Source organism: Mobilicoccus sp., assembly GCF_032060985.1.
GTDB lineage: Bacteria > Actinomycetota > Actinomycetes > Actinomycetales > Dermatophilaceae > Mobilicoccus.
Genome location: NZ_DAMBGD010000005.1, coordinates 1 through 57671, shown reverse-complemented (window position 1 = coordinate 57671; position 57671 = coordinate 1). Strand labels below are relative to the sequence as shown.

Genomic DNA, 57671 nt, shown 5'->3' with positions numbered 1-57671 from the left:
CCGGGTCGAGGACGACCTCGCGGTCCGATCCCCCGCGGGTCACCGAGAGGGTGACCTCGCCGGTCGTCTTCTGGATGAGCTGGGTGATCTCGGGGGCGTGGGTGATCTTCGTGCCGTCGACGGCGGTGACGACGTCGCCCTTCTCCATGCGCCCGGTCGCCGGGCTGTCGGGCAGCACCTGCGCGACGACGGCCTTCTCCGACACGGGGCGCCCCAGCGCGCGCAGGGCCACCGCGACGGCCTCCTGCTGGGAATCGGTCATCGCCGCAGTGCTCTCGTCGCGCACCTGCTGTTCCGAGACCTGCGGCGGGTAGACGACGGATTCGCGCACGAGCTCCGCGTGCGGGTCCATCATCGCGAGACCCACGTCCCAGGCACTCGGACGACGTCCCGGACCGCCGTACTGCGCGACCGTCGTGAAATACAGGGACCCGGTCGTCGGGTACGTCTTCGAGCCCTCGACGGTGACGACGGGCGCCCCGTCCTCCGGCTTGCCGATGATGTCGACGGCCGGGCCGGGTCGCAGGATGACGAACGGCAGCGTGACGAACTGCGCGACGAGGGCGAGCACCACGAGGAACAGCAGCAAGGCCGACAGCGAGCGCCCGAACACCGGGCGTCGCCGCACGGTCCTCGGACCGCCCACCGAGGAGCCGGGCGTGAGGTCCACGGGCACGCCCGCGCGCGGATCGCTGCGCCGCCGACCCCACCTCACGGGGTGCCCACCCATTCGTCGCTGCCGTCGTCGAAGCGTTGGTGTTTCCAGATCGGGACCTGGGCCTTGAGATCGTCGATGAGCGCACGGCACGCCTCGAACGCCTCACCGCGGTGCTCCGCGCCGACGGCGAGGACGACCGCGCGGTCCCCGACCTCGAGGTGCCCGGTGCGGTGCAGCGCCGCCGCGGTGACGACGCCCTCCCGCGCGAGGGTGGCCTCGACGAGGGTCTCGAGCTGCGCGACCGCACTCGGGTGCGCCGAGTAGTCGAGGCCGTCGACGCCCTTCCCCCCGTCGTGGTCGCGCACGACTCCGATGAAGGTGACGACGCCACCGACCCGCGGATGGGCGACCGCGGCGAGGACCTCGTCGACCGAGAGGGGGGTGTCCCGCACGTCGACGAGCGCGCCGCCGCGGCGGGCCGGCGGGGCGGGGGCGCGGGAGGTCGACGCCGAGGACACCGCCGCCGAGGGGGTCGACGTGTCGCCGGGGTCGGTGCTCGGTTCGGCCATGACGCTCCCTGTGTCTCTCCGATGTCCCACGCCGTCGGGCCGTCCCGTCCGGCGCACTCGTGCCGTCGCGGCGGGGCCGGCCCACCGCCGGCCCACCATTGTGCGCCGTCGGGGCCCCTCACGTGCGCCGACACCGGGCTGGTCGAGGCCGGACCCGAGCGCCGAGAGGGACCGCCGGCCTCGGGCGCCGCCGGTCCGCGGGAACCTCCTGGCCCCGCCCGTGGTTGAGTGGTGGAGAACAGTGTCTCAGGCGACAAGGAGTCCTGATGTCGAACCCGTCCCAGCCCAACGAGCCCGAGCAGCCCGACTTCGCCAAGCTGTTCGAGCAACTCCTCGGTGGCGGGGACCCGGCGATGGCCGATGCGCTGAAGTCCATGGGCCTCGACCGCGTCGACCCCTCGATGATGGCGATGCTCGCCGGCCAGCTCCAGGCGATGTTCTCCGCGCCCGCCGACGGTGGTGTCGACCTCGCCCTGTGCGCCGACCTCGCCCGCAAGACCGTCGCGGCCGAGGGCGGCGATGCCGTGATCTCCGAGCCGCAGCGCCGCGCCGCGCAGGAGACCGGCCACGTCGCGCAGCTGTGGCTCGACGAGGTCACGTCCTTCACCGCGCCCGGTGGCGCCGTCAAGGCGTGGAGCCGCGCCGAGTGGGTCGCCGAGACGATGCCGATGTGGGGACGACTCGTCTCCCCCGTCGCCGAGGGCGTCACCTCCGCGATGACTTCCGCGCTCAAGGGCCAGCTCGACCAGTTGAGCGAGGGTGGGCTGCCCGAGGGCATGGCGCTGCCCGGGATGCCGCCGGGCGCAGGCCTGCCCCCCGGACTCGACCTCGGCTCGATGCTCGGTCAGATGGAACCGATGCTCTCCCGCATGAGCAGCTCGATGTTCGGCGCCCAGATCGGCCGTGCGGTGGGCCTGCTCGCCGGCGAGGTCCTCACCGGCACCGAGGTCGGACTCCCCCTCGTCGAGGACGGCGTCGTCGTCCTCCCGACGAACGTCGCCTCGTTCGCCGAAGGCCTCGAGGTCGACGAGCCCCAGGTGCAGCTCTACATGGCCGTGCGGGAGGCGGCCCGCATGCGGTTGTTCCACGGCGCCCCCTGGCTCGGCCCGCAGCTCGTCACCGCGGTCCAGCAGTACGCCCGCGACATCCGCATCGACACCGAGGGGATCGAGTCCAAGATCTCCTCGATCGACCCGACCGACCCCGCCGCGATGCAGGCCGCACTCGGGGACTCGTTGTTCGCCTCCGAGCCGAGCCCCGCGCAGAAGGCCGCGCTCACCCGCCTCGAGACCCTCCTCGCGCTCGTCGAGGGCTGGGTCGACGTCGTCACCGAGAAGGCGACGGCCACCCACCTGCCGCAGTCCGCCGCCCTCGGTGAGGCGGTGCGTCGTCGCCGCGCCTCCGGCGGCCCCTCGGAGCAGATCTTCGGCCAGCTCGTCGGCCTCGAGCTGCGCCCGCGCCGCCTGCGTGACGCGGCCAACCTGTGGGCCGCGCTCGAGAGCGCCTCCGACGCCGCCGGCCGCGACGCCGCGTGGGCCCACCCCGACGTCGCCCCGGGCGCCGAGGACCTCGACGACCCGATCGGATACGTCCAGCGCACCGTCGGTCCCGAGCGCACGGAGCTCTCCGACGACCTCGACGCCGCTCTGGAGGCGATCCTCTCCGGTGAGGACTCCCGCCGCCGGGCCGAGGACGCCGCCGCCGAAGGCCCCGCCGACGCCGGCCCGTGGCCGCAGGACGCCGGGGCCCCGGGCGAGGGCGAGACGCCTGGCGACGACGGCGAGAGCGCGACCCGCGAGGACGGCGACCCCGACTCGCGCGCCTGAGGCACGACGTGGCCGACACGACCGACGCCCCCCGCCCCGGCCTCCACGCCGACCGGCCGACCGCCCGCTCCCCCCGGCGCACGGGAAGACGGGCGTCGAGCCGTGCGGCGTGGGTCCCCAAGCAGCACGGCGCGTGGGCGATGCTCGCGGTGCCGTTCCTCGTCGGCGTGGCGCGCGGTGGACCGGACTGGCCCCAGCTCCCGCTCGGGGTGGCCTGGCTCGTCGGATACCTGGGGTTCGCCGCGGCCGGGTTGTGGCTGCGCTCCCGGCGCCGGCAGGCGTATCTCACGCCGGTGCTCGTCTACGGCGCGGTGAGCCTCGCAGCCGGGTTGCTCGCGCTGGCCCTGCGGCCGGGTCTGCTGTGGTGGGCACCGGTGTACGCGCCGTTCGCCGCCGTGAGCCTGTGGTTCTCGGCCCGGCGGGCCGATCGCGCCCTCGCCAACGACGTCGTGACGATCGTCGCCGCGAGCCTCATGACCCTCGTCGCCGCGAGCGCGGGACGACTGGGGACGGTGGGCGCGGCGCTCACCGACGTCCCGCTCGTCGGCACCACGGTCGCGCTCGCGGTCTACTTCGTCGGGACGAGCCTCTACGTCAAGACCCTCATCCGCGAACGCACCTCGCAGGGCTATCGGATCGCCTCGATCGCCTATCACGCCGCTGCGACGGTGCTCGCCGGTGCGCTCCCCCTGCTCCTCCCACTCGGCGATCGCCCGCCGGTGGGCACCCACGTCGGGCTCGTCGTGTTCTTCGCGGTGGCGACGGCGCGGGCGGCGGTGCTCGCCGGCCGGCGGATCCGGCCCATGAAGGTCGGCCTCGGCGAGATCGCGATGTCGACCGTGCTCGCGATCCTCGTGCTCACGTGGTGAGGGCGCGCTCCTGCGCGTGCGCGACGCCGTCGAGGAACCCCCGCGCCCGCTCCAGCGGCGGATAGACCGCCAACTCGGCCCAGAACTCCGGGCCGTGGCCGGGGACGAGCAGGTGGACGAGCTCGTGGAGCAGGACGTAGTCGAGCACGTCGCCGGGCAGGTGGCGCGCCGCCTCGGAGATGCGGATCTCCCCCGTGGACGGCGTGCAGGACCCCCAGCGCCGCTGCTGGCGGCTGCTCCAGCGCACGGAGGTCGGGTGGGCCCGCCCGTCGAGGTAGTTGTCGGCGAGGGCCCGCGCACGCGCCTCGAGCTCGGCGTCCCCGGTCGGACCGCGCCGGTCGCGGCTGCGGATGCGGCGGGTCAGCTGCTCGACGAGGCGACGCTCCTCGGCTCCGCTGAGGGAATCCGGCACCATGACGACCACCCGTCCGGCCTCGAGCCGGCCGCTCACGGTGCGGCGTCGGCGGGGGCTGCGCCGGATCGTCACCGACTCCCCGTCGACGACATGGGTGTCCGGGCGAGAGGCCCTCGAGGGAGGCGCGGCGGGTCGCGGCGGACGGGACGACGTGAGGGACATGCCCGAACGGTATCGTCCGCGCCGCCTCCTCGCGCAGCCCGATCCTCCGGGCTGGGGACGAGTGGCCACCGGTGGCGCACCCGCACCTCGGCTCGTGCACCCGTACCCCGCCACCGCCACCACCAGCGACGACGGCACGCCGACGCCCCTCGATACGGCGACGACAGCGGTGCTGCTCTAGGGTGGGCTACTGGTTTGGGCTGCAGAGGCAGCCCGCAGGACAAGGAGAACCACTGAGATGACCGACACCGGCGAGACCTACAAGGGCGAGTTCTACTGCGTCAAGTGCAAGGAGAAGCGCGAGGCGGAGGGCAACGTCGTCGAGTCCAACGGTCGCCGTATGGCCAAGGGCACGTGCCCGGAGTGCAACACCAAGCTCAACCGGATCCTCGGCAAGGCCTGAGGCCGGTACCACGGATCCGGGCCGGAGTCGTCCGGCACCGGTGACGACACGGGGTGGGACGCGCGGGGGGCGCGACCACCCCGTCGTCGTGTCCGGGGCCGGGCCTGTGGACGGGGGGCCCCACGGGCGGGTCGGGCGCCGTGAGACTGGTGCACCCGTCCTCACCCGACCGATCCCGGTCGGCCCGCCCCCGAGGAGACCGGTGTTCCCCTCCCTGCGCACCGATGTCCCGCTCGTCCGTCGCGGCCCCACCGAGGTGCAACTCGGCCTCGACGCCGACGGTGTCGTCCTCACCGGGCTCTCCCCGGCCGAGGCGAGGACGCTCGCCGCGCTCGACGGCTCGACGCCTCTGGACCTCCTGCGACGCGACTCCTCCCGCCTGGCCGCGGCCCTCGACGAACTCACCGAGCGCGGGCTGATCGTCGACGCGCATCGATCCGCCCCCGCCGCGGGGCGCCGGGTCGCGATCGACGGACAGGGCGCGACGACCCGGCTGCTCGCCGACCTGCTCGCCGAGGCGGGGGTCCACGTCGTCCACGGCCCGCTCGTCCTCGACGAGATCGACCTCGCCGCCCGCAGCGGGCGCGAACCCCTCCTCGGCGAGCGCGTCGACGTCCTCGTGCGGGTCGGGGCGGGGGCGCTCTCCCCCGTCGGCACCGCTCGGGTGGGGACCGACTGTCTCCCCGTGCTGGTCCGGCACCGGTCGGTGACCGTCGGCCCGTTCCTGCTCTCGGACGGGCCGTGCGCGTGGTGCCTCGATCTCGCGAGGGCCGACGACGACCCCCTGTGGGGACAGGTCCTCGCCCAGGTGCACCGACTGCCCGAGCCGGTCGCGGGCTCCCCGGCCACGGCCCTCGCCGCCTCCCTCGCCTGCGCCCGGCTGGTCGACCACGTGGCGCCGCGCCCCTCGACGGTGCCGGCGTCGGAGTCCCTCGAGATGAGCCTGCCCGCAGGCCGCCTCACACGTCGACGATGGGAGCGCCACCCCGACTGTCCGCGACACGACGCGTCGGACCCCCTCTCGCGCCCGTCCGATGTCCGACAGGTGTCCTCGCCCAGGACGGATCCAGGCCGGCCCCCCACAATGACAACGTGAGCGAACCACCCCGTCGTGCCTTCACGCGCACCGCCCGACTGGCCGCGCTGCCCCTCGGCATCGCCGGGCGTGCCGCCGTGGGCGCCGGGCGTCGGCTCTCCGGCACTCCGGCCGAGGACGTCGCCCTCGCGCTGCAGAACCAGGCCGCCGAGCAGCTGTTCACCGTGCTCGGGGAGCTCAAGGGCGGGGCCATGAAGGTCGGGCAGGCCATGTCGATCTTCGAGGCCGCGATGCCCGAGGACCTCGCCGCGCCCTACCGGGCCGCCCTCACCCGGCTGCAGGACGCCGCGCCCCCGATGCCGGCCGAGACCGTCCACCGCGTCCTCGGTGAGAATCTCGGTCCGCGCTGGCGCACGAAGTTCCACGAGTTCGACGACACCCCGGTCGCGTCGGCGTCCATCGGCCAGGTCCACCGTGCCGTCTGGAAGGACGACCGCGTCGTCGCCGTCAAGGTGCAGTACCCCGGCGCCGGGCCGGCTCTCGTCGGCGACTTCCGCCGACTCGCGCGGGTGACTCGCCTGTCGGCCTCGTGGATCCCCGGCCCCGACCTCGGCCCGCTGTTGGACGAGCTCGTCTCCCGGGTCGAGGAGGAGCTCGACTACGAGCGCGAGGCCGCGAGCCAGAAGACCTTCGCGGAGGCGTTCTCCGGCGATCCCGACGTCGCGATTCCCGCCGTCGTGCACCATGGGCCCACGGTCCTCGTCACCGAGTGGCTCGACGGCGTACCGCTGTCGCGGATCATCACCGACGGCACCCCCGAACAGCGCGATCTCGCCGCGACGAGGTACCTCGAGTTCCACGTCGCGGGCCCGGCGCGCGCCCGACTCCTCCACGCCGACCCGCACCCCGGCAACTTCCGGCTCCTGCCCGACGGGCGGCTCGGGGTCATGGACTTCGGCGCCGTCGACCGGCTGCCCGACGGCCTTCCACGCGCCATCGGGCGGTTGCTCACGCGGGCGCTGCTCGACGACGCGCAGACGGTGCTCGACGGACTCCGCGAGGAGGGGTTCATCCGTCCCCACGTCGACGTCGACGCCGACGACCTGCTCGATCTCATCGACCCGTTCATCGACCCCCTGCGCGTGCCGGAGTACCGCTTCTCCCGCGACTGGTTGCGCACCCACGCCGAGCGGTACCGAGACCCGCGGTCGGTCGACTTCCGGACCGGGCTGAGGCTCAACCTGCCGCCGGAGTACATGATGATCCAACGCGTGTGGGCGGGCGGCATCGGTGTGTTGTGCCAGATCGACGGGGTCGTGCCGGCCCGGGCCGTGCTCGCCGAGGGACTCCCCGGTGCCGAGTTCGGCCCCCTGCCCTGACCGCTCCCCTCCTCCTCCCCGGCGGCTCGGTCCTCCTCCCGGCGGACCGGTTCGCAGACCCCGGACCGGGCATGGCGATGCCCCCGTCCCGGTGGGGACGGGGGCACGGCGGTCACGTCATCGGATCGCGTGGACGTGCGGTCCGAGGCCGTGTGGGCCGGGGCCCCACAGCGAGAGGAGCAGGGGATCCCGTTCGATCCGTGGACCCGGATGCACCGCGTGGGGCCGCGGACGGACGGAGTGCTTCAGCCACGACTGCATGACGTCACCTCCTTCGAGGGCTCGGTGGGGCGTGGGCACGGTCGGTGGGCGCGAGTCGAGTCGTCAGGCCGCGACGTCGGTCTTGCGTGGGCGACCACGAGGCCGTTTGCGGGCGACGATCTGGCCTGCGACGAGGAGTTGACCACCCCAGACGCCACACGGCTCCCCTCGGTCGAGGGCCGCCTTCAGGCAGTGCTCGACGAGTGGGCACGACAGGCACAGGGCCTTGGCGCGCTCGACGTCACCGGGGGTGTCGGCGAACCAGAGATCGGCGTCGTGGACACGACAGGGCAACGACGAGGGGGCGACACGGTGGACGCGATGGTGAAGCATCGGATGTGAACCTCGATGGTCGTCGGGATCGCGAGATCCCGGCAGAGCTCACCCCCGACCGATCAGGTGTGGGTGGGGAACTCCGGAGAAACGGGGACGGAAGGAGTGGCGCCGGTATCAGCGCGTGACGCCGAGAAACAGGGGCCGGCCGATGAGGCGGCCGCGGGGGTCGACGAGACGCAGATCGTCGTTCGCCTTGGTGCGCGTCGGGACGACGGCGCCGGTGGTGAACTCGACTGCCGTGTACTCGGTGCCGGTGAGGCTCCAGGTCGTGCCGTAGCTGTCGGTCATCATCGCCAACCCCTCCTCTCTGTTCTCGGGTCGGTCACTTCCGCCCCGGATCGAGGCGTGTCGCGTCGAGCGACATGTCGAGAGTAAGTGGACGTCCTCGGGCCGTGCAACGCATTTACGGACATCGGCGTGGCGGAGCCCGGAAAGGGTCGAGCGCGCGTGCGCGTGGGCCCTCGAGGCCGGGCCCCGCTCAGGGGGTCGCGGGCCCCCCGCCTGCGACGACGGCGAGGACGTCGTCGCCGTACAGACCGAGCTTTCGCGCACCGACGCCACGGATCCGCGACAGCATGGCCCGGTCGGTGGGCCGGTGCCGGGCCACGGCTTCGAGGGTGGCGTCGGTGAACACGACGTACGGCGGCACCTTGGCCGCGGTCGCGACCTCGAGACGCCAGGTGCGCAGACGCGCGAAGAGCTCCTCGTCGTAGGTCGGCGGGCAGTCCTCGCAGCGGCCCCGCGTGCGGTCCGACGCGGTGTCCAGCTGGACCCCGCACCCGACGCACACGACCGGTCGTGAGCCCCGTCGCTGCGCGGGGCGACGCCCGCCGGCGGCCGCCGATCCGGGCCGGGGACCGCCACCACGCGAGGCCCGGGCCCCGTCGCCGAGGACCGAGGCCGCCGGGCCGAGGAATCGGGACGGGCGCCGCGTGCCGGCACCTCCCGGTGCCCTCGCGAGGGCCCAGGACACGCACAGCTCGCGGCGGGCGCGGGTGAGCCCGACGTAGAGCAACCGGCGTTCCTCCTCGACCGCCTCGACCCCCTCGGCCATCGAGATCGGGATGAGCCCCTCGCTGGCCCCGACGAGGAAGACGACGTCCCACTCCAGGCCCTTGGCCGCGTGCAGCGAGGCGAGCGTGACGCCCTGAACCGTGGGTGCGTGCTGGGCGGCGGCGCGTTCGTCGAGGTCGGCGACGAGGTCCCGCATGCGGGCTCCGGGCGTCGTCCGGACCAGGTCGACGGCGAGCTGCACGAGCGCGTCGAGGGATTCCCACTGCTCGCGGACCGCGCCTCGCCCGAGCGGCGGCTCGGGCGACCACCCGACCGCCGAGAGCACGTCGCCGACGGCGACGGGCAGTGAGATCGCCGGGTCGTCGGCCCGGACGGCCCCGCGCAGGAGCAGATGGGCGCGTTTGACCTCGGGCCGGGCGAAGAACCGTTCGCCGCCGCGCACGAGGTAGGGGATGCCGGCCTCGGCGAGGGCGTCCTCGAACGCCTCGGACTGGGCGTTGGTGCGGTAGAGGATCGCGATCTCGGCCGCGGGGGTCCCCGCGTCGAGCCGCCGCCGCACCGCCTCGGCGACCGCGGTGGCCTCCGTGGGGTCGTCTGCGTATGCACTCAGCGTGGGGGTCGGCCCGGCCTCTCCCTTCGCGACGAGCTGGCGCCCCTGCCCACCCGACCCGGCGAGCACCCGGTTGGCGAGGTCGACGATCTGGGGGGAGCTGCGGTAGTTGCGGGTGAGGTGGACGACCCGGGCCGTCGGGTGCGCCCGGGTGAACCCCACGAGGTGGCGCGGGGAGGCGCCGGTGAAGCTGTAGATCGTCTGCGCGGGGTCGCCGACGACGCACACGTCCTGCCGCTCCCCCACCCACAGGTCGAGCAGCCGCTGCTGCACGGCGTTGACGTCCTGGTACTCGTCGACGACGAAGTGCCGGTACTGTCCGCGGACCTCCCGGGCGATCTCCTCGGACTCGCCGAGGATGCCCACCATGAGGAGGAGGACGTCCTCGAAGTCGATCACGCCCCTGGCGGTCTTGGCGTCCTCGTACCGGGTGAGCAGCCGCGCCATCGTGTGTGGGTCGAGACCACCGGTCTGCCGGCCCTGTCGTTGCGCGACCTCGGCGTAGGTGTCCTCGGTGAGCATGCTGACCTTCGCCCACTCGATCTCGGCCGAGAGGTCGCGCACGACCGCCTTGTCGGTCGCGATGCGCAACCGGTTCGCGGCCTCGGCGACGATCGGGGCCTTGTGGGGGACGATCTCGGGCGCCGCACCACCGACCGCCCGGGGCCAGAAGTAGTGCAACTGACGCAGCGCGGCGGAGTGGAACGTGCGGGCCTGGACGCCGTGGACCCCGAGGCCCCGCAGACGCGTGCGCATCTCGCCCGCCGCCCGCGCCGTGAACGTCACCGCGAGCACCTGCGAGGGACGGTAGGCCGCGGAGGACACCCCGTAGGCGATGCGGTGCGTGATCGCCCGCGTCTTGCCCGACCCCGCGCCCGCGAGCACGCACATCGCCCCCAGCGGCGCGCTCGCCACCTCGCGCTGGTCGGCGTCGAGGGCGGCGAGGATGTCGTCGGGACTCGCCGGGGCGGCGGAGCGGGGCGGGAGGGCGTCGTTCATCATCACCGATCCTGGCAGACGCCTCCGACAGCCCGTCGGGGTCCAGGGGGTCGACCCCGGGGAAGACCCGTGGGCGCGGTGCCGAGGTGATTCGCGGCGGGGACTACAGTGGCGGCGCCCCGCCCAGGGGCACACCCAGACGAGGAGTCCCCATGCCCACGCATCCCGTCGTGCCCGCACCCGGTTCGGTCACCGTCTACGCCACGTCGTGGTGCCCGTTCTGCTCGATGCTCCTCGCCGATCTCGACCGGGAGTCGCTGGCGCACACCGTGATCGACGTCGACACCGCCCCTGACGCGGCGGCGGCGTCCGCGTTCGTCGAGGGTGTCAACGGGGGCAACCGCGTCGTCCCCACCGTCGTGTTCCCCGACGGCACCACCGCGACCAACCCCTCCCTCGACGACGTCCTCCTGCGCCTCGCCCGCTGATCGCCCACGGCGGGATTCCGCGTCCGTGAACCGGTCGCTCAGGTGGGCCGGTGCCAGGCCGGGCCGCCCAGCTCGTCGACGCCCGGGACGAAGAGCGCCTCGCCGTACCAGGCCTCGATGAGGCGCCGGGCGATCGACATCCGCCCGGGCAACATGAGCGACCCCGCCGCCACGCCCGCCCCGACCTCCGCCCGGGTGTACCACTGGGCCTCGGCGATCTCCCCGGGGTCGATCTCGAGACCCGGGTCGTCCACCCATCCGGCGAACCCGAGCATGAGCGAGGCGGGGAACGGCCAGGGCTGGCTGCCGTGGTACTCCACCCGACCGACGCGCACGCCGACCTCCTCGGCGACCTCACGACGCACCGCGTCCTCGAGCGACTCCCCCGGTTCGACGAACCCCGCGAGCACCGAGCGCCGGCCCTCCGGCCACTGCGGCGAGCGGGCGAGCAGCAGCCGGTCGTCGGCGTCGCGGATGCCCATGATCACGGCCGGATCGGTGCGGGGGTAGTTCTCCCGTCCGTCGTTCGTGCACACCCGCGTCCACCCTGCCGAGGCGACCCGGGTGGCGGCCCCGCAGCGGGGGCAGAACCGATGGGTGCGATGCCAGAGCAGCAGACCCTGTGCCGTCATCCACCACCCGACGTCCCCGCTCGGCATCCACGGGCCGACCTCCCGCAGCGTCCGCCAGACGGGCTCCGCCCGGCCGTCCGGGTCGGCCCCGGGCCGATCGCGTCGCTCGGCTCGATCGGTCCGTCGTGCGTCGTGGTCGCCGGACGAGCGATCCAGGCCCGGCCGCCCGATCGCGACGAGCGCGGGTCCCTCCGTCGCGGCGTCGACGCGGGCGGGGTGGTCGACGCGGTCGGGGTGATCGACGTCGCCGCCGCGTCCCAGGAGGATGACGAACTCGGCGTCGAGGTCGCCCGCGCGGGGGGCGCGCCAGGAGAGAACGGGTGTGCCCGACTCCTCGTCGAGGACCGGAGCGCGGTCGCCCACGACCTCGAGGACCCGGGTGGCCGGGTCGGCCAGCGCGGTGGCCGCGTCCCAGGCGGCGCGTTCCCGCCCCACCCGCTCCTGGAGGGGCCGGTCGGGTTCGCTCGGCGGGCGGTCGGGGGACCCGTGAGTGGTGCGACGGGTCGGAGCCGCGGACGCTCCCTCCGTCGCCTCGCCGTGGGGTCGGCGTGTCTGCCCGCCGTCGGGGACCGTTCTCATGCCTCCACCGTAGGCGGGCAGAAGACGGCGAGCCGCGCGGGTCGGGCACCCCGACGTGGTGGGCGTGAGGGCTACCGTGTGCGGGTGAAGATCACTCCCCACCACCTCGCCGCCCTCGCCGACGCCGCCGTGCCCGGTCTGTTGCCGGTGGGGCTGCACATGGTGGCGGAGAACATCGGCGAACGGTTCCACGTCGGGTTCGTCGTCGACGACGAGGACCGCGCCTGGGTGGTGCGGTTGCCCGCCGACCGCGTGTCGGCCGCGTCGCAGGAGGCGTCGATCCCGTTCCTGCGAGAGATCGCCCGGCATCTTCCCTACGCCGTGCCGGAGCCTGCCGGCACGGCCGCGCTGTCCGACGGTCGCCCGGCGATGGTCTACCCCTACCTTCACGGACGCATCGTCGACTTCGCTCTGCTGCCCTCCGGGCCCGGCATCGCGACCGGGATCGGGGAGGCCCTCGCGGCCCTGCACGACGTCCCCGTCGGCGCACTCGACGAGACCGGCGTCCCCGTCTACGACGCCGAGGCATGCCGCCACCGGCTCGTCAGCGACGTGGACCGGGGCGGGCGCACCGGTCTGGTGCCCCCACAGTTGCTCACCCGCTGGGAACGCACGCTGGAGGACGCGTCGTGGTGGGACTTCGAGACCGTCCCCGTGCACGGCTACCTCTCCAACGCCCACCTGCTCACCGACTTCCCCACCGAGGACACGAGTTCCGGTCGGGTCTCGGCGATGGTGAGCTGGGAGGGCGCCAAGATCGGCGACCCCGCCGAGGACCTCGCGGCGCTCGCCCGCTCGGCCCCCGCGGACGCCGTCGAGACCGTCTTCGGTGCCTACGCCCAGCACCGACGGATGCCGGTGGATCCCCACCTGCGGGAACGGGCTCGACTGCTCGGCGAGTTGCGGCTCCTCAGCCGTCTGCTCGCGGCACACAGCAGTGGTGACGAACCGGCGGTGGCGCACGTCGTGCGCACCATGCGCCGGCTCGTCGATCTCCTCGCCGAGGACTCCTTCTCCCCGCATGCCGCCGGGCACCACTCCCCCGTGCCCGTGAGTTTCGAGGACGACCCCGTCGACGAGGACTGGTACTCCGCCGGGGGTGCGTCGTCGGCACGGGCCGCCGTCCCGGTCACCCCGGCGCAGGACACCCCCGCCGACGCGGCGACGCCCGCCGACGCGGCGACGCCGACCGACGCGGCGGCGCCCACCGACGCGGCGGCGCCCACCGATGGCGGCGAGCACTCGGCGACGGAGGACGGCGCGTTCCCCGAGGAACACGACCACCGCACGCGCTGACCGCCCGGCCGACCCCGCACGCCCGGCACGCGCACCTACCGCCCGTCCTGCCCTCGCAGGCATTGCTCCGCCCTGCGGGTCGTGCCGCTCCCGCGCGCAGTGGTCCTCGTTCCGGGCCGTGACTTCTCGCCGGCACTGCTGACCCTCACGGGCGCTGCTGCCCCGTCACGGGCGCTGCTGCCCCGTCACGGGCGCTGCTGACCCTCACGGGCACGGCTGCCGGTCGCGAGCACGCCTCCTCACGGACCCGCCGATCGCCCTGCCTCGCCGTGATCGTCGTGACGAGCTCCCGGCATCCTGCGCGCCGCAGGTGGGCCTCGCACCGACGCGCGCGGCCCCGGCCGCGCCGACCGTGGGGGCCGCGTGGCCGCCCACGCTGCCTTCCCGGTGTCGGTGGGCTCGACTCGCCCCGGCACGTCGACCGTCGGGCTCACGACATGCCCACTCCGTCACCGAGATCGTCCCCCGCCTCGGGGATCCCGACGCCGCCGGCGCGTCCTCGGACCGGCCCCTCGGTGGCCTCGGGGTCCTCGGTGAGCCCGGCGACGAGAGCGACGAGGTCGTCCTCGTCGGGGAGTTCCGGGTACACGGTCGTGCCGGTCGCGGCGTAGTAGAACGCGGCGTGCACGTCGTCGACGGAGAGTCCGCGCCACCGGGCGTACGCGAGCCGGTACACGGCGAGCTGGAGGCTGCGATCGGCGAGGCGTGCCGGCGAGGGCGGTGCCCCGCTCTTCCAGTCGACGATCGTCACGCCCCCGCCCGGGCGTGGGAACACCGCGTCGATCCGGCCCCGCACCGGCAGTCCGTCGACGACGGTCTCGAGGGCGACCTCGACCTCGAGCGGGGTCGCCGCGGCCCAGGGGCTCTCGAGGAACAGTCGCCGCGCCCGGTCGAGATCCGGCGTCGCCTCGTCGTCGTCGGCGTACCCCTCGAGGTCGAGGTCGTCGACGAGGCTGGCGCTGCGGTAGTGCTGTTCGATCCAGGCGTGGAACGCGGTGCCCAGGCGTGCGGCGGTCGCGGGCGGGGACGGCATCGGCCGGCGCAACCGGTCGGCGAACCCCGCTGGGTCCGAACGGAGTTCGACGAGCGCCGACGTCGACAGGTGACCCGGCAGCCGGGCGCGGCCGGCGCGTCGTCCGCCCTGGGCTCGTTCGACGAGGAGCAGGTCGACGAGCTCCACGAGTCGGCCGAGCTCGAGACGCTCGTCCTCCGCGACGTCGAGGAGGAGGGTCGAGAGGGCGGCGGGCGGCTCCCCGGAGGCGGACGACGACGACACGGCGTGCACCCAGGAGGCGGCGAGCTGGTCCGCCCGGTCCCGCGGGTCGTCGCGGGTGAGGGGCCAGCGCGCGGCCGGGGTGTCGGCGAGGGCTGGATTCTCCGCGTCGGGGGTGGGGTCGGGGGCCCAGGTGAGGGTGTCGACGAGGCCGGTCCGATCGCGCAGCTCACCGAGGAACCTGGAGGTCACCCGAGGCGTGGCCCCGTCGAGCCACAGGCTCGCGGAGAGCAGCAGCCGGTGCCGGGCTCGGGTGAACGCGACGTAGGCGAGTCGTCGCTCCTCCTCGAGGGCGTGGTGTCCGCCCTCGGCGGCGAAGGTCTTGACGGCGGCGGCGAGTTCGGTGAGGTCGGCGACGCGTCGCCACGGGAGGTCCGGCAAGCCGTCCCGGTCGCCCCGCAGGTCGTAGGGGATCGCGCCGAGCCCCGTGATCCATCCTCTCGAGGTGGGCGAGGGCAACCCGCCATTCGGCTGCGGCCGGTAGGTGCGGTGCGACGGGAACGCCGCCTCCACGAGGCCGGGCACGGCGACGACGTCCCATTCGAGCCCCTTGGCGGCGTGCACGGTGAGGACCTGGACGGCTCCCTCGGTGACGTGCGAGGCCGGTGAGTCCAGCCCCCGTTCCTCATCGCGCGCGGCGTCGAGCCAGTCGAGGAAGCCCCCGAGCGTCGGGCGGTCCGCACCGTGCGCGAACGCGGCCGCGGCGTCGGCGAAGGCGTCGAGGTGGCGCCGGGCGGTCTCGGGCAGGGTGTCGAGGGAGGCCGCGACCTCGACGTCGACACCGAGGGTGCGTTCGGCGAGGACGACGAGCTCGGGAAGGGGATGACCGACGGCGGACCGGACGGTCGCGACGGCCCCGGACAGCCGCATCAGCCGCTCGCGCGCCACGTCGGAGATCCGCTCCCCCTGCCCGCCGACCCAGTCGGTCGGGGGCAGGGTGTCGACGGCCTCGACCAGGCTCGGCTGCTCTGCGTCGTCCGAGGCGGGCGGTGTCGCCGTCGCCGCTCGAGAGGTACCCGCCTGCTCACCGCGGCGCCGGTGCAGATGGCGGGACCAGGCGCCGAGCGCGTCGAGGTCGGCCGCCCCGAGGCGCACCGACGGCCCCACGAGGAGCCGCACGAGGGCGTCTCCGCGCGTCGGGTCGTGGACGACGCGGAGGAGCGACACGACGTCACTCACCTCCGGGCGCGTCAGCAGTCCGCCCAGACCGACGACCTCGACGGGGATGCCCCTGGCTCCCAAGGCGTCCGCGATCGCGGCGAACTGGGCACGGCGACGGCACAACACGGCCGCGCTGATGCCGCTGTGGCGACGGGAGGACCCCGGCGCCCACCACTGCTCGGCGATCCAGTCGGCGACGAACTCCGCTTCCTCGGGTGCGGTCTCGAGGCGGGCGGCCTCGACCCGCCCCACACCGGCGGACGGCGCAGGCCTCAGCTCCTCGACGGGCACGGGACTCGCCGCCGACAGCGGCGCGGCCGTCGCGTTGGCGACGTCGAGGACCGCCACGTCGTTGCGCCAACTCGTCGACAACGGCAGGACGGCGGGGACGAGGGCCGTCCCGCCCGAGGGGCCCGGTGCGTCCTCATCGACCGATTCCGACGAGGAGACCGACCCCGTCGGAACGGTGAACCGTGCGGGAAAGGTGGCGAGGGTCGTCGCACTCGCGCCGCGCCAGCCGTAGATCGACTGGTGCGGATCGCCCACCGCCGTGACGGGGCGGGTGACCCCGGCGCGCGGATCCGCGAACAGGGCATGGAGGAGCCTCATCTGGGCCTCGCTCGTGTCCTGGAACTCGTCGAGGAGCACGACCGAATAGCGCGCGCGCTCGGCGCGGGCCACCGCGGGATCGAGCTCGGCGAGGTGGGCCGCGAGGGCCATCTGGTCGGCGAAGTCGAGCGATTCCGCGCGGGTCTTCGTGCGCGCGTACTCCTCCAGCAGGGGCAGGAGCCTGCCCTGAGCACGGACGTGGGCAAGGAGGTCCTTGGCCTCCTTGGGCATCGACGTGGCCCGCCCCGATCCCTGTGGCAGCGCCTGGACGTGGTCGGCGAGGTCGCGCAGGTAGGCGCCGAGATCGGCCGTCGTGCACAGGTGTTCGGCGAGCTGCCCGGCGAGGTCGCGCACGGCGGCGGTGACCGTCGACTCCGCGTTGGCGACCTCGTCCATCGGCCCGTCGTAGCGCGCGACCACCTCGTGGGCGTACTGCCAGGCCGCGGCCTCGGTGAGCAGCCTCGCGTCGGGCTCCACGCCGAGACGCAGCCCGTGCTCGCGCACCAACGATCCGGCGTAGGCGTGATAGGTCGCCACCGTGGGCAGGGCATCGGCGTCGACGAGGGGATCGACGGTGCGCGCGCCGGTCGGATCGGTCCCGTCGGCGCTGCCGAGACCCGTGGCGGCAAGACGCCGCAGACGCCCGCCGATGCGCTCGGCGAGTTCACCGGCGGCCTTCCGGGTGAACGTGAGACCGAGGATGCGCTCGGGGGCGACGAGCTCGTTCGCGACGAGCCATACCACGCGCCCCGACATCGTCTCGGTCTTGCCCGACCCGGCACCCGCGACGACGAGCATCGAGGTGGGGGGTGCCTCGATGACGGCGCGTTGCTCGGCGGTCGGCGTCGGCAGGCCGAGCACATGCGCGATCTCGACCGCGGAGTGCCGAGGCCGGGGGGCTGTCCCGGGCCCGGCGGGCTGGTCGCCCCCGGGACGGTCGGCGCGCGGCGTCGTCATCGCAGCATCTCCCCCTCGGGCTGGATCGGGCAGCTGAACCGGGATTCACACACCCGACACCATGTGCCCGCGTTCGCCCGGAACGTCGATCCGGCCATGCCCTCGGCCGTGCGGGTGAGCAGGTCGTGGGCCCACCGCGGATCCTCGTCGCCGGCGAGCGGCTGCTGCTCCTGCAGCAACCCCCGCCGGCCGCCGCCCTTGCCGATCTGCATGAGGGCCGCACCCGCGGACTCGCGCCCGTGGGCGGCGAACCCCCCCTCCTCGACGGCCACCTGGTACGCCCCGAGCTGGGGATGGGCGGGGAGCTCGGCCCCGGTCGGCTTGCTCGTTCCCGTCTTGAGGTCGATGACGCGCAGTCGTCCGTCCGCGTCGCGTTCCAACCGGTCGACCCGGCCCCGGACGACGGCCCGGCCGAGCTCGACCTCCACGTCGATCTCGGTGCCGACGACCTCCCATCCGGCCGCGAGCGCCGTCGCGTGTTGGCGGTGGAGCCGGTCGATCATCGCGACGGCGTCGTCGTGGGTGCGGCGTGAGATCCACCCCTCAGGCAGATCGAGCTCGGCCCAGCGCCGGTCGAGTTCGGCGAGAAGCGCGGCGTGGTCGCCGTTGTCGACCGTGGCCGCCACCTCGTGCACGAGCGTCCCGATCGACGAGGCGACCGTGCCCTCGCCCGCCTCACCGCCGGAGGCGGTGAGCAACCACCGCAACTCACAGCGTGCGAACGCCTCGACCTTGGACGGGGACACGGCAAGGGCCGCGTCCGGGACGCGTCGGGGGCGGTCGTCACTCGTGTGCCGCAAGGACCACCAGTCACCGGGGTCGGCCCCGGGCGTGCCGGCCTCGCCGAGACGGGCGAGCAATGCCGCCACGAGGCGGTCGGCGGACGACGGCGGAAGATCGGCAGCCTCGCTGTCGTGACGTGTCGGACAAGGGTGTTCGGTCCCCGTCGGCCCGGCGCCCTCCGTCGGCCCTGCGCCCTGGAGGCGCCGCTCACCGTCGGCGCCCCTCGCGGTCGAGACCGCCGCGAGCGCGCTGCCGGCGAGCCGCCGACGGAGCGTGGCGACGAGATCCGCGGTCGTCATGGGGGGCGGAGGCGAGGCGAACGGGCGCGGCTCGTCCACCGGGTCGAGGAGGTCGAGGAACGGCGAGGGGGTGTCCTCCTCGCTGCGGACCGCCGTCGCGATCAACCGCCGGCGTGCGCGACTCGCGGCGACGAGGAGGAGGCGGGTCTCGTCGGCCCGGATGGCGCTGCGGGCGGCCTGAGGCGAGAGACCGCGACCGGTGAGGACGTCGACGAGCGCCGCCGAGCCGAGGACGGAGCCCCGCAGGCGCAGATCGGGCCACACGCCCTCCTGCAGTCCGGCGACGACGACGAGATCCCACTCCCAACCGGCGGCCCCCGCCGGGGTCGTGAGGGTGACGCATTCGTCGGCCGGTGCGCGGGCCACGAGGGTGTCGCCCGCGACATCCTGACCTCGGACGTGCTCGAGGAAGCCGTCCGGCCCACGCAGGGGCAACCGGTCGACGTACCGGGCGGCGGCATCCATGAGGGCCACGACGGCATCGAGATCTCGGTCGGCGCGCAGGCTGCCGGACAGGGCGGCCCGGCGCCACGGGTCGGCGAGCCCGGACGCCTCCCACATGGCCCACAACACGGACTCCGCCGTGACCCCCGGGCCCCACCCCTCGTCGTCCCTCGCGGCAGCCCGGACCCCCGCGGCGAGGACCTGACGGATCCGCCGCAACCCCGCCGCCGGAGCGTCGACGTCGAGGAGGTCGACCTCGTCGAGGATCGGGTCACCGTACGCCGACGCCACGAGCAGGTCGTCGGAGGCACGCACCGTCGACCGGTCCCCCACGGGGTGGGAGGACCGCGTGTCACCCGGCGCCTCGACCGCGGCCTCGACGCCCTCGCCCTCGGCACCGATGCCCCCGCCCCCACGGCTCAGGCCCCGATCGCCCACGGCGGCCCCATCGCCCACGAGGCGATCCCCGGCACCGTGGTCCCCGTCGACACGGCGCCTCTCGGCGCGACGCAGGGCCCTGAGAAGACGTCGGACACCGAGGGAATCGGTCGCACCGAGCGGAGAGGCGAGAAGATCGAGGACGGCACCCACGTCCAGCCCGGCCAGCCCCTCGCCTTCGTTCCGCGACGTCGAGTCGTTCGCCGGACCGAGTCCGTTCGGTCTCCCTCCGGGTCCGTCTGGGGCGCTCTCGACCAGGGCGAGCGCGGCCTCGAACAGTCGGAGGAAGGGTCGCACCGCCGGCTCCTCCCGGAGCGGCACCTGGGCCCCCGGGACGTCGACGGGGACACCCTCCCCGGCGAGCACCCGGCGCATCGTGGCGCTGCGCCCGGCCCCGCGGACGATGACGGCCATGCGCGAGTAGGGCAGCCCGTCGACGAGGTGGGCCTGCCGAAGACGAGCCGAGACGTAGCGGGCCTCGGCCGTCGCCGTCGCGAGCACCGCCACGTCCACCTCGCCGTCCTCCTCGACCGCCCCGTGCGCCTCGGCATCCTCGGGCACGTCATGGTCCCCACCCCCCACGGCATCGATCGCGGGCACGCCCCCGCTCGTGTCGCCCCCCGGGTCCTCCCACCCCGCACCGCCCGCCGAGTCCGGCACGCCGGCCTGCGTCGGGGCCCCGGCCACGGCCCGCGCAGTCCCGACGGCCTCGGCCGCGACCACGCCGTCACGTCCGGCGGACGGGACCCCGCCGTCCGTGGCCCGCCCGTCGTCGACGGAGGCGGCGGTGGGCGACGTCGAGTCCTCGGCCCAGTCGAAGAGCGTCGGCTGATGAGGCCGGGCAGACGTCGTCGCCCCGGCGCCGAGGGAGAGGGAGCGGCCAGGGTTCGACGTGCCCGACGCCGTCATCGTCGAGACCGGGGATGACGAGGGCCCCCCAGCCGTCGAGAGCGCGGCAGCTGTCGAGAGCGCCGCGGACCTCTCGTCGGCCTCGCGCGCCACGGGCCCTCCCGTGTCGTCGGCGCGACCCAGCCGATGCGCGACGGCCCCGACGGACCCGATCCGCTCGGCGATCCGGACGACGACCTCACGGATGCGCGGCGGGAGTCGCCAGGACCGGGTGAGAACGCAGGTGAGGGAGGCGACCTCGGCCATCATCAGCCCCGGGTCGGCACCGCGGAAGGTCTGCGTCGCGGCGTCGGGATCGCCGACGAGCACGACCTCCGTCCTGGGACCCCGCAGCAGGCGGACGAGCCGGGCCGCGGGCGCCGTGAGCTCCTGGGCGTCGTCGACGACGACGACCCGAACCTCGTCGTGCACCCTGTCTCGTGCGGCCGGGTCGTCCTCGAGCAGGTCGGCGGCCGCGGTGAGGATCCAGGCGGGGTCGTACCCGCCCGGCGACGACAAGGCGGTGACCTCGTCGTACTCGGCGAGCACCTCGGCAGCGGCCGCCCAGGCGGGGTTGCCCTCGCGGACCGCAAGCGTCTCGAGGCCCTCGGCGTCGAGACCGTGTTCGACCGCGCGCATGAGCAGGTCGCGCAGCTCGGCGCGGAATCCCCTCGTGCGGGTGGCCTCGGCGAGGCTCGCCGGCCAGTTCGGGCGTCTGCCGTACCCGCTCTCGTGCCCGGCGAGGAGCTCACGGAGGACGACGTCCTGCTCGGGACCGCTGAGCAGTCGCGGGGCAGGCGCCCCGCGCTCAGCGGCGTCGCGGCGCAGGAGGCCGAACGCGAACGCCTGCACGCTCGACACCAACGGGGAGGCCGTCGTGGCGGCGAGCTCCGCGGTGAGCGCGTGACGCATGCGCGCGGCCGCCACCCGGGTGGGCGCGAGGACGAGCGTCTGCTGGGGGGTCACCTCGCCCGCCCGGACCCGGTCGAGGACGGCGTGCACGGCCACCGTCGTCTTCCCCGTCCCCGGGGCGCCGAGCACCCGCACGAGCGGCCCGCGGGCTCGCGCGGCCCGCCGCTGCGACTCATCGAGCCGTGCCCACCCCACGACCCGCGAGGAACGGTCGCGCACGAATCGGAGCGTCCCGACACGCCCGGCCTCCCCCGACCGCGGGGACCCGGATCGACCCACCGCGCTCGCCGCGTCGGCCGCGGTCGGCGCTCCGGAGACCGGCCCGGGAGTGTGTGGCGTGCTCATGTCGCCATTGGATCAGAGGCCGCCGACAACGGTTCGTCCCCGACGGCTCCGCGCCTCGGTCGGGGGCGACGTCGAGGGCGGGCGCGCCTCGAATCTGCCAGGACTCCCCTCCTGGCGACTGGACACGCGACTAGGATGCCTCAACGGTGCCGTCCGCAGGCGGGCACCCCGACCCCGGAAAGGAGCCGGATCGACCGTGGTGAGCACCTCCAGCGTCCCTCGCGGCACCCGCCTCCCGCGCGAGGAACGGCGGGCCCAACTCCTCGAGGCCGCCCAGACCGTCTTCGTCGAGTACGGCTACCACGCGGCAGGGATGGACGAGATCGCCGACCGCGCCGGGGTCTCCAAGCCGGTGCTGTATCAGCACTTTCCCGGCAAGCTCGACCTGTATCTCGCGTTGCTCGACGCCGCCTGCGACCAGGTGATCGACGCCGTCGCCCAGGCGCTGCGCTCCACGAGCGACAACGAGGAACGCGTGGTCGCGACGATGAAGGCCTACCTGGCGTTCGTCTCGGAGAACGGCGGCGCTTACCGTCTCGTCTTCGAGTCCGACCTCGGCCAGGAGGATCAGGTCGAGGAGCGGGTGCGCAACGTCGAGATGGTCTCGGCCAAGGCCGTCAGCGATCTCGTCGCCGGTGACACCGGCCTCTCCGAGGTCGAGGCCGGGCTCATCGCCACCGGTGTCGTCGGCATGGCCCAGACGGCGGCCCGGTGGTGGCTGCGGCAGGGCTCCCAGATTCCCCTCGAGCAGGCCGCCCGTATTCTCGCCGACACGGCGTGGAGGGGCATTCGCGGTTTCCCCGTCGTCGAAGGGGCCGAGGAGCCACGCTGAGCCCGCGGCCAACCTCGCGCGACGGCCTCCGGCCGCGGGGAAGAACGCCCGCGGGGTCACCGTTAACCTGGCGGAGAACCCGATCGCGGCCGCCCGGCCCGATCCATCCGCTCGCGCCGCCCCCGACGGGGTGACGCCGCGTCCGAAAGGAGACCTCGTGGAGGTCAAGATCGGTGTGCAGAACACGAGCCGCGAGATCACCCTCGAGTCCGAGCAGTCGCCGGAGGAGATCGAGGTCGCAGTGAGCGCGTCCTTCGAGAACTCCACGCCGCTTCGGCTCGTCGACCACAAGGGCAGCATCGTGCTCGTCCCGAGTTCCGCGCTCGCCTACGTCGAGATCGGCGCCCCGCGTCGAGGCGGAGTCGGTTTCGGGATGCAGTGAGCCCGACACCCGTCCGACGATCCCGTCCGACACCCTCGTCCGGCCCGGTCACACGCGTGTGGCCGGGCCGTCGCGCGTCCGCTGCCACACGGGCGGATGCCACCGCGTCGAGGCTGCGGAGGTACACTGGCGACGACCATCACGGTGCCCGGTCGGCAACGACGTGACGAAGACGGCGGCAGAGCCCGCCTCCCGCGCCCCCTCGCGGCGCAGACGAATGACCTCCGATCGGCCCGCCACCTTCCCGCGAACGCCACCGCGTCGCAGGCCGATCGAGAGATCTTCCATGACTGACACCACGTCCACCACGCTGTCCGACGCCGCCGAGCCTCTGCAGGCTCCGGTCGCCGCCCCGGCGACCGACGACTCCGCCGCGGCCGCCGGCGCCGAGGAGACGATCGAGGCCTCCCCCGAGGCGGCCGTCGAGAAGACCTTCGCCGACTTCGACGTGCACCCCGACATCGTCGGGGCCCTCGCCGAGGCGGGGATCGTCACGCCGTTCCCCATCCAGGCCATGACGTTGCCGGTCGCCCTCGGCGGCCACGACATCATCGGTCAGGCCAAGACGGGAACCGGCAAGACCCTCGGCTTCGGCATCCCCCTTCTCGAGCACGTCGTCGCCCCCGGTGACGAGGGTTTCGAGTCCCTTCTCCACCCCGGCCGCCCGCAGGCCCTCGTCGTCGCCCCCACCCGTGAGCTGGCGACGCAGGTCGCCGGCGACCTCACGCGTGCGGCGTCGCGTCGCGGCATCCGCGTGACGACGATCTACGGCGGCCGCGCGTTCGAGCCGCAGATCGAGGCGCTGCAGAAGGGCGTCGAGGTCGTCGTCGGGACGCCCGGCCGCCTCATCGACCTCATGCAGCAGGGTCACCTCAACCTGCACTCGGTGCGCACCCTCGTCCTCGACGAGGCCGATGAGATGCTCGACCTCGGGTTCCTGCCCGACGTCGAGAAGCTTCTCGCGCAGACCCCGGCGTCCCGTCAGACGATGTTGTTCTCCGCGACCATGCCCGGCGCCGTGGTCACCCTCGCGCGCCGCTACATGACCCGCCCGACCCACATCCGGGCGATCAGCCACGACGACGAGGGCCAGACCGTCGCCGCGATCGACCAGTTCGTGTTCCGCGCCCACGCGATGGACAAGGTCGAGATGGTCGCGCGCATCCTCCAGGCGAAGGGGCGCGGTCTGACGATCATCTTCAGCCGCACCAAGCGCACCGCCGCCAAGGTCGCCGACGAACTCGCCGACCGCGGGTTCGCCGCCGCGAGCATCCACGGCGACCTGGGCCAGGGCGCCCGTGAGCAGGCGCTGCGCGCGTTCCGCAACGGCAAGGTCGACATCCTCGTCGCCACCGACGTCGCCGCCCGCGGCATCGACGTCGAGAACGTCACGCACGTCATCAACTACCAGTGCCCCGAGGACGAGAAGACCTACCTGCACCGCACCGGCCGGACCGGTCGCGCGGGCCAGAAGGGCGTCGCCGTCACCCTCGTCGACTGGGACGACATGCCGCGCTGGGGTCTCATCGACAAGGCGCTCGGGCTCGGCATCCCCTCGCCCGTCGAGACGTACTCCTCCTCCCCGCACCTGTTCGAGGACCTCGGGATCGACCCGTCCGTCACGGGCCGGCTGCCGAAGTCCGAGCGCACCCGCGCCGGGCTCGAGGCCGAGAAGCTCGAGGACCTCGGTGAGACCGGCGCCTCCGCCGGCCGGGGCCGAGGTCGCAGCCGTGGCCAGGCCGACCGCGGTCGTGGCAGTGGCTCGGGCCGCGACGGCCGACCGAACCGTGACGGCCGTGGACGGGGCGGGCACTCCTCCGGCGACGAGGGCTCGGGCGCGCCGCGCCGCCGTCGTCGCACCCGCGGTGGCCGCTCGAGCGCCTCGACGGACTGACCCACCCCGTCCTCTCATCCGAACCGGAGGCGCGTGTTCACACAGGAGTGCAGAGCCTCCGGCCCGAACATGCGCCTCCGGTTCGAGAGGGACACCCGCTCCCCTCACACACGTCCGGCAGACCCGTCCGCATCCTGGTATCGGTGATGGGGCGAGTTGGACGGCCGTCTTGCCGAGCCCTACCGTGATCCTCGTCGCAGGCGTCATGGGGGTGCCTGCGGCCGACCGGGGGGTCATCGCTCACCGCCGACGCGGCGTGCCCTGGGCAGCCCCTCCCGTCGTCGTCGAGAGACGTCGACCTGTCGTCCACCCCTTCGGGCGACAGATCGTCGGCGCGCCGGTCACGGCGCCGCCGCGCCCCGCACTCGCTCCGGTGTCGTGCGGGGCGCTCCCGTCTCCGTGGCCTCCCGCCGGACCCCCCTTCCCCGACACCACCCCGGACACCTCCCGCACGAACTCCCGTTCAGGGTCGGACGATCCCGCGGTGGGTCGGTTCGGCGAGCAGTGCCTCGAGCACGTCCGGGTCGGTCGTGCATGCGGCGAGTCGCCAGGGCTTGCCGCTGCCGTGATAGTCACTCGACCCGGTGACGAACAGACCCAGGTCGGCGGCCAGGGAGATGGCCTTGGCCCGCTGCCCGGCATCGTGGTCGGGGTGGTCCCCCTCCAGGGCGAACAGGCCCGCCCGGGCCATGTCCTCGATGACGGAGTCGGGCACGAGGCGACCGCGCTTGGCGGCGAACGGGTGGGCCATGACGGGCACACCCCCCGCGGCGCGCACGAGCCGGACGGCCTCGACCGGGTCGGGCGCGTAGTGCGAGGCGTAGTACGGCGACCCGGTGTAGAGGTACTCGTCGAACGCCGCCGTGCGATCGGGGACGACATCGGCCGCGACGAGCGCGTCGGCGATGTGCGGACGCCCGATCGTCGCCCCCGGACCCACCTGCTCCTCGACCTGGGCCCAGGTGATCGGCACGTCGACGGCCAACTTCTCGACGATGCGCCGCGCCCGGTCGTCACGGCTGGAGCGCGCGGCCTCGAGCTCGGCGAGGAGCGCGGAGTCCGCCGGGTCGAGCAGATACCCGAGCAGGTGGACGCTGATGCCCTTCCACGAACACGAGATCTCGATCCCGGGCAGCAATCCGACTCCGAGCCGCTCCGCCGCGTCGATCGCCTCGCTCCACCCGGCACTCGTGTCGTGGTCGGTGAGTGCGACGACGTCCAGCCCGTCCGCGTCCGCCTGCGCGACGAGCTGCGCGGGGGTGTCGGTGCCGTCCGAGGCGAGGGTGTGGGCGTGGAGATCGATGATCATCCCCCCACACTACGAATCGGCCCACCGCCGGGCCCGGGGTGGACCCGGGTTCAGCGGGGGATGAGCACCGTGTAGTCGAGGTCGAGGACGACGTTCGGCAGGTACTTGCCGGCCCCGTCGCCCTCGGTCTGCCGGTACGGGAAGTCGCCGCACGGCAGGTCCTTGGTGGCGACCGTGCGCAGCCGCAGCGCGCCGACATCGGTCCGGCCGGGGATCTCGAGACGCTCGAGGACCTCCGACCAGGCGTGGATCGTGTCGCCGGCGAACGTGGGGTTGGCGTGGGAGCCGGCGTTGATCGCGGCGATCGTGAACGCGTTGGCGAGTCCGTTGAAGGACAGCGCCCGGGCCAGGCTGATGATGTGCCCGCCGTAGATGAGGCGACGCCCGATCCTGCTGTCGTTCTGGGCGAACTGGTTGAAGTGGACCTTGGCCGTGTTCTGGTACAAGCGCGTCGCGAGCATGTGATCGGACTCCTCGATCGTCATGCCGTCGACGTGGTCGATCTTCTCGCCCACCTCGTAGTCGCCCCACAGGTGGGGGCTGCCGGAGAGTTCCTTCATCCGCTCGTCGTAGGAGACGTTCTCGACGGGAACGACGAGGTCCTGGGCCGCGACCGCGCCCGGCAGGTCGGGGATCTGCGCCTCCCCCACCTCGTCGGTGGCGGATCGACGGTTCACCATGACCCAGCGGACGTACTCGACGACGGTCTCGCCGTTCTGGTTGGTGCCGACCGAACGCACGTAGACGTTGCCGTTCTTGCCCGAGGAGTTCGGCTTGAGCCCGATGACCTCCGAGGTCGTGGTGACGGTGTCGCCGGGGTAGAGCGGCACCCCGAACCGGCCGCCCGCGTAGCCGAGGTTGGCGACGGCGTTGAGCGAGACGTCGGGCACGGACTTGCCGAACACGAGGTGGAAGGCGAGCAGCGCGTCCACGGGCATGCGCGGGTACCCGAGGTCGCGGGCGAAGGTGTCGGCGCTGGTGGCGGCGAACCGGGAGCCGTACAGGCCGGTGTAGAGCGCGACGTCACCGTCGGTGACCGTGCGCGGCGTCGCGTGGACGATGCGCTGTCCGATCTCGAAGTCCTCGTAGAAGTTTCCGGTCACGTTCTTCATGTCGGCCACGTCGCCTCTCCGTCCTGATCCTGCCTCGGGCGTGATCCTGCCTCGGGTCTCGTGCGCATCGTCGCACCCGTCACCGACAGCCCAGGACCGGCAACGCTGTGTCGCTCGCCTCACCGCTCCCGTGCGCGCCCCGCACGCTCCCCGAGGCACCCCGGCGAATCCGGTCGAGGGAAAGGCCGTCCCCGTTCGGGCTACCCGGAGATCCGGGGAGAGTGCCCGGTAGGCTGAACCGCATGGCTGATCACTACGACGTCGTCGTCCTCGGTGCTGGTCCCGGCGGGTATGTCGCCGCCATCCGTGCCGCTCAACTCGGCAAGTCCGTTGCCGTCATCGAGAAGAAGTACTGGGGCGGGGTCTGCCTCAACGTCGGGTGCATCCCGAGCAAGGCGCTGCTGAAGAACGCCGAGCTCGCCCACACCCTCACGCACGACAAGAAGAAGTACGGCATCGAGGGCGACGCCACGATGTCCTACGGCCCGACGCACAAGCGCAGCCGCCAGGTCAGCGCGGGGATCGTCAAGGGCGTCCACTTCCTCATGAAGAAGAACAAGATCACCGAGATCGACGGGTGGGGAACCCTCCAGAAGGGCAACTCGATCACGGTCGAGGGCGACAAGGGCACGACCGAGGTCACCTACGACGACCTCATCATCGCCACCGGCGCCGTCGTGCGCACGATGGGCATCGAGCTCAGCGAGAACGTCGTCACCTACGAGGAGCAGATCCTCGACGAGAACCTTCCCGGCAGCATCATCATCGGTGGATCCGGCGCCATCGGTGTCGAGTTCGCCTACGTCATGGCCAACTTCGGCGTCGACGTGACGATCGTCGAGTTCGTCGACCGCATGGTGCCCACCGAGGACGCGGACGTGTCCAAGGAGCTCCTCAAGCACTACAAGAAGCTCGGGATCAAGGTCATGACCGGCACGAAGGTCGAGTCCGTCGAGGACACGGGCTCGGGCGTCAAGGTCACGGTCTCCCCCGCGGCGGGGGGCGACAGCCAGGTGCTCGAGGCCGACAAGATGCTGTGTGCCTTCGGGTTCCAGCCCCGCACCGAGGGCTTCGGCCTCGAGAACCTCGGCGTCGAGCTGACCGAGCGCGGCGCGATCCAGATCGACGAGTACATGCGCACGAACGTCGACCACGTCTACGCGATCGGCGACGTGACGGCCAAGCTCATGCTCGCCCACGTCGCCGAGTCCATGGGCATCGTCGCCGCCGAGACCATCGCGGGCGCCGAGACGATGGCGATCGACTACGACTTCATCCCGCGGGCGACCTACTGTCACCCGCAGATCGCCTCGATGGGCTACAGCGAGCAGCAGGCGAAGGACAAGGGCTTCGACGTCAAGACGGCCTCGTTCCCGTTCACGGCCAACGGCAAGGCCCAGGGCCTCGGCGACGGCGTCGGCTTCGTCAAGGTCGTCGCCGATGCGAAGTACGACGAGATCCTCGGCTGCCACATGATCGGCCCCGACGTCACCGAGCTCCTTCCGGCGGTCAACGTCGCCAAGCAGTGGGACCTCACGGCCGACGAGGTCTCCCGCACCGTCTTCGCCCACCCGACGCTCGGCGAGGCCCTCAAGGAGGCCATGCACGGCATCGCGGGCCACATGATCAACTTCTAACCCCTCGGTCCGCGAGGACCACCGCACGATCGACGCCCCCGGCTCGACCCCTCGGTCGCGTCGGGGGCGTTCGGTGCCCCGGGGTCGACGTGCCCGTCTCGACGCCGGACCTCAGTCGGCCGGGGTCTCCTCGTGGCGACGGCAGGGACGGGGGAACGCGCGGCGGGTGGCCTCGGCGAGGACGGCCTCCCCCGGGTAGGTCGGGTCGACGAGCATCACCGCGGAGGCGCCGAGGACCGCGGCCCACAGCTCGTCGGCCACGGCGACCTCGTCGGCCTCCGGTGCGACCTCACCGCAGAGTCGGGCGTTGGCGACGACGCCCCGCAGGCGCGCGCGAAGGGCCCGGTCGTCCTCGCGCGCGACGGCGGCAAGGGCCTCGGAGCGTGCGGCCAGCACCTGGAACTCGGCGCGCGCCAGGCAGTCCCGTCGGTTCTCGGGGACGGGGAGGAACGACGTGAGCGCGGTCGTGCACATGGTGCGGATGGACTCCTCACGCCGCTCACCGACGTCGACGATCGCCGCCACCCGCCGCTCCATCGAGGCCAGCAGTTCCGCGTAGGCCCGGTGGACGAGCAGATCCTTGCCCGGGAAGTAGTGCTGCACCAGCCCGACCGAGACCCCCGAGCGGGCCGCCACGGCCGCGATCGTCACCCGCCCGAGCCCCTCCTGACGGGCGATGTCCACCGCCGCCGCGGCGATCTCGGTCCGTCGTCGTTCGTGATCCGCCATCCTCACCATGCCCACACCATACGTCCATATGGTCCAATACCGTATGGGCATTCAATTCAGACGGACGCTGCTGCTCCCGATGCTGCTCGTCGCCCTCCTCGCGTCCGTGTTCGCGGCGCCCGCCTCCGCGGACGACGGCTCGAGCCTCGCGAACGAGGCGGCTCGGGTGGGCGTGCCCGGTGGAGTGGTGGCGCACCTCGAGCGCGGACGGGTGACGCACGTCGAGGCCTTCGGTCGCGCCGAGCCGACCAATCGGTTCCTCTTCGGATCGGTCTCCAAGCCGATCGCCGCGGCGGTGGCCCAGGATCTCGCCGATGCCGGTCGCCTCGACCTCGACAGACCCGTCGGCGAGTCGGTCCGCGGTGGGCCCGACGTCCCCGCACGGTCCCTGCTCGACCACACCGCGGGAGTCGACTTCGGTGCCGACGTGCTCGACGTCGACCGGCCGGGCACCACGGCGACCCGGCTGCTCGCCGAGCTCCCGCCTCCCGCCCTGTCGGCGGCTGGGACCCACCACTACTCGAGCCTCGGGTACGTCTACCTCCAGGCGCTGATCGAGCAGGCGTCGGGGACCGACTACGGCACGGCACTCCGGCACGCCGTCCCGGGCACGCGCATCGGGGCCTCCGCGCGCGAATGCGGCGACCTCGCGACCCCGCACCGGTTCGTCGGCCCCTGGGCGGTCGCGCAGGCGGGACCCTACGACGGCGCGGGCGCCGCCTACGGCTACACGTGCGGGAGCATCGAGGATCTCGCGCGCTTCGCCGAACGGCACCTCGCCGACCCCACGCTCGCCGATCCGACCCCGACGGGCCGCGCGGGGACCACGTACGCCGACGGATGGCGTCTCACCACGGAGGCCGACGGCGGACTCACCCACTGGCACACCGGCACGGTGCCGGGGTACTTCAGCGGCGTCTTCCTCGACCCCGCCGGCGGCCGGGGCGCCGTCGTGCTGCTCAGCGCGTCCGGGTTCCTCCACGAGGAGCAACTCGCCGCGCTCGTGCGGAACGAGTACGACCGGGTGACCGGTCGCCGGGTCACGCCGGTCCCGGCGGCGCCCTGGGCCGTCGCCCCGGTCGTCGCCTGCCTCGCCGGCGCACTGCTCCTGATCCTGTCGCTCTCCCGGCGATCGACACGGCGTGGCCGTCGCCGGGTTCTCGCGTGGGTCACCCTCGGGCTCGCCATGCTCGGGATCGTCGCGGTCCTCATGCTCGCCGGCCCCTACCCACCCCGCTACGTGTGGTTGTGGGAACCCGGCTTCGCCGTGGCCTGGGGGCTCACGATCCTGGCCGCCGCCGTGGGCGTGGCGACCTGCCTCCGTCGGCGCGACGAACCGGCCTCGTCGACCGACGTGGGGTGACGCGGTCCCGGGTGACACGATCGGGGCATGGACCTCACCGTCGAGACAGCGCAGGGCCCGGGCCGACTCGTCGTCGCCGAGGCCACGGGCGCGCCGAGCACCGTGCTCCTCCTCGGGCACGGCGCCGGGGGCGGTGTCGAGGCCTTCGACCTCCGGGCTCTCGCCGACGTCCTGCCCGCCGCCGGCGTCACCGTCGTGCGGTACTCCCAGCCGTGGCGCGAGGCGGGGCGCAAGGTCGCGGTGAGCCCGCCTCGCCTCGACGAGGCCTGGGCCCCTGCCGTCGAGGTCGTCGCGACGCGGTGGCCCTCGGTGCCGCTCGTCGTCGGTGGACGCAGCGCAGGCGCGCGCGTCGCCTGCCGCTGGGCCGCCACACACGAGGTCATGGGCGTGGTCGCGCTCTCGTTCCCGTTGCACCCACCGGGCCGGCCGGAGGCGTCCCGCGTCGACGAACTCGCGGGCGCGCGGGCCCCGCTGCTCGTCGTGCAGGGCGAGTCCGATCCGTTCGGCCGGCCGGACGAGATCCGGGACGCCATCGACGCCGCCGACCACGCCGGTGACCGCACCCTCGTCGAGGTGCCCGGCGCGAGGCACGGCCTCGAACCTCACCGCGTCGGCGACGACCCGGCGACCCGGGTGGCGGCGATCGTCGGCCCGGTGCGGGAGTTCCTCACCCGCGTCGGTTGACACCTGCTCCGCGACCGCCTCACTCGGCGACGCGAGCCCCTCGGCGCAGGGCGGCGGCCGTCGCACGGCTCTGTCGGCGGGAACGACCGCGAGGCACCTGGCGACCGAAGTAGGACCCGAGGCTGACGCCGCCGGCGATGGCGAGTCCGGTCGCCCCCGCCGTCATGAGCAGGGTCGGGCCGTGGGCCGCGGGCGTGAGGATCGGCGTCGGTTCGACGACGTAGTACAGGCCGCGGTAGACCATGCCGCCGGGGAGGAACGCGACGATGCCCGAGGTGCTGATCGCGAGCGAGGGCACCTTGAACAGCCACGCGGTGGGCTGCGACACGAAGCCGATGACGAGACACGCGAGGGCCGTCGCCGGGATCGCGCCGAGCCCGGACCGCATGAGCGCGGCATACGTGGCCCACCCGAGCAGACCCATCGCGACCGACACGAGGATCGTGCGCGAGCCCGCGTAGCAGCCGATCGCGAACGACAGGGCGATGACGGCGACGGCGACGAGCTGCACGAGGAAGGACGCGGCGAGGTCGCCCTTCGGCAGGATGTAGGCGGGCACGCCGAGCCATGAGGCCACCGAGATGATCGACAGGACACCCACGAGGATGCCGAGCGTCAGCGTGAAGACCTCGAACGATCGCGCCCCGGCGGTGACGTAATAGCCGTCGATCGCGTCCTGGGCCGCACCGACGACCGAGAGGCCCGCGAGGAGAACGACGATGCCGGTGGCGACGAGCACCGAGGGTCTCATCTGGTCGGCGAACGGGAGCCCGTAGCCCTGGGCGGCGACGATCGCCATCGCGACGGCGGTCGGGATGGCACCGCCGAGCATCTGGCAGAAGAACGCGGCGAGGCGCCGGCGCCCCGCCCACAACAACGCCCGGTCGACGATGCCGGAGATGACGACCGCGAAGAGGATCTCGTAGAGGTGCCCGCCGATGAGGGCGGCGACTCCGCCACCGAGGAGGAGGAACGAGAACGTGATGAACCCTCGGCGGTACAGGTGTGGCCGCTTCATGATCGAGACGAACCGTTCCTGCGCCTCCTCCAGCGGCAACCCCTCGTCGGTGATCTCCCGGACGAGCTCATGCGTGGCCGCGAGCCGCTCGTAGTCCGGCACCCGGGTGCGCACGATGCGGATCATCGTCACGGGGTCCTCGAACGCGCCCCGGTGGTGGGTGACCGCGACCGAGGTGAACGTGACGTCGACGTGGACGGCCCTCAACCCGTAGGCCGAGGTGACCGCGAGGACGTAGGAGGTGACGTCCGCGGCCGAGGCGCCCGTCGACAGCGTCGACTCGGCGATCCGCATCGCGAGGTCGATGACGGCGCGCGACCGGGCCTTCTCGATACCGCCGGTGATCTCGCTGAGGTCGAGTCCCCACGTGGGCGCATCGGCGGCACGGACCGCGTTCTTGGCGAGCCGGAGGATCGAGGCGGCCTGGGGGGCGCGCTGCGTCGGCTTCTCCGGCCCGCGATCCCTCACGGCGGAGTCGAGCAGCCCCTCGTCGACGACCGCGAACACCTGGCTGGGCGGGTCGTCGGAGACGCCGACGAGCTCGGGGTTGACCTGAGACTTCGACGAGGGCGGGGCGGTGGGGAACTGCTCGGTCACGTCCTCACTGTGGGCCATCGCCGCGAGGCCCGGCAAACCCGCTCGCGTGCGCCCGGGATCCGCCGGTGGAGGCCGTGCGCGCCGTGTGAGGATGGCGAGATGAGCGAGAAGCAGCCGACGAAGCCCGACCACCGCAGCCGCCCGAACAACGAGCAGTTCAAGACCTTCATCGCCTCCGGGTGGGCGCCCCGTCCGACCGACCTCCCGGAGCAGGCCGAGGTCGCGCGATGGACGCCCGCGCGTCGCGCCGTCGTGTCCGAGGCATTCCCCGGCGAACGGCTCGTCATGCCCGCCGGCGGGCTCAAGGTGCGCAGCAACGACTGCGACTACGTCTTCCGCCCCCACACCGCGTTCTCCCACCTCACGGGGCTCGGCGCCGACCGCGAGCCCGACGCGGTCCTCGTCCTCGAACCCTCCGAGGAGGGCGGGCACGACCCCATCCTGTACTTCCGGCCCCTCGCGCCCCGGGACTCCGAGGAGTTCTTCGCCGACTCCCGCTACGGCGAGTTCTGGGTGGGGTCGCGCCCGACGCTCGAGTCGATGGCGGCCGAGCTCGGCATGGAGACGCGGCACATCGATCAGTTGGGCGACGCCCTCGCCAAGGACGCCGGACAGGTCGCGCTGCGCGTCGTCGTCGAGGCCGACGCCGATGTCGCCGCGCTCGTGGAGAAGGTGCGCGCCGAGTCCGGTCTCGGCACCACCGAGGCCCAGCTCACGGCCGCGGCCGAGGCCGACGCCGAGCTCGCCCGCACGTGTTCGACGATGCGCCTGGTCAAGGACGACTGGGAGAAGGACCAGATGCGCCTCGCCTGCGAGGGGACGGCGCGGGCGTTCGACGCCGTCGTCGCCGACCTGCCCGAGGCCAAGAAGCGGGGCCGTGGCGAGCGCTGGGTCGAGGGTGTCTTCGGCCTCCACGCGCGCCACCACGGCAACGGTGTCGGCTACGACTCCATCTGCGCGGCGGGCGACCACGCGAACACGCTCCACTGGATCCGCAACACCGGCGACCTGCGCGACGGCGACCTGCTCCTGCTCGACGCGGGCATCGAGGTCGACTCGCTCTTCACCGCGGACGTCACCCGCACCCTGCCGATCTCGGGGCGCTTCTCGGACGTGCAGCGCCGCATCTACGAGGCCGTGTACGCCGCCCAGCAGGCCGGGATCGCCGCCTGCCGTCCGGGCAACCGCTTCAAGGACGTCCACGCCGCCGCCATCCGCGTGATCGCCGAGCACCTGCACGAGTGGGGGCTGCTGCCCGAGGGCGTCGACGTCGAGGCCACCCTGGACGCCGACACGGGCCAGTACCACCGCCGCTGGATGGTCCACGGCACGAGTCACCACCTCGGCATGGACGTCCACGACTGCGCCCAGGCCCTTCGTGAGGACTACATGGACGCCGAGCTGCGCCCCGGCATGGTGCTCACGGTGGAGCCGGGCCTGTACTTCAAGGCCGACGACCAGCTCGCGCCCGAGGAGTTCCGTGGGATCGGCGTGCGCATCGAAGACGACATCCTCATCACCGAGGACGGCTGCGAGAACCTCTCTGCGATGATCCCCAGCCGCGCCGACGACGTCGAGACGTGGATGGCGCGGATCCTCGACGCCGGCGCCTGACCGGGCCGGCCGCCCCGCCGGTCGGGCGGGTCGCCCCGCCGATCAGGCGGGGCGGCCGTCCGGGCCGGGGCCGTCGGAACCGGGGCCGCCCTGCCCGAACGTCGCGGGGCCCTCCCCGCGCGGGCCGCCGTCGGCGCCGTGTCCGCCCCCGGGTTGCGAACCGTGGGCGGAGGCCTGACCAGGGCCGCGGAGGATGCGGTCGGCGTCGTGGAACGTCGCGTGCTCGACGAGGATCTCGTACCGGGTGGCGATCACCTGGCTCACCGACGTGAAGTCGCGCTTGCCCTGGGTGAGGGCGTAGCCGGTGCCCGCCCACACCGCGAGGAAGAACGCACCGGCGATGACGGCCCACAGCACCGTGCCGAGCGTGTCGCGACCGCCGGTGGCGAAGATCGACATGAGCAGACCCACCATGAGGCCCACCCACATGCCGCTGAGCGCCCCGCTGCCGATCGCCTTGAAGGCCGTCATGCGACCGGTCACGCGCTCGACCTGCTTGAGGTCGGTGCCGACGATCATGACGTTCTGCACGGCGAAGCCGTGGTCGGACAGGTAGTCGACGGCGCGCTGCGCGTCGTCGTAGGTGTCGTAGACCGCGAGACTCCGCGGGCTGCTCAGCTGTAGCGCCGCCATCGGCAGGCGCCCAGGCATTCCAGGTTGCATCCCCATGTCCCCATCCCATCACATGCGAGGCGAGGGACGATGCTCGCGCATCGCCCCTCGCGTCGGTGTCGTGGCCGTCGGTCGCCTCTTCGCGTCTCAGCTGCGGATCTTGTAGTCCTTGAGCAGCGCCCGGCCGATGATCATCTTCTGGATCTCCGCGGTGCCCTCACCGATGAGCAGCATCGGGGCCTCGCGGTAGAGGCGCTCGATCTCGTACTCCTTGGAGTAGCCGTACCCGCCGTGGATGCGGAAGCTCTGCTCGACGACGTCGGCGCAGTACTCGGCGGCGAGGTACTTGGCCATGCCGGCCTCGACGTCGTTGCGCTTGCCGGAGTCCTTGAGGCGGGCGGCGCGCACCATCATCTGATGGCAGGCCTCGACCTTGGTGGCCATGTCGGCGAGACGGAACATGATGGCCTGGTGGTCGGCGATCTTCTTGCCGAACGTCTCCCGCTGCTGGGCATAGGAGATGCCGAGCTCGAAGGCGCGACGGGAGACACCGCAGGCGCGGGCCGCGACGTTGACGCGGCCGACCTCGACGCCGTCCATCATCTGGTAGAAGCCCTTGCCGGGCTCTCCACCGAGCAGCTCCGCGTCGGTCGTCCTGTAGTCCTCGAGGACGAGCTCGGTCGTGTCGACGCCCTTGTAGCCCATCTTCTCGATCTTGCCGGGGATGGTGACACCCTCGCCGACCTTGCCGAAGCCCGGCTCCTTCTCGACGAGGAAGGTCGACATGTTCTTGTAGACCGAGTCGCTGCCGGTGTCGGTCTTGACGAGGACGGCGACGAGCGTCGAGCTGCCACCGTTGGTCAGCCACATCTTCTGCGCGTTGATGGTCCACTCGTCGCCGTTCTTGACGGCCTTGGACTTGATGCCGGAGACGTCGGAGCCACAGCCGGGCTCGGACATCGAGAACGCGCCGCGGACCTCACCGGTGGCCATGCGGGGCAGGTACTTCTGCTTCTGCTCCTCGGTGCCGTGCTGGAGCAGCATGTACGCCACGATGAAGTGGGTGTTGATGATGCCGGAGACGCTCATCCAACCGCGTGCGATCTCCTCGACACACAGCGCGTAGGTGAGGAGCGACTCGCCGAGGCCGCCGTACTCCTCGGGGATCATCAGTCCGAAGATCCCCATCTCCTTCATCGACTCGACGATCTGCGTGGGGTACTCGTCGGCGTGCTCGAGCTCGGTGGCGACGGGGATGATCTGCTCGTCGACGAACTGCCGCACGAGCGAGATCAGCTCGGTCTGTTCCTCGGTGAGCCCCTCGGTCTTCTGCAGGCGTGACATGGCTGCCTTTCGATCGTCGTTGGTCGGCGCTGCCGTCGAGTATGCCGTCCGCTCCAGTCCGCGGTGAGGGCGATGCCCTGTGAGTCCGCCCACGCCGCGACCCCTGCCGTCGCCCTCCCGTTCGAGAGACGCCCCTCGCCCCTCCCGGGACGGCGATGCGGCCACACCCGCCGGGGTGTGGCCGCCTCGGACGTGGCCGTCTCAGCCGCCGACGCGGAGGTCAGTAGACGGTGACCCGGTTACCGTTGCGCAGCCACGTCGTCTTCCACAGCATGTCCATCGCCGCGGTGCTCACCCGCGCGCAGCCGTGGGAGGCGGGGTAGCCGGGGACGAAGCCGTCGGCGACGCCGTGGACGGCGTAACCCCGGTGGAAGTACTTGGGCCGGTACAACTTGCCGAGCGGCGCGGTGCGCCACCCGTTCGAGTATCCCCAGGTGACCCGGTAACTCCCCGTCGGAGTCGGCGTCGCCTTGGTACCGGTGCTCGTGTTGAGCACCATGCGGACCGTTCCACCGTCGACGAAGAGGATCACCTGACGCTTGAGGTCGATCTCCACGGCCCTCCCCGTCTTGGTGCGGGCGCTCGGCCGGACACCACGGTCGATCGCCGCCCGCGTCGAGGGACCGGCGACACCGTCACGACCGAGGCCGGCGACCTTCTGGATCGCCATGACGGCCTGCATCGTCGAATACCCGTAGGTGCCGTTCGGGGTCCCGGTCCAGTAACCGAGGGAGGACAGCCGCTTCTGCAACGCGACCACCTCCGCGCCCTTGGCGCCCTGCCGCAGGACGGTCGTGGTCTTCTTGGCGGTGGACTTCTTGGCAGTGGTCTTCTTGGCGGTGGTCTTCTTGGCGGTCGTCTTCGTCGTCGCCGGCTTCTTGGGGGACGCCTTCTTGGCGGTCGTCCTCGTCGTTGTCTTCTTGACGACCGTCTTCTTCGGCGGCGCCTTCGTCGCCGGTGCCTTCGTCGCCGGTGCCTTCGTGGCGGTCGGGGTCGGCCTCGGCGTGGGAGCGGAGGTGGAGACGGCAGGAGCGGCCGCGGGCGCACCGGCGGCGACGGCGGGTGCGGCGGGCATGGCGAGCACCGTGCTGACGAGCACCGCACCGATGAGACGGCGAGACATGTGGAATTCCCCCTGTGGAGCGTCGCGTCGCCCACCCCCCTCGGGTGGGCACGACCTCGTCCCCCTGGCAGCGGATCCCCGGTGTTCGGCGGCCTGTGACGGATCAGGTCTTGCGTCCAACTTAGTACAGCCGCATCACGGCCCACCCACGGAGGGGTCACGGGTGCATGACGGGCGTCCACGTGTCCGGCCGAGCGCCCACCGGACGCGACGGCCCCGGCCACCCTGGGAGGGTGGTCGGGGCCGTCGGGGCATCGGTGGCGCGGGCCTCGCGTCGCGGCGCGGCGCGCCTCTGATCAGGCCTGTTCGAGCGCTTCGATCGCCTCGTGCATCGTGAGGGTGCGCTGGGCGGACTCGACGTGGAGGTTCTCGATCATCTTGCCGTTGTAGGTGACGACGCCGGAACCCTTGCCCTCCTCCCATGCGGCGAGGACGCCACGGGCGTCGTCGACCGCGCTCGGCGAGGGACGGAAGGCCTGGTTGGCGCCCTCCACCTGACCGGGGTGGATGAGGGTCTTGCCGTCGAAGCCCATCTGGCGCCCCTGCTCGCACTCGGCGAGGAAGCCCTCGGCGTTCTTGACGTCGTTGTAGACGCCGTCGAGGATCGCCTTGCCCGCGGCACGAGCACCCAGAAGGGCGAGCCCGAGACCGGCGAGCAGCGGCTGACGACCGGGGACGTGCTCGGCGTACAGCTCCTTGACGAGGTCGTTCGTGCCCATGACGAGGACCGAGAGGCGAGGACTGGCGGCGGCGATCTCCTGGCAGCGGAGCATCGCGACAGGGGTCTCGACCATGGCCCACAGCGTCGTGCGCTCGGGTGCGCCCGCCTTCTCCATCGCCGCGACGAGCTGCCGGACCTCCTCGGCGTCGTTCACCTTGGGGACGGCGATGGCGTCGGGCCCGGCCGCGCACGCCGCGGCCATGTCGTCATCGTGCCACGGGGTGCCGATGCCGTTGATGCGGATGATGAGTTCGCGGCGCCCGTACTCGCCGCTGCCGACGGCCGCGCAGGCGGAGCCGCGGGCCTCGGGCTTGGCGTCGGGGGCGACCGCGTCCTCGAGGTCGAAGATGATGCCGTCGCAGGCGATGGACTTGGCCTTCTCGAGCGCGCGGGCGTTCGAGGACGGCATGTAGAGCACCGACCGGCGGGGGCGGAACGTCGTCGAGTCGGTCATCACTTGCCCTCCACCTTCGCGACGCCGGCCTTCTTGGCCTCGGCGTACTTCGCGCCGAGCTCGGGGTCGATCTCCGAGAGCGCCTCGGCGAGGTCGACGACGACCTGGCACTGCTTGCAGGAGGCGTCGTCCTCCATCTTGCCGTCCACCATGACCGCGCCCGTCCCGTCGCCCATCGCGGTGACGACCTCGTAGGCGTGCTCGACCTCGGCGGGGTCGGGGCTGAACACGCGGCGGGCGATCTCGATCTGCTTGGGGTGCAGGGTCCACGTGCCCACGCAGCCGAGGAGGAACGCGTTGCGGAACTGGTCCTCGCACCCGACGACGTCGGTGATGTCACCGTAGGGGCCGTAATAGGCGAAGATCCCGTGCATCGCGCAGGCGTCGACCATGCGCGCGATCGTGTAGTGCCACAGATCCTGCTGGAAGATCGCGCGCGGGGTGGTCTCGCCGTGGATGTCGTAGCCGTCGTCGGTCTTGGCGGCGTCGGCGCGCACGAGGTAGCCGGGGTGGCCGCCACCGACGCGCGTCGTCTTCATGCGGCGGTCGGCGGCGAGGTCGGCCGGGCCGAGCGAGATGCCCTGCATGCGCGGGGAGGCGCCGGCGATCTCCTCGACGTTGGCCATACCGCGCGCGGTCTCGAGGATGGCGTGGACGAGGATCGGACGCTGCAGGCCGGCCTTGGCCTCGAGCTGGGCGAGGATGCGGTCGACGTAGTGGATGTCCTCGGCGCCCTGCACCTTGGGGATCATGACGACGTCGAGCTTGTCGCCGATCTCGGTGACGAGCGTTGTGACGTCGTCGAGGAACCAGGGGCTGTCGAGGGCGTTGAGGCGGGTCCACAGCTGGGTGGGACCGAAGTCGGTGCCTCCGGCGATCTCGACGAGACCGAGGCGCGCCTTCTCCTTGTTCTCGGCCTTGACGGCGTCCTCGAGGTTGCCGAGCAGCACGTCGACGGTGCCGACCATGCCGGGGATCTTCGCGGCCATCTTGGCGTTGCTCGGGTCGAAGAAGTGGATGGCCCGGGAGGGCCTGGCGGGGATCTCCCGCAGGGGGGCGGGCGCCCCCACCGCGAGCGGGGTGAAGAAGTCCTTGGCGCTGCGCATGTGCGTGTCCTCCACGTCGTCGTGTAGCGATGCTGGGGCGTGCCCTCCGGCGTTCGCGGCCGCGCCCGCCACCCGCGCCCGCGGCGGCCGGCGCCGCTGTCGAGGTGGTGTCGGGCCCGGGGGAATCGGCCTCGTTTTCGAGCCTAACAGCGGGCCGGAACGCAGCCCCGCCGCACGCTGAGACGCTCGTCACGCCGGGTACTCCCCCGTCGGAACGGTGGGTTCGGGAGCACACCTCTCGATCGGATCCCCGATCCGGGAACTCTGCGCGAGGCCCGCACGTCATCCCGGAGGGGGATGCTCGCGACCCATGAGCCGAGCACCGGTGCGCCGCCTCCGCGCGCAGGGTCACCCCGCACGCGACGTCGCGTCCGTGCGTGTCACCGCCGAAGCACGCCAGACAGCCCGACACCGACAGAAATGAGGACTGCCCATGACCGTGCCCACCACCGCTGCCCCCTCCACCGACGGTCTCGCCGGCTGGGTCGTGCAGGTGATGGACGCGATCGGCTCGCCCGGCGTCGGGCTGCTCGTCTTCCTCGAGAACCTCTTCCCGCCGGTGCCGAGCGAGGTCGTCCTCCCACTCGCCGGTTTCGCCGCGAGCCAGGGCTCCCTCTCGCTCGCGGCCGCGATCGTGTGGGCCACGCTCGGCTCGGTGCTGGGTGCCTGGGCGCTGTACGGCATCGGCGCCGCGCTCGGCCGCGACCGCATGCTGCACATCCTCGAGAGGATGCCGCTCGTCGACGTCGCCGACATGCTCAAGGCCGAGGAGTTCTTCGTCCGCCATGGTTCCGCGGCCATCTTCTTCGGGCGCCTCGTCCCGATGGTCCGCAGCCTCATCTCGATCCCGGCCGGCCTGGAGCGCCTCCCGGCGCTGCGCTTCACCGCCCTCACCGCCTGCGGGAGCGCGATCTGGAACAGCGCGCTCATCCTTGCCGGTTACGCGCTCGGCGAGCGCTTCGGTCTCGTCGCGCACTACCTCGAGTACCTCCAGTACGCCGTCATCGCCCTCGTCGTCCTCGGCCTGGCCGCGTACGCGTTCATGCGCGTGACCCGTCACCGTGCCCGGCGCCGCGTGCAGGAGGCTCCGCACTCCTCCGGATCGGCGTCGTCCGCCGGATCGACGTCGTCGTCCGCGTTCGGGCCGGATCCCTCGTCCTCGCCCCGGGCGGCGGTCGGTGACACCGCCCGCCACCCCGCGCCCGCCCCCCGCGCCCGCGAGCCCCAGGCCGTCGCCCGCTGACCGCCGTCCGGCGCGCGGTCGGGGCGGACGGCCCCTGACGTGCCGGTTGTACTCTGCGGACGTGAGTCAGAACACCCGGGTCTTCCTTGCGCGTCTGGCCGGCCTCGCCGTGTTCGACCCCCTCGGCGATCAGGTCGGCGTGGTCCGTGACGTCGTCGTCACCTTCTCCTCCACCCGCCGCAAACCCCTCGCCGTGGGCCTCGTCGTCGAGGTCGCCGGGCGACGTCGCGTCTTCGTCCCCCTCACCCGGGTGACGAGCATGGAGGCCGGCCAGGTCATCACGACCGGGCTCGTCAACATGCGTCGCTTCGAGCAGCGCCCCACCGAGGTGCGGGTCATCGCCGAACTGCTCGACCGCACCGTCACCGTGCGTGAACTCGACGAGGAGCCCTACGCGGCCACGGTCGAGGACGTCGCCATCGAGCGCGTCCGTGGCCGCGAGTGGTCGGTGGAGAAGGTCTTCGTCCGCAAGTCCGACCCGCGCGAGAAGACCTCCCGGTTCCGGATCACCCGTCGCCGCGGCGAGACCGCGCTCGTCGACGTCGCCGACGTCACCGGGTTGCGGGAGCAGGAGGCCGATCAGCGCGCCGACCTGTGGCTGGAGAACTTCGACGACCTCAAGGCCGCCGACCTCGCCGAGATGATCCGCGACCTGCCGCCGCAGCGGCGCATCCAGGTCGCCGGCGGCCTGCACGACGAGAAGCTCGCCGACGTCCTCGAGGAGCTGCCCGAGGACGAGCAGGTCGAGATCCTCGCCGCGCTCGAGTCGAACCGCGCCGCGGACGTGCTCGAGGAGATGCAACCCGACGACGCCGCCGACCTGCTCTCCGAGCTCAGCCCCGAGGCGCAGGAGCGGTACCTGCAGCTCATGGAGCCCGAGGAGGCCGAGGACATCCGGCGCCTGCTCACCTACGACGAGGACACCGCGGGCGGTCTCATGACGACCGAGCCCGTCATCCTCCCGCCGGAGGCGACGATCGCCGAGGCCCTCGCCTCGGTACGGCGGACCGAGATCTCTCCGGCGCTCGCGGCGATGGTGTACGTCTGCCGCTCCCCCATGGAGACCCCGACCGGCCGGTTCCTCGGAATCGTCCACATCCAGCGCCTCCTGCGCGAACCCCCGCACCTCGCCGTGGGCTCCGTCATCGACACCGACGTCGAGCCGCTGCTGCCGGACGCCACGGTGGGAACCGTCACCCGGGAGCTCGCGACGTACAACCTCGTGAGCCTCCCCATCGCCGACGAGGACGGTCACCTCCTCGGCGCCGTCACCGTCGACGACGTCCTCGACCACCTGCTGCCGGAGGACTGGCGCGACGACCGACACGAGGTGACCCATGGCTGACCCCCGCACGCGTCTCGATCAGCCCTTCGAGCGCCGACGCCGGGGCCTGCGCATCCCACGCATGGACCCCGAGGCCTTCGGGCGGGTGAGCGAGGCGTTCGCCCGGTTCATGGGCACCCCGCAGTTCCTCATCTACATGACGATCTTCGTCATCGTGTGGCTGGTCTGGAACACCTACATGCCCGAGTCGGCACAGTTCGACCCGCGGTCGCTCAACTACACCCTGCTCACGCTCATCCTGTCGTTGCAGGCGAGCTACGCCGCGCCCCTCATCCTCCTCGCGCAGAACCGGCAGGACGACCGCGACCGTGTCGCCCTCGAACAGGACCGCACCCGCGACGAACGCAACCTCGCCGACACCGAGTACCTCACCCGTGAGGTGGCGGCTCTGCGCATCGCGCTGCGTGAGGTCGCAACCCGCGACTTCGTGCGCTCCGAGCTGCGGGAACTGCTCGAGGAGATGGAGGAGCGCCGCGAACAGGGCGGCGAGGAGGCCGAGGACACCGACCGCCGACCGCGCAAGAAGAAGGGCAAGGGCCGCGCGGGCGCCCCGGCCGATGTGAGGAGCACCCTGCCCCCCGCCTAGAGTGGGCGGCATGTCTGCACCCACCCAGGACGTCCTCCTCCAGGCCCTCGCCGGCGTCGAGGATCCCGAGATCCACCGCCCCATCACCGAGCTCGGCATGGTGGACACGGTCACGGTTGACGACGCCGGCCGCGTCGCCGTGACGATCCTCCTCACGGTCGCCGCCTGCCCGCTCAAGGACACCCTGTCGCGTGACACCGACAAGGCCCTGCGCACCGTCGACGGGGTCACCGACGTCGAGGTCACCCTCGGTGTGATGAACGACGAGCAGCGCGCCGCGCTCAAGCAGCACCTGCGTGGCGGTCAGGCCGAACGCGAGATCCCCTTCGCCAAGCCGAACTCCCTCACCCGGGTGTACGCGGTGGCCTCGGGCAAGGGCGGCGTCGGCAAGTCGTCGGTGACGACGAACCTCGCCGTCGCGCTCGCCGAGCAGGGACTGCGCGTCGGTGTCGTCGACGCCGACATCTACGGCTTCTCGGTCCCGCGCATGATCGGTGTGGACTACCCGCCCACGCAGGTCGACGACATGATCATGCCGCCCGAGGCCAAGGGCGTGAAGGTCATCTCGGTCGGCATGTTCGTGCCGGGCAACTCCCCCGTCGTGTGGCGCGGGCCGATGCTGCACCGGGCACTCAACCAGTTCCTCGCCGACGTCTTCTGGGGCGACCTCGACGTTCTCCTCCTCGATCTGCCGCCCGGCACCGGGGACGTCGCGATCTCGGTGGCCCAGCTCATCCCGGGCGCGGAGATCATCGTCGTCACCACCCCGCAGCAGGCGGCTGCGGAGGTCGCCGAGCGCGCCGGGTCGATCGCGACGCAGACGCACCAGCGCATCGTCGGGGTCATCGAGAACATGAGCTGGCTCGAGCTGCCCGACGGCACCCGCCAGGAGATCTTCGGCTCCGGCGGCGGCAAGGCGGTCTCGGAATCTCTCTCGCGCATCGTCGGTACCGACATCCCGCTCCTCGGTCAGATCCCCCTCGACGTGACGATGCGGGAGGGCTCCGACGCGGGTGAGCCCGTCGTCCTCTCCAACCCCGACGGCCCCTCCGGTGTCGCTCTCCGCGGCATCGCCAAGGGCCTCGCCACCCGTTCGCGCGGTCTCGCGGGTCGCAAGCTCGGCCTCACGCCCCAGCGCTGAGCACGGGCGCCCGCCCGCTCTGACGACACGACACCCCCGGCCCGCTCGACAGCGGGAGCCGGGGGTGTCGTGTCGTGCCAGGGGCGCCATCTCTCGACGTACCGGGCACCCGTCGCACCCGTCGCACCCGTCGCACCCGTCGCACCCGTCGCACCCGTCGCTCGGAGCGTCGGTCGCCCCGGGCACCGGTCGCTCAGGTGGCGTCGGAGTCGAACGGCACCGGTCGGGCCGGATCGAAGACCGCAGGTGGGCGGTAACGGGGCCCGTCGTCGGCGAGATCGTCCTCGTCGCCGGGAGCGCCGGTGGTGCGGGTGTCGGCCTCGTCCGGCTCCATGAGGGCCTCACGCACGATCCGGCGCGGGTCGTACTGGCGCGGGTCGTAGGCCTTCCAGTCGATGTCGTCGAACTCGGGCCCCATCTGTTCGCGCAGTTGGTCGCGGGCGCCGTCGGCCATCTTGCGGACCTCACGGATGTAGTGCCGAGCCTTGGCCAGCACCTCCGGCAGGCGCTCCGGCCCGATGAGGAGGAACGCCAGGATGAGGATGACCACGAACTCCGGTCCACCCACGTGCGTCGCCCTCCGTCCCGTCCTCGCGCCCGGCCGAGCGCACAGCGATTAAACAGCGCCCAGCCATTAAACATCGCAGCCGTCGACCGCACCGCACCGGTGGGCGCCTGCGCGGGCCCACCCGCCACGACGGAAGGGGGCGCACGACGGGCACGGGCGGTGCTCAGCCCGTCGACGGCGTCCCGGGGAGGCGCGTGGCCTGGGAACGGGCAGACGTGGGCGCACGGTGGGCGAGGGACTCCCGCAACAGGGCACGACCACGGTGGATGCGCGAGCGCACCGTGCCGAGCTTGATGCCCAGCGCCTCCGCCGTCTCCTCGTAGGTGAGGCCCTCGATGTCGCAGAGGACGACCGCCGCACGGAACTCCGGGGAGAGAGCGTCGAGGGCCCGCTGGACGTCGTCGTCGAAGTGGTCGTCGTGGTAGCGCTGCTCCGGGCCGCGGGCGCTGCTCGGCATCCGGGCGGCGGCGTCGTCGGAGAGGGCGTCGAAGCGGATGCGTTGTTTGCGGCGCATCCGGTCGAGGAAGAGGTTGGTCGTGATGCGGTGCAGCCACCCCTCGAACGTCCCCGGACGGTAGGTGCCGAGCGAACGGAACACCCGGATGAACACGTCGTGGGTGAGGTCCTCGGCGTCGTGCTGGTTGCCGGTGAGCCGGTAGGCGAGGCGGTAGACCCGGCCGGAGTGTTCGCGCACCACGTCGTCCCACGAGGGTGGGGTCCACCCCGGCGCGTCGACGCCCGCGCGCCCCGTCACCGAGGCGTCGTCGGGCAGCGCTCCCGCAGCATCGGCGGGGCGATCGGCTCGCAGTGTCGTGACCACGTCGGTCCTTCGGCTGGGCGTCGGCCCGGGGTCGGGCCGCGGACGACCCCATTCTCGACATCCGACCTGGGGACTCGCTGGACGCCGCATACGCCCCGCCCGTGACCTGCCACGACGGTCCGCCCCGACGTCGCCGACACGCCGGTCCGGGTGAGCGGTTCCGGGATGCGGGATGGGTCGTCAGCCGGCCGGCCGCACGGGTGGAGGCTGGGAGGCGATACCACGGACGGCCTGCTCCAGGACGTGCAGGGCGAGGGGGTCGGCGACGTCCGCACCCCGGAGGAGCAGCGATCCGGGCAGGTTGACGACGCCGAAGCGCACCGCTGTCACGGCCGCGCGGTCCCGCCGGCCCCACAACGCGACCGCGAGGTCGGTGAGAAGACGGCCGAGGTCGGCGCGGAGAAGACCCAGCAGGGCACGGGCGTCGTCGTCGAGATCGGGGGTCAGGAAGTCGTCGAGGTCGGCGGCGAGCAGCAGACGCGCACCCTCGGGGTTCGTCTGCGCGTACGCCGCAGGTGCCGTTGCCGCGGCGACCAGCGCCGCCGAGGGGTCGCCCCTGTCCATCGCCTCCGCGACCCGGCCACGCTGGAAGGCGAGGAAGTCCTCGGCCTCCCGTGCCCACACCCGGGCGAGGAGTCCGTCGCGGGACCCGAACGCGTGGTAGAGCGCGCCGTTCGAGGCACCCGAGACCCCGCCCAACGCACGGGTCGTCACACCCGCGATCCCCCGCTCGAGCCACAGCGTTCGCGCGTGCGCGAGGATCTGGCCCAGGTCATGGCGTCGTGGGCGTCCCATCAGGATCGTCAGGCGGCGCCCACGGCGTCCGCAGTGTCCGCGCCGTTCGTGTCCGCGGCCTCCGGCAGGCGCAGGGCGGCGAGAGCGTCCGCGTACAGCCTCGACTTGATCGTGCCGAGGGTCGCGCGGTTCTTGCCCGCGACGTCACGGACGAGATCGGCGGCGGCGACCGGGAGGTCCTCGAGCGTCGCGGTCGCGTCCGCGATACCCGCGGCCACGGCGTCGGGTCCGGAGTAACGCCGCCCCGTCGTCATCGCCACCGACGCCGTGCGCGGGCTGAGCTTGCTCGTGATGAGCGCGTTCATGCCGGTCGTGAACGGAATCTCGATGTCGACCTCGGGGAAGCAGAAGTAGCCGCGGTCGGCGCGCATCACCCGGTAGTCGTGTGCCAGGGCCAACATCGCACCCGCCCCGAACGCGTGCCCGTTGACGGCGGCCACCGTCGGAACCGGGAGGCACAGGAGACGCGCGTACAACGCATGCACGCTGTCCACGTACGCCGCGTACTGGTCGAAGTGCGCACCCAGCCACTCGAGGTCGAGACCGTTCGAATAGAACTTCCCGCCGCCGATCGTCACCAACGCGGCCGGCTCCGTCGCCGTCTCCAGCTCGTCGAGCGCGGACTCGACGGCAGCCAGCCAGTCGGGCGAGAACCGGTTCTCGCCGTCACCGAGGTCGAGGGTCCAGATCGGTCCGCTACCGGAGATGGTCACCACGTCGAATGCTCCTTCGCCTACGGATCAGCCGGCGCGGGGTCGCCGGTCACCCGCGAACGAGCGGGCGTGACGCCCCGCCGGGTCGCGGACTACCGGAGAGTAACAGAGCGGTGATCCACAATGGTGGCATCACGGTCCGGCGGGCGTGATCCCCCGACACCCCGGGCCGGCCACCCGGTGTCCGCGAGGAGCGGCCGCGCACGTGAGTCACCCCATCCACCGCGTTCCCGGCCCTTCGCGGCAGGACGGCTACGCTTCCCCCATGAGCGTGCAGAAGCCGGCGAGCTGGATCTACACCGAGGAGTTCGTTCCCGAGCCCCCGGCGCTGGAGGCTGCCCGTCGACGCGGTGAGGAACTCGGCGCCACCCCGGTGCTGCCCGGGACGGGCGCGGCGCTACGGCTGCTCGCGGCCTCGGTCCAGGCCCACACCGTCGTCGAGATCGGCACGGGCGCAGGGGTCTCGGCGTTGTGGCTCCTCGAGGGCATGCCGAGCGACGGCGTCCTCACGACGATCGACATCGAGGCCGAGCAGCACCGTGCCGCCCGCCAGGCGTTCTCCGCCGCCGGCCTCACACCGCAGCGCACCCGGGTCATCACCGGCCACGCCCTCGACGTCCTCCCCCGCCTCGCGGACGGCGCCTACGACATGGTCCTCGTCGACGGCGAGAAGCGTGAGTACCCCGACTACGTCGAGCAGGCCCTGCGCATCGTGCGCGTGGGCGGCGTCGTCGCCGTCGACAACATGTTGTGGCACGACCGCGTCGCCGACCCGGCGGCGCGCGACGAGACCACGACGCTGCTGCGCAACCTCGGCAAGCGGCTGCGCGACGACGAGCGCCTGCAGACCACGCTCCTGCCCGTCGGAGACGGCCTTCTCGTCGCGGTCCGCCGGGCCTGACCCGAGGCCGGCGCGCGGCCCCGGAACCTCACCACGTGGACGCACGGGCGACGGGCCCACCGCGGACGGGCCGACGCAGAAGGAGCCCCCGGCGGCCGGCCGGGGGCTCCTTCACGTGCGCACGAGCGGCACGGAGATCAACGAGAGGGCACGGCCTCGCACTGCTCGATCGCGGCGCCCAGGTCGGCAGCCTCGTCGGGGGTCATCTCGACGACGAGACGGCCGCCGCCCTCGATCGGCATACGCAGCACGATGCCACGGCCTTCCTTCGTGACCTCGAGCGGACCGTCGCCCGTACGCGGCTTCATCGCGGCCATGGGTAACCCTCTTCCTTCTCAGCGGGAGCGGACGTGAGGGAGATCGGTGCACGATCTACGGCCCCACTCGACCCAGTATCTCCCAGGCGTCCCACGAGTGTGAAATCACCCTGCGCGACACACCGACCCGGCAGCCGGATTGGCGACCGGTCCCGGTCCTGCCCCGTCGCCACGCCTCGGGGTCGAGGGGGGCAGTGCCGCGCGGGGCGGATCACGGCGGGTAGTCCGACGGCGGCGTGAAGTGCCAGATGACATCGATCCACCACCACTGCAGGAGGAGGTTGAGGACGACCCCGATGCCGAGGACCCACCACAACCGGCGGTCGTAGCGCTCCGCCACCGTGCTGCCCCCGACCTCCGGTGGGTCGACGCCGGGGATCGGACGGGGCCCACCGAAACCACGTCCGAGCAGCACGACCGCGATCGGGAACTGGCAGAGCATGTAGCGGAAGATGCTCGTCGAGGGGTCCAGCGAGGCGAACAGGTACAGCGAGTAGCCGAACGACCAGGCCCGCAGCTCCGGACCCAGCGACCGCGCCCACGGCCCGAGAACCAGGGCAAACGTGAGGATGACGAGGCCGGCGAGCATGAGTGCGGCAACGGTCGGGCCGGCATCGAACCAGTAGCGCGACAGCCAACGAAAGAGGTTCCACCAGGGGCGGAAGGGCTGGATCTCGGGGACGGCCCGCCAGGCGGCCATGGTGTCCGTGTAGGCCGTGGGAACGCCGGTCCCGGCCCATGCGAGGGCGGGCCAGATCCAGGCCGAGACTCCGCAACAGGCCAGGGCCGCGAACATCCTGCCCCATTCGCCCTTGGTGACGGCGCGTTCGTCGCGGCGTCGCCAGCGCATGAAGACGCAGACGACACCGACGAATCCGAGCGGAAGGGCGATGGGGCGGGCGAGGCCCGTGAAGAGGGCGACGGCGCCCGCGGCGAGCCATCGTTCACGGGTGAGGAAGAAGAGGACGCCGCACAGCAGGAGGATCGCGATAGACTCCGTGTAGGCGACCTGCAGCGTGGGCGCGGCCAAGAATACGGCCCACAGGGTCACGCCGGCGACGGCCACGCGCGGCCCCACCCGGTCACGCAGCAGGATGGCGATGAGCACAGCCGCGGCAGCACCGACCAGCAACGACAGCGTCGATCCGACCACGGCAAAGCTGCCGCCGGTGAGCTGCATGAACCAGCGCGTCAGGTACGGGAACAGCGGGTAGAACGCCCACGGGCTCTGCCACAGTCGTCCGCTGCCCGGATCCAGCGGCATCTGTGCCGGGTACCCGTCCTCGACGATCTGGCGGTACCAGAAGGCGTCCCAGAGGACCGTCATGCGGAAGTAGCCGTGCTCCTCCGGCGTGATCCAGGTGACGTCCTGTTGCCAGGTGCCGACGATCGTGAGCACGACGGCAGAGAAGAGCCGGGCGGCGAAGTAGATGAGCAGGACGCCGACGATGAACGCGCGCGGCCGGGCGTACCAGTGGTGGAGCATCCCCCGCCACCGCCCCACGGGCTTCACGGCCGGGGTGGTGACGGCGGGCCGAGGCGCACCCTGCTCGCGGGGTTCACGGGCAGTGGGCTGGGCGACGACGTCCGCCATCAGCGCGGGGTTCCTTCCTCCGGAGGCAACTCGGGTGGTCGCGGCGCGCTGCGAGGCGCAGTACGGCCGCAATGGCCCGTGCTCCCCGAGGACGCCGGTCCTCGCGGCGGCGTGCGCCTCGTCCCGACGGATCGGGCCCACTGTACCCCGGCGGATCGGGACCGCCCGGGCCGTCGTGCGGCGCTCACGCCGACGGAGAACCCGGACGCTCGGGGCTCGGTCCCTCGGGCGGGCCGTGGCGTCGCACCCGCGGGAAGGCGGCGACGGAGCCCGTGGTGGAGGTGGCGGAGGAGTCGGCACCCCGACCCGGGTCGCCGTCGTCGAATGGCGCCTGCGGCTCGGGCTCGTCCTCGTCGGCCTCGACCAGGCGCGGCTCGGTGTCGCCCTCCAGCTCGGCGAGGCGAGCCTGCATCCGGTCGAGGACGGCGTCGACCTGGTCCATGCGGTAACCGCGGAACGCGGTGTCGAACCGTACCCGGGCGAGATCGTCCACCCCGATCCTCCCGGGCGGCAGCGGGACTCCCCCGGCGCTGGAGACGGGCTCGGAGGCTCGGACCGACATCCGACTCGCCGCGCCGAACGCGAGCGCGGCGGCGAGCCCGATGACGACGACGGCGGCGGAGGCGATGAGGACGATCACCCGACGATGGTGACACGAGCGACCGACAGCCCGCGGCCATCCCGGCCGGCGCCAGCGCCTCGCGTGGGGGTCCCCCGGGACCGGCGGGGTCGGGCGGCGTCCGCCCGTCTCCCGCTCACTCCGGGCGGCGGGCCTGTCGCTCCTCGTCGGCGGTGCGGATGATGCGGACGGCCTCGGCGGGGTCGTCGGTGAGGTGGAGGAGGTCGACGTCGCCGGGGCCGATCGTGCCCTCGGCCACGGCGACCTCGCGCAGCCAGTCGAGCAGGCCGCTCCAATAGGCGGTGCCGATGAGCACGACGGGGAAGGAGGTGACCTTCGTCGTCTGGACGAGCGTGAGGGCCTCGAACAGCTCGTCGAACGTGCCGAACCCGCCCGGCAGGACGATGAACCCCTCGGCGCTCTTGACGAACATCGTCTTGCGGATGAAGAAGTAGCGGAAGTTGACCCCGATGTGCACGTAGGCGTTGAGGCCCTGTTCGAAGGGCAGCTCGATACCGAGCCCCACCGAGGTCCCGCCCGCGCGGTCGGCGCCCTTGTTGACGGCCTCCATCGCGCCCGGACCGCCGCCGGTGATGACCGCGTATCCGGCCTCGACGAGACGCTCGCCGACCTCTTCGCCGACGGCGTACATGGGGTGGTCCTGGCCGAGGCGGGCGGACCCGAAGACACTCACGGCCGGCCCCAGTTCGGCCAGGGCGCCGAAACCCTCGACGAACTCGGCCTGGATCCGCAGGACCCGCCACGGGTCGGTGTGCAGCCAGTCGGCGGCACCCCTGCTGTCGAGGAGGCGCTGATCCGTCGTCGTGGTGGGGACGTGTGCGCCCCTCAGGGTGACCGGTCCGCGCTGGTAGGCATTCATCCCATCGAGGCTAGGGCAGGACCACGGGGTGCGGAAACGTCCTGGGATGCCCCGATGTCGACCGTTGCGAAGCGTTCACCCGACCGGTGCCGATCCGTCGCCGATCGTTTCGTCGACGTCCTCCGGCTCCAGCGGGGTGAGGCCCGGCCCGTCGAGGCGGTCGGCCACACTCCGCAGGATCGTCGTGAGGTCGGCCATGAGCCCGGAGTGCACGCCCCCACGACGCCACGCGAGGGCGATGTCGCGGTAGGGGGCAGGGTCGGCGAAGCGCCGCAGGACGACGCCCTCGGAGGCCGGGACCGGCGGGATGACCGACAGGTGCGGGAGCAGGGTGATGCCGATGCCGCCCGCGACCATGTGGCGCAACGTCTCGAGGCTCGTCGCACGGAACCCGTCACGCTCGGCGGCGCCGGCGATGGAGCACACCTCGAGGGCCTGGTCGCGCAGGCAGTGACCGTCGGCGAGCAGGAGGACGTCCTGCCCACTCAGGGCCTCGGTGGTCACGGTGTCCGTCTCCACCGGCACCTCTCCCGAGGAGTCCCGCGGGGCGTCCCCCTGGTCCCGTCCCCGCATCCGGGCGAGCGGATGGCCGACGGGCGCGGCGAGGACGAACTCCTCGCGGAACAGGGGCGCGTGCGCGAACGCGGCGTCGACGGGTTGGGCGAGCACGGCCGCGTCCAGGGTTCCGGCCTCGAGCATGCCGACGAGGTCGGAGGTCTTCTCCTCGACGAGAAGGAGCCGCAGGTCGGGTAGCGCCTCCTTGACCAGCGGCACCGCGTGAGGCAAAAGGTACGGCGCGAGAGTGGGGAAGACGCCCAGACGCAGCGTGCCCGACCGCGGGTCGGTCGCGTACCGCGCGATCGCCCGGATCTCGTCGGCCCCCGCGAGGACCGTCTTGGCACGGGCGAGGACGGACTCCCCCACCATCGTGAACAGCACGCCCCGGGAGCCGCGCTCGATGAGCGACGCCCCGAGTTCGGTCTCGAGCTTCTTGATCTGCGTCGACAGCGTCGGCTGACTCACGTAGCAGGCGGCCGCGGCGCGCCCGAAGTGGCGGTGCTCCGACAGCGCGACGAGGTATTCGAGGTCACGAAGGTTCATCGTCGTTCCCTCCCTCGTCGCGCCGTCGTGAGCGGGCTCACGAGGCGACTGCGGCCGGGGCGCTCGTGCGGATCAGGTGGTCGAACGCCGACAGCGCGGCGGTGGAGCCACCGCCCATCGCGACGACGATCTGCTTGAACGGCTCCGTCGTCGCGTCGCCGGCGGCGAAGACGCCGGGGACGTTCGTGTGGCCGGCCTCGTCGATGACGATCTCGCCGCGGTCGGACAGCTCGACCGAGCCGCGGAGCCAGTCGGTGTTCGGCAACAGGCCGATCTGGACGAAGACGCCCTGGAGCTCCACGGTGCGGCTCTCACCCGAGGCGCGGTCCTCGTAGACGAGGCCGGTGACCTGGGTGCCGTCGCCGAGCACCTCGGTCGTCCTCGCCCCGAGGACGATGTCGACGTTGTCCAGGCTGCGGAGTTTGCGCTGGAGCACGTCGTCGGCGCGCATCTCGTCGAGGAACTCGATGAGGGTGACGTGCCCGACGATGCCCGCGAGGTCGATCGCGGCCTCGACGCCGGAGTTGCCGCCGCCGATGACGGCCACGCGCTTGCCCTTGAACAACGGACCGTCACAGTGCGGGCAGAAGGTCACGCCCTTGTTGCGGTACTCGTCCTCGCCCGGCACCCCCATCGTGCGCCAGCGGGCACCCGTGGCGAGCACGACGTTCCTCGCGGCGAGCTCACCGCCCCCCTCGAACTCGACGCGGTGGAGCCCGTCCTCACCGGCGACGCGCAGTGCGCTCGCCCGCTGACCCTTGATCATCTCGGTCTCGTAGGCGTTGACGTGCTCCTCGAGCGCGGCGGCGAGCTTCGGCCCCTCCGTGTAGGGGACGGAGACGAGGTTCTCGATGGCCATCGTGTCGAGGACCTGCCCGCCGAACCGCTCGGCGACGAGGCCGGTGCGGATGCCCTTGCGGGCGGCGTAGATCGCGGCCGACGCGCCAGCGGGGCCACCACCGACGACGAGGACGTCGAAGGGGTCCATCGCGGTCATCCGCTCGGCCTCGCGGCTGGAGGCGCCGGTGTCGATCTTGCCGACGATGTCACGGGCGTCCATGCGCCCCTGACCGAAGAGCTCCCCGTCGAGATACATCGTCGGGACGGCGAGGACGTTCTTCTCGGTGATCTCGTCCTGGAACAGCGAGCCCTCGACGGCGGTGTGCCGGATGTGCGGGTTGAGCGCCGCCATCGTGTTGAGCGCCTGCACCACGGTGGGGCAGTTCTGGCAGCTCAGCGACATGTAGGTGACGAAGTGGTGGTCCTCCTGGATCGCCGCGATCGACTCCAGCACCGCCTCGTCCTCCTTCGGCGGGTGGCCGCCGACGTGCAGGAGCGCGAGGACGAGCGAGGTGAACTCGTGCCCCAGGGGCAGGCCGGCGAACTCGACGCGGGCCGCCTCCCCCACGCGGGCGATGCCGAAGGAGGGCGTGCGCGTCGCCGTGCCGTCGGTGCGCACCGAGACCTTGTCGGACTGGGCCGCGATGTCCTCGAGCATCTCGCGCATCTCGACGCTCTTGGCGCCGTCGTCGAGGGTGGCGACGAGCTCGATGGGCTCGCGGACCATCTCGAGGTAGCTCTTCAACTGGGTCTTGAGGGCGGCATCGAGCACGGGGCGTCCTTTCCTGGGGACGACGGGGCCGCGGGCGCGCGAACGGCGCGCATCGCGGCGCGAGAGAAGTGGCGGATGGATCCTCGTGGGCGACGAGCACGGGACTCGGCGCCCACGACGCCCCATCCACGAGACCTCACCGCACCCCGATGCGTATCAGGGGAGGTGCGAGACGCACCGGGGTGCGGCGAGGGAGTTCGTGGGGTCGGCGTGACCGACCGGTGGGACGCTGGGATCAGATCTTGCCGACGAGGTCCAGACCCGGCGTGAGGGTGGTCTCGCCCTCTTCCCACTTGGCGGGGCAGACCTCGCCCGGGTGGTTGCGGACGTACTGCGCGGCCTTGACCTTGCGCATGAGCTCGGAGGCGGAGCGGCCGATGCCCTCGGCGGTGACCTCGATGTACTGGATGACACCGTCGGGGTCGACGAGGAACGTCGCGCGGTCGGCGAGGCCGGCTCCCGGACGCATGTTCTGGAAGTTGTTGGTGATGACGCCGTTCGGGTCACCGAGCATGTAGTAGTCGATCTTGCCGATCGTCTCGGACGCGTCGTGCCAGGCCTTGTGCACGAAGTGGGTGTCGGTGGAGACCGAGAAGACCTCGACGTCGAGCTTCTTCAGCTCGTCGTAGTGGTCGGCGAGGTCGCCGAGCTCGGTGGGGCACACGAACGTGAAGTCGGCGGGGTAGAAGAAGAAGATCCCCCACTTGCCGCGGACGTCCGCGTCGGACACCTCGACGAAGTCACCGCTCTTGAAGGCGGTGGTCTCGAAGGGGAGGATCTCGGTGTTCATCAAGGACATGCGTTGCGCTCCTCGGGTCGTGTCGCTGAGCCGGGTTGCTCGGGTGCTTCCCCCGGTACACATAGAGACCCTATATGGAAAACGCGGCAATCGAAAGCCGATGTCGATGAATCATTCGCATCCGACCCATAGGTGGCGCCTATAGGTCGTGACGGCGACGAGGTCGTGTGGGCGACGCCGGTCAGGGGGTCGGCGCCGGCGACAACCACCGCAGCAGGGCCTCCTCGGCCTCCCGGAGTTGACTCACGGGGCAACGCTCGTCGTCCTTGTGGGCGAGCAGGGGGTCTCCGGGACCGAAGTTCACCGCTGGCACCCCGAGGCCGGAGAACCGCGCGACGTCGGTCCATCCCTGTTTACCGGTCACCTCTCCCCCGATGGCCTCGACGAACGCCGCGGCGGCCGGGCGGTCGAGGCCGGGGCGGGCGCCGCCGGCGCTGTCGACCACCTCGAGGTCGAACCCCTCGAAGAGATCACGGACGTGGGCGATGGCGGCCTCGACGTCGATGTCGGGCGCGAACCGGTAGTTGACGGTGACGACGCAACGGTCGGGGACGACGTTCGTCGCGATCCCGCCGGTGATGGCGACCGCGGACATGCCCTCCCGGTAGGTGAGTCCGTCGACCTCGACCTCCCGCGGCTCGTAGTCGGCTAGCCGGGCGAGGATGGGGGCCGCCGCGTGGATCGCGTTCTCCCCCATCCACGGACGGCCCGAGTGCGCGGCGACCCCGGATGTCCTCACCTCGACCCGCAGGGTGCCCTTGCACCCGCCCTCGACGAGGGCCTTCGTGGGTTCGAGCAGCACGGCGAAGTCGCCGAGGAACAGGTCGGGCCGTGTCGCGGTGAGGCGGGTGAGGCTGTTGCGCTCCGCCTCGACCTCCTCGCAGTCGTAGAAGACGAACGTGAGGTCGCGAGTGGGCTCGGGCAGCAGGTGGGCGAGGCGCAACTGCACCGCGACCCCACCCTTCATGTCGACGGTGCCGCGGCCCCACAGCTCCTCCCCCTCCGGCCCCGGCTGGCGACGAGTGGGCAGGTTGGGCGGGTCGGTGAGGGGCACGGTGTCGAGGTGGCCGGCGAGGAGGACCCGCTCGTCACGACCGAGGTCGGTGCGGGCGATGACCGTGTTGCCGTCGCGGATGACGTCGAGGTGCGGCAGCGCCGTCAAGGCCGTCTCGACGGCGTCGGCGAGCGCGTCCTCCTCCCCGCTCACCGATTCCATGTCGCAGATCGCGGCGGTGAGGGTGACGACGTCGGCGGTGAGATCGAGGCCCATGCCCCCCACGGTAGGCGGTCGTCGAGCCGCGGCGGACGGGGCGGTCCAGGGCACGCGGCCTCTCGCCCACTCATGTTCGTCGGACGACGGTCGATCTGTGCGGGACAGGCACCGTTCGCCTCCGGCGATCCCCCCGGCCCGCCACCTGGTCCAGACGCCACGACGAACGGTGAACAGATGAACCCCAGCTCCACCCAGGCCCCCGACGACGTCCACCGCGCCGAGCGCGTCGGAACGCGACGGCTCGGCATCAGGGGCAAGATGCTGTCGATCGGGGCGGTCGGCCTGCTCGTCGCCCTCCTCATCACCGTGATGAGCCTGTGGTCCCTCGCGCGTCTCACCGAGGCGTCGGAGGAACAGGGTGCGGCCTACGAGGTCCTCCTCCTCACCGACGACATCGGCGCCCAGATCGAGGCCGTCAACGGTCGGCAGAACGGCTACGTCATCGAGGCGATGGAGGCCGGTCCCGCGGCGGTGGAGGACTCCGCTCCCAGCCGCAAGGCGTACCTCGCCGCCCTGACGACGCTCAAGAAGGACCTCGAACTCATCGAGCCCCGGCTGCGCACGGAGAAGGGCAAGGCCACGCTGCAACAGCTGAAGGCGGACGTCGGCACGTGGGAGCAGGTCGACGCCCGTGTCGTCGCCGGCATCCGGGCCGGAGAGATGGCGCAGGCCAGGAGGGCCGCCGTCGCCGAGGCCGGAACCGTCATCGAGACGATCGCCAAGGATGCCGAGACGATCGCGGAGACGGCGCACGGCCGGGTCACGGCCGCGGAGGAGAACCTCAAGGACGTCCGCGCCACGACGATCCCCTTCGCCCTCGCGACCCTGGCCGTCGGCGCGCTCGCGCTCATCCTCCTCGCGATGCGCATCAGTTCCGCCGTCCTGCGGACCGTCCGCACCGTCCTCGCGAGCGTCACCGCGATGGGAGCGGGTGATCTGCGGGTCCCCGCGGCCGTCGAGGCGAACGACGAGATCGGTGACATGGCACGGGCACTGGACCGCAGCCGCGAGTCCATGCGGCTCGTCCTGCAGCAGGTCGGGGACGCCTCCTCGACCGTGTCCGCCGCCTCCGAGGAGCTGACGGCGACCGCCTCGCAGATGAGTTCCAGCGCCTCGCTGAGCGCCGAACGTGCCGGCTCCGCCTCCTCCGCCGCGGGGGACGTCTCCCAGAACGTCTCGACGGTCGCCGCCGGCACGGAGGAGATGACCGCGAGCATCCGCGAGATCTCCAAGAACGCCAACGACGCCGCCG

Annotated in this window: 50 protein-coding genes (1 of these 50 running past the window's edge); 20 read left to right on the top strand and 30 right to left on the bottom strand. The window is 72.4% G+C overall.

What is annotated here, in order from left to right:
- Together RT054_RS05825 and RT054_RS05820 are read right to left on the bottom strand one after the other, a co-directional pair.
- Positions 1–670, bottom strand: the 5' portion of a protein-coding gene (locus RT054_RS05825) for a PDZ domain-containing protein (RefSeq protein WP_312719836.1). Its footprint begins 425 nt before the window's first position; 670 of the gene's 1095 nt are visible here — the first part of the coding sequence; it begins with the start codon at positions 668–670; its stop codon lies off the left edge, out of view.
- Between the two features lie 41 nt (positions 671–711).
- Complete coding sequence (locus RT054_RS05820; RefSeq protein WP_312719834.1) at positions 712–1227, bottom strand: molybdenum cofactor biosynthesis protein MoaE; 516 nt, start codon at positions 1225–1227, stop codon at positions 712–714.
- 266 nt (positions 1228–1493) lie between these two features.
- Between RT054_RS05820 and RT054_RS05815 the strand changes: the two genes are divergently transcribed.
- Both RT054_RS05815 and RT054_RS05810 read left to right on the top strand, forming a co-directional pair.
- Entirely contained in the window at positions 1494–3053 is a 1560-nt protein-coding gene (locus RT054_RS05815) for a zinc-dependent metalloprotease (protein WP_312719833.1), read from the top strand.
- Between the two features lie 8 nt (positions 3054–3061).
- Entirely contained in the window at positions 3062–3922 is an 861-nt protein-coding gene (locus RT054_RS05810) for a YwiC-like family protein (RefSeq protein WP_312719832.1), read from the top strand.
- On the opposite strand, the gene RT054_RS05805 is transcribed toward RT054_RS05810, so the two are convergent.
- Positions 3912–4499, bottom strand: a complete 588-nt coding sequence (locus RT054_RS05805; RefSeq protein ID WP_312719829.1) for a SprT-like domain-containing protein — start codon at positions 4497–4499, stop codon at positions 3912–3914. The genes RT054_RS05810 and RT054_RS05805 overlap by 11 nt on opposite strands.
- Positions 4500–4737: 238 nt before the next feature.
- Between RT054_RS05805 and RT054_RS05800 the strand changes: the two genes are divergently transcribed.
- The 3 genes from RT054_RS05800 (at position 4738) to RT054_RS05790 (ending at position 7317) form a co-directional block, all read left to right on the top strand.
- On the top strand, positions 4738–4902 hold the full coding sequence (locus RT054_RS05800) for a DUF5679 domain-containing protein (protein WP_312719827.1): 165 nt from the start codon (positions 4738–4740) through the stop codon (positions 4900–4902).
- A 202-nt stretch (positions 4903–5104) separates the two neighbouring features.
- A complete protein-coding gene (locus RT054_RS05795; protein WP_313022554.1) occupies positions 5105–5998 on the top strand; it encodes a hypothetical protein in 894 nt (297 codons plus the stop codon).
- Complete coding sequence (locus tag RT054_RS05790) at positions 5995–7317, top strand: AarF/ABC1/UbiB kinase family protein (protein ID WP_313022553.1); 1323 nt, start codon at positions 5995–5997, stop codon at positions 7315–7317. The genes RT054_RS05795 and RT054_RS05790 overlap by 4 nt, the downstream gene beginning before the upstream one ends.
- 324 nt (positions 7318–7641) lie before the next feature.
- Here RT054_RS05790 and RT054_RS05785 read toward each other — a convergent pair whose 3' ends face one another.
- The 3 genes from RT054_RS05785 to RT054_RS05775 all read right to left on the bottom strand — a co-directional run bounded on the left by RT054_RS05785 (position 7642) and on the right by RT054_RS05775 (position 10540).
- Entirely contained in the window at positions 7642–7911 is a 270-nt protein-coding gene (locus RT054_RS05785) for a WhiB family transcriptional regulator (RefSeq protein ID WP_312719823.1), read from the bottom strand.
- A 117-nt stretch (positions 7912–8028) separates the two neighbouring features.
- Positions 8029–8205: a hypothetical protein gene (locus RT054_RS05780; RefSeq protein WP_313022550.1), complete on the bottom strand. Its 177-nt coding sequence runs from the start codon at positions 8203–8205 to the stop codon at positions 8029–8031.
- Positions 8206–8392: 187 nt separating this feature from the next.
- Positions 8393–10540, bottom strand: a complete 2148-nt coding sequence (locus RT054_RS05775; RefSeq protein WP_313022548.1) for an ATP-dependent DNA helicase UvrD2 — start codon at positions 10538–10540, stop codon at positions 8393–8395.
- A 149-nt stretch (positions 10541–10689) separates the two neighbouring features.
- On the opposite strand from RT054_RS05775, the gene RT054_RS05770 reads away from it, so the two are divergent.
- Complete coding sequence (locus RT054_RS05770) at positions 10690–10965, top strand: glutaredoxin domain-containing protein (RefSeq protein ID WP_312718840.1); 276 nt, start codon at positions 10690–10692, stop codon at positions 10963–10965.
- A gap of 38 nt (positions 10966–11003) precedes the next feature.
- Here RT054_RS05770 and nudC read toward each other — a convergent pair whose 3' ends face one another.
- On the bottom strand, positions 11004–12176 hold the full coding sequence (nudC, locus tag RT054_RS05765) for an NAD(+) diphosphatase (protein ID WP_313022547.1): 1173 nt from the start codon (positions 12174–12176) through the stop codon (positions 11004–11006).
- A gap of 84 nt (positions 12177–12260) precedes the next feature.
- Between nudC and RT054_RS05760 the strand changes: the two genes are divergently transcribed.
- Positions 12261–13472: a phosphotransferase gene (locus tag RT054_RS05760; RefSeq protein WP_313022546.1), complete on the top strand. Its 1212-nt coding sequence runs from the start codon at positions 12261–12263 to the stop codon at positions 13470–13472.
- A 430-nt stretch (positions 13473–13902) separates the two neighbouring features.
- Here RT054_RS05760 and RT054_RS05755 read toward each other — a convergent pair whose 3' ends face one another.
- Entirely contained in the window at positions 13903–17472 is a 3570-nt protein-coding gene (locus RT054_RS05755; protein ID WP_313022545.1) for an ATP-dependent DNA helicase, read from the bottom strand.
- Positions 17469–21581 (bottom strand): PD-(D/E)XK nuclease family protein, encoded by a 4113-nt coding sequence (locus tag RT054_RS05750; RefSeq protein ID WP_313022544.1) that lies wholly within the window; start codon positions 21579–21581, stop codon positions 17469–17471. The genes RT054_RS05755 and RT054_RS05750 overlap by 4 nt, the downstream gene beginning before the upstream one ends.
- 199 nt (positions 21582–21780) lie before the next feature.
- Between RT054_RS05750 and RT054_RS05745 the strand changes: the two genes are divergently transcribed.
- From RT054_RS05745 to RT054_RS05735, 3 genes are all read left to right on the top strand, one after another.
- Positions 21781–22413: a TetR/AcrR family transcriptional regulator gene (locus tag RT054_RS05745; RefSeq protein ID WP_313022543.1), complete on the top strand. Its 633-nt coding sequence runs from the start codon at positions 21781–21783 to the stop codon at positions 22411–22413.
- 157 nt (positions 22414–22570) lie between these two features.
- The gene (locus RT054_RS05740) at positions 22571–22795 is read left to right on the top strand and encodes a DUF3107 domain-containing protein (RefSeq protein WP_312718851.1); all 225 of its coding nucleotides are present in this window, start codon (positions 22571–22573) and stop codon (positions 22793–22795) included.
- Positions 22796–23081: 286 nt separating this feature from the next.
- Positions 23082–24689: a DEAD/DEAH box helicase gene (locus RT054_RS05735; RefSeq protein ID WP_313022542.1), complete on the top strand. Its 1608-nt coding sequence runs from the start codon at positions 23082–23084 to the stop codon at positions 24687–24689.
- A gap of 463 nt (positions 24690–25152) precedes the next feature.
- Here RT054_RS05735 and RT054_RS05730 read toward each other — a convergent pair whose 3' ends face one another.
- Positions 25153–25998 (bottom strand): PHP domain-containing protein, encoded by an 846-nt coding sequence (locus RT054_RS05730; RefSeq protein ID WP_313022540.1) that lies wholly within the window; start codon positions 25996–25998, stop codon positions 25153–25155.
- A 50-nt stretch (positions 25999–26048) separates the two neighbouring features.
- The gene (locus RT054_RS05725; RefSeq protein ID WP_312718934.1) at positions 26049–27110 is read right to left on the bottom strand and encodes a MaoC family dehydratase; all 1062 of its coding nucleotides are present in this window, start codon (positions 27108–27110) and stop codon (positions 26049–26051) included.
- A 242-nt stretch (positions 27111–27352) separates the two neighbouring features.
- Between RT054_RS05725 and lpdA the strand changes: the two genes are divergently transcribed.
- Entirely contained in the window at positions 27353–28747 is a 1395-nt protein-coding gene (gene lpdA / locus RT054_RS05720) for a dihydrolipoyl dehydrogenase (protein WP_313022538.1), read from the top strand.
- 111 nt (positions 28748–28858) lie between these two features.
- On the opposite strand, the gene RT054_RS05715 is transcribed toward lpdA, so the two are convergent.
- On the bottom strand, positions 28859–29485 hold the full coding sequence (locus RT054_RS05715) for a TetR family transcriptional regulator (RefSeq protein ID WP_313022535.1): 627 nt from the start codon (positions 29483–29485) through the stop codon (positions 28859–28861).
- A 34-nt stretch (positions 29486–29519) separates the two neighbouring features.
- Between RT054_RS05715 and RT054_RS05710 the strand changes: the two genes are divergently transcribed.
- Both RT054_RS05710 and RT054_RS05705 read left to right on the top strand, forming a co-directional pair.
- On the top strand, positions 29520–30839 hold the full coding sequence (locus RT054_RS05710; RefSeq protein ID WP_313022534.1) for a serine hydrolase domain-containing protein: 1320 nt from the start codon (positions 29520–29522) through the stop codon (positions 30837–30839).
- A gap of 27 nt (positions 30840–30866) precedes the next feature.
- Positions 30867–31523: an alpha/beta family hydrolase gene (locus RT054_RS05705; RefSeq protein WP_313022532.1), complete on the top strand. Its 657-nt coding sequence runs from the start codon at positions 30867–30869 to the stop codon at positions 31521–31523.
- Between the two features lie 19 nt (positions 31524–31542).
- On the opposite strand, the gene RT054_RS05700 is transcribed toward RT054_RS05705, so the two are convergent.
- Positions 31543–33138, bottom strand: coding sequence for a threonine/serine exporter family protein (locus tag RT054_RS05700; RefSeq protein WP_313022530.1), 1596 nt, complete (start codon positions 33136–33138; stop codon positions 31543–31545).
- A gap of 99 nt (positions 33139–33237) precedes the next feature.
- Here RT054_RS05700 and RT054_RS05695 point away from each other — a divergent pair, with 99 nt between their 5' ends.
- Positions 33238–34752, top strand: a complete 1515-nt coding sequence (locus tag RT054_RS05695) for an aminopeptidase P family protein (protein WP_313022529.1) — start codon at positions 33238–33240, stop codon at positions 34750–34752.
- A gap of 42 nt (positions 34753–34794) precedes the next feature.
- Here the strand turns inward: RT054_RS05695 and RT054_RS05690 are convergent, their stop codons facing one another.
- From RT054_RS05690 to RT054_RS05670, 5 genes are all read right to left on the bottom strand, one after another.
- Positions 34795–35415, bottom strand: coding sequence for a general stress protein (locus tag RT054_RS05690; RefSeq protein WP_312718866.1), 621 nt, complete (start codon positions 35413–35415; stop codon positions 34795–34797).
- Between the two features lie 96 nt (positions 35416–35511).
- Positions 35512–36708 (bottom strand): acyl-CoA dehydrogenase family protein, encoded by a 1197-nt coding sequence (locus tag RT054_RS05685; RefSeq protein WP_312718867.1) that lies wholly within the window; start codon positions 36706–36708, stop codon positions 35512–35514.
- A gap of 220 nt (positions 36709–36928) precedes the next feature.
- Positions 36929–37831 carry a L,D-transpeptidase family protein gene (locus RT054_RS05680; protein WP_313022528.1) on the bottom strand — a complete coding sequence of 301 codons (903 nt, stop codon included), beginning with the start codon at positions 37829–37831 and terminating at the stop codon, positions 36929–36931.
- A gap of 296 nt (positions 37832–38127) precedes the next feature.
- Entirely contained in the window at positions 38128–39006 is an 879-nt protein-coding gene (locus RT054_RS05675) for a CoA ester lyase (RefSeq protein ID WP_313022527.1), read from the bottom strand.
- Positions 39006–40112 (bottom strand): CoA ester lyase, encoded by a 1107-nt coding sequence (locus RT054_RS05670; protein ID WP_312718872.1) that lies wholly within the window; start codon positions 40110–40112, stop codon positions 39006–39008. The genes RT054_RS05675 and RT054_RS05670 overlap by 1 nt, the downstream gene beginning before the upstream one ends.
- Before the next feature lie 433 nt (positions 40113–40545).
- Between RT054_RS05670 and RT054_RS05665 the strand changes: the two genes are divergently transcribed.
- The 4 genes from RT054_RS05665 (at position 40546) to RT054_RS05650 (ending at position 44427) form a co-directional block, all read left to right on the top strand.
- Positions 40546–41355: a DedA family protein gene (locus tag RT054_RS05665; RefSeq protein ID WP_312718874.1), complete on the top strand. Its 810-nt coding sequence runs from the start codon at positions 40546–40548 to the stop codon at positions 41353–41355.
- A 61-nt stretch (positions 41356–41416) separates the two neighbouring features.
- Positions 41417–42700: a magnesium transporter MgtE N-terminal domain-containing protein gene (locus RT054_RS05660; RefSeq protein ID WP_312718876.1), complete on the top strand. Its 1284-nt coding sequence runs from the start codon at positions 41417–41419 to the stop codon at positions 42698–42700.
- Positions 42693–43286 (top strand): DUF1003 domain-containing protein, encoded by a 594-nt coding sequence (locus RT054_RS05655; protein WP_313022526.1) that lies wholly within the window; start codon positions 42693–42695, stop codon positions 43284–43286. Before RT054_RS05660 ends, RT054_RS05655 begins: the two co-directional genes overlap by 8 nt.
- Before the next feature lie 10 nt (positions 43287–43296).
- Complete coding sequence (locus tag RT054_RS05650) at positions 43297–44427, top strand: P-loop NTPase (protein WP_313022524.1); 1131 nt, start codon at positions 43297–43299, stop codon at positions 44425–44427.
- A 193-nt stretch (positions 44428–44620) separates the two neighbouring features.
- Here the strand turns inward: RT054_RS05650 and RT054_RS05645 are convergent, their stop codons facing one another.
- From RT054_RS05645 to RT054_RS05630, 4 genes are all read right to left on the bottom strand, one after another.
- On the bottom strand, positions 44621–44995 hold the full coding sequence (locus tag RT054_RS05645) for a twin-arginine translocase TatA/TatE family subunit (protein ID WP_313022523.1): 375 nt from the start codon (positions 44993–44995) through the stop codon (positions 44621–44623).
- Between the two features lie 163 nt (positions 44996–45158).
- The gene (sigE, locus tag RT054_RS05640; RefSeq protein ID WP_313022649.1) at positions 45159–45767 is read right to left on the bottom strand and encodes an RNA polymerase sigma factor SigE; all 609 of its coding nucleotides are present in this window, start codon (positions 45765–45767) and stop codon (positions 45159–45161) included.
- Positions 45768–45995: 228 nt separating this feature from the next.
- Positions 45996–46610 carry a helix-turn-helix domain-containing protein gene (locus RT054_RS05635; protein WP_313022522.1) on the bottom strand — a complete coding sequence of 205 codons (615 nt, stop codon included), beginning with the start codon at positions 46608–46610 and terminating at the stop codon, positions 45996–45998.
- 8 nt (positions 46611–46618) lie between these two features.
- Positions 46619–47323, bottom strand: coding sequence for an enoyl-CoA hydratase-related protein (locus RT054_RS05630; RefSeq protein WP_312718885.1), 705 nt, complete (start codon positions 47321–47323; stop codon positions 46619–46621).
- A gap of 265 nt (positions 47324–47588) precedes the next feature.
- On the opposite strand from RT054_RS05630, the gene RT054_RS05625 reads away from it, so the two are divergent.
- Positions 47589–48224, top strand: a complete 636-nt coding sequence (locus RT054_RS05625) for an O-methyltransferase (protein WP_313022521.1) — start codon at positions 47589–47591, stop codon at positions 48222–48224.
- Between the two features lie 137 nt (positions 48225–48361).
- Here RT054_RS05625 and RT054_RS05620 read toward each other — a convergent pair whose 3' ends face one another.
- The 8 genes from RT054_RS05620 to dapE form a co-directional block, all read right to left on the bottom strand.
- Positions 48362–48541: a DUF3117 domain-containing protein gene (locus RT054_RS05620; protein ID WP_312718889.1), complete on the bottom strand. Its 180-nt coding sequence runs from the start codon at positions 48539–48541 to the stop codon at positions 48362–48364.
- Between the two features lie 211 nt (positions 48542–48752).
- Positions 48753–50135 (bottom strand): hypothetical protein, encoded by a 1383-nt coding sequence (locus tag RT054_RS05615; RefSeq protein ID WP_313022520.1) that lies wholly within the window; start codon positions 50133–50135, stop codon positions 48753–48755.
- 184 nt (positions 50136–50319) lie between these two features.
- Positions 50320–50775: a DivIVA domain-containing protein gene (locus RT054_RS05610; protein ID WP_313022518.1), complete on the bottom strand. Its 456-nt coding sequence runs from the start codon at positions 50773–50775 to the stop codon at positions 50320–50322.
- A gap of 115 nt (positions 50776–50890) precedes the next feature.
- Positions 50891–51634: a TIGR00730 family Rossman fold protein gene (locus tag RT054_RS05605; protein ID WP_312718893.1), complete on the bottom strand. Its 744-nt coding sequence runs from the start codon at positions 51632–51634 to the stop codon at positions 50891–50893.
- A 75-nt stretch (positions 51635–51709) separates the two neighbouring features.
- Positions 51710–52735 carry a LysR substrate-binding domain-containing protein gene (locus RT054_RS05600; protein ID WP_312718895.1) on the bottom strand — a complete coding sequence of 342 codons (1026 nt, stop codon included), beginning with the start codon at positions 52733–52735 and terminating at the stop codon, positions 51710–51712.
- Positions 52736–52772: 37 nt separating this feature from the next.
- On the bottom strand, positions 52773–54347 hold the full coding sequence (gene ahpF, locus RT054_RS05595) for an alkyl hydroperoxide reductase subunit F (RefSeq protein WP_313022517.1): 1575 nt from the start codon (positions 54345–54347) through the stop codon (positions 52773–52775).
- 235 nt (positions 54348–54582) lie between these two features.
- On the bottom strand, positions 54583–55146 hold the full coding sequence (gene ahpC, locus RT054_RS05590) for an alkyl hydroperoxide reductase subunit C (RefSeq protein ID WP_312718897.1): 564 nt from the start codon (positions 55144–55146) through the stop codon (positions 54583–54585).
- Between the two features lie 181 nt (positions 55147–55327).
- Entirely contained in the window at positions 55328–56416 is a 1089-nt protein-coding gene (gene dapE, locus RT054_RS05585) for a succinyl-diaminopimelate desuccinylase (RefSeq protein ID WP_312718898.1), read from the bottom strand.
- Positions 56417–56593: 177 nt separating this feature from the next.
- Between dapE and RT054_RS05580 the strand changes: the two genes are divergently transcribed.
- On the top strand, positions 56594–57671 hold a 1078-nt coding region (locus RT054_RS05580), incomplete at its 3' end, for a methyl-accepting chemotaxis protein (RefSeq protein ID WP_313022515.1).

What these genes read in the sequence shown, in the direction of transcription:
- nudC (WP_313022547.1), bottom strand. Translation starts at nt 12,176, where the DNA reads ATGAGAACGGTCCCCGACGGCGGGCAGACACGCCGACCCCACGGCGAG.
- RT054_RS05755 (WP_313022545.1), bottom strand. Translation starts at nt 17,472, where the DNA reads ATGACGACGCCGCGCGCCGACCGTCCCGGGGGCGACCAGCCCGCCGGG.
- RT054_RS05605 (WP_312718893.1), bottom strand. Translation starts at nt 51,634, where the DNA reads ATGAATGCCTACCAGCGCGGACCGGTCACCCTGAGGGGCGCACACGTC.
- RT054_RS05800 (WP_312719827.1), top strand. Translation starts at nt 4,738, where the DNA reads ATGACCGACACCGGCGAGACCTACAAGGGCGAGTTCTACTGCGTCAAG.
- RT054_RS05620 (WP_312718889.1), bottom strand. Translation starts at nt 48,541, where the DNA reads ATGGCCGCGATGAAGCCGCGTACGGGCGACGGTCCGCTCGAGGTCACG.
- RT054_RS05655 (WP_313022526.1), top strand. Translation starts at nt 42,693, where the DNA reads ATGGCTGACCCCCGCACGCGTCTCGATCAGCCCTTCGAGCGCCGACGC.
- RT054_RS05780 (WP_313022550.1), bottom strand. Translation starts at nt 8,205, where the DNA reads ATGATGACCGACAGCTACGGCACGACCTGGAGCCTCACCGGCACCGAG.
- RT054_RS05710 (WP_313022534.1), top strand. Translation starts at nt 29,520, where the DNA reads ATGGGCATTCAATTCAGACGGACGCTGCTGCTCCCGATGCTGCTCGTC.
- RT054_RS05750 (WP_313022544.1), bottom strand. Translation starts at nt 21,581, where the DNA reads ATGAGCACGCCACACACTCCCGGGCCGGTCTCCGGAGCGCCGACCGCG.
- RT054_RS05785 (WP_312719823.1), bottom strand. Translation starts at nt 7,911, where the DNA reads ATGCTTCACCATCGCGTCCACCGTGTCGCCCCCTCGTCGTTGCCCTGT.
- RT054_RS05730 (WP_313022540.1), bottom strand. Translation starts at nt 25,998, where the DNA reads ATGATCATCGATCTCCACGCCCACACCCTCGCCTCGGACGGCACCGAC.
- RT054_RS05695 (WP_313022529.1), top strand. Translation starts at nt 33,238, where the DNA reads ATGAGCGAGAAGCAGCCGACGAAGCCCGACCACCGCAGCCGCCCGAAC.
- RT054_RS05650 (WP_313022524.1), top strand. Translation starts at nt 43,297, where the DNA reads ATGTCTGCACCCACCCAGGACGTCCTCCTCCAGGCCCTCGCCGGCGTC.
- RT054_RS05820 (WP_312719834.1), bottom strand. Translation starts at nt 1,227, where the DNA reads ATGGCCGAACCGAGCACCGACCCCGGCGACACGTCGACCCCCTCGGCG.
- RT054_RS05690 (WP_312718866.1), bottom strand. Translation starts at nt 35,415, where the DNA reads ATGCAACCTGGAATGCCTGGGCGCCTGCCGATGGCGGCGCTACAGCTG.
- lpdA (WP_313022538.1), top strand. Translation starts at nt 27,353, where the DNA reads ATGGCTGATCACTACGACGTCGTCGTCCTCGGTGCTGGTCCCGGCGGG.
- RT054_RS05775 (WP_313022548.1), bottom strand. Translation starts at nt 10,540, where the DNA reads ATGATGAACGACGCCCTCCCGCCCCGCTCCGCCGCCCCGGCGAGTCCC.
- RT054_RS05625 (WP_313022521.1), top strand. Translation starts at nt 47,589, where the DNA reads ATGAGCGTGCAGAAGCCGGCGAGCTGGATCTACACCGAGGAGTTCGTT.
- dapE (WP_312718898.1), bottom strand. Translation starts at nt 56,416, where the DNA reads ATGGGCCTCGATCTCACCGCCGACGTCGTCACCCTCACCGCCGCGATC.
- RT054_RS05680 (WP_313022528.1), bottom strand. Translation starts at nt 37,831, where the DNA reads ATGTCTCGCCGTCTCATCGGTGCGGTGCTCGTCAGCACGGTGCTCGCC.
- RT054_RS05600 (WP_312718895.1), bottom strand. Translation starts at nt 52,735, where the DNA reads ATGAACCTTCGTGACCTCGAATACCTCGTCGCGCTGTCGGAGCACCGC.
- RT054_RS05685 (WP_312718867.1), bottom strand. Translation starts at nt 36,708, where the DNA reads ATGTCACGCCTGCAGAAGACCGAGGGGCTCACCGAGGAACAGACCGAG.
- RT054_RS05705 (WP_313022532.1), top strand. Translation starts at nt 30,867, where the DNA reads ATGGACCTCACCGTCGAGACAGCGCAGGGCCCGGGCCGACTCGTCGTC.
- RT054_RS05675 (WP_313022527.1), bottom strand. Translation starts at nt 39,006, where the DNA reads ATGACCGACTCGACGACGTTCCGCCCCCGCCGGTCGGTGCTCTACATG.
- RT054_RS05670 (WP_312718872.1), bottom strand. Translation starts at nt 40,112, where the DNA reads ATGCGCAGCGCCAAGGACTTCTTCACCCCGCTCGCGGTGGGGGCGCCC.
- RT054_RS05615 (WP_313022520.1), bottom strand. Translation starts at nt 50,135, where the DNA reads ATGGCGGACGTCGTCGCCCAGCCCACTGCCCGTGAACCCCGCGAGCAG.
- RT054_RS05635 (WP_313022522.1), bottom strand. Translation starts at nt 46,610, where the DNA reads ATGGGACGCCCACGACGCCATGACCTGGGCCAGATCCTCGCGCACGCG.
- ahpC (WP_312718897.1), bottom strand. Translation starts at nt 55,146, where the DNA reads ATGTCCTTGATGAACACCGAGATCCTCCCCTTCGAGACCACCGCCTTC.
- RT054_RS05735 (WP_313022542.1), top strand. Translation starts at nt 23,082, where the DNA reads ATGACTGACACCACGTCCACCACGCTGTCCGACGCCGCCGAGCCTCTG.
- RT054_RS05725 (WP_312718934.1), bottom strand. Translation starts at nt 27,110, where the DNA reads ATGAAGAACGTGACCGGAAACTTCTACGAGGACTTCGAGATCGGACAG.
- RT054_RS05805 (WP_312719829.1), bottom strand. Translation starts at nt 4,499, where the DNA reads ATGTCCCTCACGTCGTCCCGTCCGCCGCGACCCGCCGCGCCTCCCTCG.
- RT054_RS05770 (WP_312718840.1), top strand. Translation starts at nt 10,690, where the DNA reads ATGCCCACGCATCCCGTCGTGCCCGCACCCGGTTCGGTCACCGTCTAC.
- RT054_RS05815 (WP_312719833.1), top strand. Translation starts at nt 1,494, where the DNA reads ATGTCGAACCCGTCCCAGCCCAACGAGCCCGAGCAGCCCGACTTCGCC.
- RT054_RS05715 (WP_313022535.1), bottom strand. Translation starts at nt 29,485, where the DNA reads ATGGTGAGGATGGCGGATCACGAACGACGACGGACCGAGATCGCCGCG.
- RT054_RS05665 (WP_312718874.1), top strand. Translation starts at nt 40,546, where the DNA reads ATGACCGTGCCCACCACCGCTGCCCCCTCCACCGACGGTCTCGCCGGC.